The organism is Cohaesibacter marisflavi, from assembly GCF_900115225.1.
Classification (GTDB): domain Bacteria; phylum Pseudomonadota; class Alphaproteobacteria; order Rhizobiales; family Cohaesibacteraceae; genus Cohaesibacter; species Cohaesibacter marisflavi.
Genome location: NZ_FOVR01000012.1, coordinates 1 through 57,671, shown reverse-complemented (window position 1 = coordinate 57,671; position 57,671 = coordinate 1). Strand labels below are relative to the sequence as shown.

Genomic DNA, 57,671 nt, shown 5'->3' with positions numbered 1-57,671 from the left:
CAAGACCCCAGATGCACTTCATAGATGGAAATCGGCTTGTCAATTTTTGTCGTCTGCTCGCGCCCCTGCATCCATTCGTCGTCTCGCCAGTCATGACCATCAAGCTTACGAACGATTGAAGCGGTGCGCGGAGCATGTTCCGAGCCAAAACCAACGGGATCAGCCTTCAATGGAAGCAGTTGGCCCTGACGATCAAGCAGCTCATATTTATATGCCTGCCCCTCGCCCACTTGTGGAATGAAAATTTCCCAAACACCGGTTACCCCACGCGGGCGCATGGCATGACGCCGGCCATCCCAGTTGTTCCAGTTGCCTACGACAGAAGCGCGGCGCGCATTGGGAGCCCAGACAGCAAAATGTGTCCCTTCGACTCCATCATGGGTAATGACATGGGCCCCGAGTACTTTCCAGAGCGACTGATGGGTTCCTTCACCCAGAAGATATTCATCTAGCTCACCGATAACGGGACCGAAACGGTAAGGATCTTCCTGAATCCAGACATGATCCCCAACGCGGGCCCGGATCTTATAGGCAAACCACTCTTTCTTGCCTGCAATCGGCTTGGCGAACAGATCTGGCGCGACATCATCGCGTTCCAGTTCCTCAATCAGTGCGCCAGTTTCGTGGTGGATTACTTCTACTTCGCATGCGCCGGGAATGAAGACCCGAACAACAAGCTGGTCTTCCCATTCTTGCAGCCCCAAAACCGAGAATGGATTGCTGTGAACACCATTCTGAATGGCCTGAGCGTCTCTTTTTGAAGTATATGTCGTCATCGCCCTGCTCCCCCTTTGTTACTTTTACGCTAGAGCATGTGATCCGCAAATGGAACTGCCAGTTGGGTAGTATCCCTTTGTTTTTTTAACCTAGAATTTCATACCGCCAATTTGTCGCAGGAGCTGATATTCTTTATAAAATCGGATTCTAGTTATAATTCTAAGACCCCGACGGCAAAGGCTCAAATTTCGCCGTCGGGTCATTGTTAGCGGTTAGCGCTCATAAAGAGATTTGGCGCCCCAGATATCTTTTGCATAGCCTTTGATGGTGCGATCCGATGAGAACCAGCCCATATTGGCCGTGTTCAAAATCGTCTTGCGGGTCCACTCCTTGGTATCGAGATAGGCTTTATCGACTTTACGCTGCGTATCGAAATAGTCGTCGAAATCACAAGTCACAAGGAAGTAGTCGCTCTCATACATCATCTGCACGATTGAACCGTAGCGATGAGGTTCATCAGGCGAGAATACACCGCTGGCGATCTGGTTCAGCACACGGTAAAGACGCGGGCTGGCCTCGATGGCGCGGCGGGAATATTCGGGCTGATGACGGCGTTCCTCAACCTCTTCTGCGGTCAAACCGAACAGGAAGAAGTTTTCAGCCCCTACATGGTCGCGAATTTCGACATTGGCACCGTCCAGTGTGCCAATCGTCAAGGCACCGTTCAACGCAAATTTCATATTCCCCGTGCCTGACGCTTCCTTGCCGGCCGTAGAAATCTGCTCGGACAGATCTGCCGCTGGCATGAGGATCTCTGCCATGGACACATTGTAGTTTTCGGGGAATACGATCTGCAGATAGTCCTTCGTTGCCGAGTCATTGTTGATGACGGTAGCGACATCATTGATCAAGTGAATGATCTTCTTGGCCACTTCATAACCCGGAGCTGCCTTGCCACCAAAAACCTTGACGCGTGGCGTCCAGTCTTTAGTCGGGTTCTCCTTGATCTCGTTCCAGTAGGCCACGGCTTCGATCAGGTTCATCAGCTGACGCTTATATTCATGAATACGCTTCACCTGAATATCGAGCATTGCGTTTGGATCAATCTGAATATCACGAATATCAGAGAGCCAGTTGATGAAACGCCGTTTATTCTCGAGTTTCGCCTTATGGAATTCTTCCTGGAATGCGGCATCGTCGGCGTAGGGCGCCAGACGTTCCAGCTGTTCCAGATCATCCGGCCATTCAATGCCGATGGTGGAGTTGATCAGATTGCGAAGCGGTTTGTTGCAGTCATACAACCAGCGACGCGGTGTGATGCCGTTGGTCTCGTTGATAATCCGTTTCGGATAGACCTTGTGCAGATCGCCAAAGACGGTTTCCTTGACCAGCTCCGTATGCAGAGCCGAAACGCCATTGACGTGGGTTGCCATTATAAAGGCCAGCTCACCCATATTGACGTTGCCATCCTTGATGATGCGGATGTCAGAACCCGTGTCTTTGAGATGCTGATCCTGAATGATTTCAATGATGCGGTAATGACGGGGCAAAATGCGAGCGAACAGATGCTCGGGCCAACGCTCCAAAGCTTCGGGAAGAAGCGTGTGGTTGGTATAGCCAAGACATTTGCGAGCGATATCGATGGATTCATGGATTTCGATGCCATGAATATCGGTAAGCAAGCGCACCAGTTCGGGGCCTGCGATGGCCGGGTGCGTATCGTTGAGCTGGATCGCTGCCTTTTTGGGCAAATCGCGCAGATCATCGTTGGTGGAACGATAGCGCCGGATCAGATCCTGAATGGAAGCAGAGGTAAAGAAATATTCCTGCTTCAGACGCAACTCTTTACCGGTGTCTGTGGTGTCATCGGGGTACAAGACGCGGGAAATGGTCCGCGCCAGAGCTTCCGGCGCACTCGCCGCAAGGAAATCGCCCCGGTTGAAGCTCTCAAGGTCGAATGCGCGGGTCGGTTTAGCAGACCAAAGACGCAAGGTGTTGCACCAACGTGCTTGCCAACCAAGGGCCGGAGCGTCATAAGCCTGAGCCTTGACGGTTTCAGCCGGATACCAAACGGCGCGACCATCAGTTTCGCTCACATGACCACCAAAGGCGATAATATAGGCCACTTCTGGGCGTTCGAACTCCCACACGTTGCGCTGGGCGAGCCAACCTTCAGCCGTCTCAACCTGCGCCCCATTTTCAAAATGCTGCTCGAACAGGCCGTGTTCATAGCGAATACCATAGCCATGAGCCGGAATGCCCAACGTTGCCAGGGAATCGAGGAAACAGGCTGCCAGACGGCCCAAACCGCCGTTGCCGAGCGCGGCATCGGGTTCGTTGGCCACAATGGCGTCATAGTCCTGCCCGAACTCACGCATCGTTTCGCGGGCGACATCTTCAAATCCGAGGTTGATCGCCACATCTTCAATGAGACGCCCGATCAGAAACTCCATCGACAGATAATAAACGCGTTTTGCGTTGCTGTCATAGGTTTTGCGGGTGCTATCAAACCAAGGGTCAACGACGATATCGCGCAGAGCCAGAGACAGGGACATACGCCAATCATAAGGCGTTGCATGCCCTTGATCCTTACCGAGAGAATATTTGAGATGCCGGAGAACTTCTTGCTTTAGCTTGATTTGGAAAATCTTTGTGTTCATGAGCCCGAACGTCCAGTTGTTATATAGCCATTGGCGATACCGGAGGCTGTCCTCCAGATGTCAGTATGCAATCATGATACCTTATTGCGCATTCATGCTTTAAAAATCGCAAACTAATGCCTTCTTACGCGCTTGATATGTCACAAAAGTATACAGATGCCTTGTTTTCCACGGCAGGTACCGTCAAAATTTGAACTACTAAAAACTATCGTCAAATGCTTCTGCATAAAATACAAGCACTGTGGTTGAATCGGGGCAAAAATGGCAACTTTTAAGCAAATGCCTTCGCTCTTTGCGCATCAAGTGAGCAGAAATATTGGCAGTTTTCCCCAGTCAGGAAAAATCTCTCTGCCATTCTAGCACGTATCTCACCCTTTGAAAGAACCTTCAAATTTCCCCTCAGGTTTCAACGTCACCTTTCAATGTAAAGTTATAACACCCTAACAAGGGTGATTCGCCACCCCCAAATTCCAGAAATCTTTTCGGTTTCGAAAGCATGCTTTTTAAGCTTGAGAAACGCAATTCCCTGGCCGGTCATAACGGTGCCGAAAGGCACATGAAGCATTCGCACGCTACGCAAAAACATGCTTCGGACTTCTGCGAAGGGCAAACATCAAAGGAGAATTTTAACTGAACCGCATCACTGCTTGCATTAGCCAATAAAAAAGCGCAGCCAAGGCCGCGCTTTTTCGCAAGAGCATTCAATGTCATTTGGTTGATCAAGCCGCTTTTACATTGCTGAGCTTGGGCATCAATTCGAGCAAATGCTGCGAATATTCATGCTGCGGATTTTCGAACAGCTGCTCGGTGTCTGCTACTTCCAGCAATTGGCCATGTCGCATAACGCCGACCTTGTCGCACATCTGGCGAATAACCGGCAGGTCATGGCTGATGAAGAGCATGGTCAGGCCCAATTCCGCTTGCAAATCCTTCAATAAATTGAGGATCTGGGCCTGAATGGACACGTCCAGTGCAGATGTCGGTTCATCACAGATCAGGAAGCGAGGCCGTGTCGCCAATGCGCGAGCAATGGAGATACGCTGACGCTGTCCACCCGAGAATTCATGCGGATATTTGAGCGCCGCTTTGTCGCCCAGACCAACATGATCGAGCAAATCACGCACGATGGTTTCCGTTTCTGCCCGAGAGCTTGCCAATCCGTGGAAACGGATCGGCTCGGCAACGATATCCAGAACCTTCTTGCGTGGATTAAGCGAAGAAAATGGATCCTGGAAGATCATCTGCATCTGGCGGCGGAAATAGTCGCGCTTTTTCTCTGTCGTAATCTGGGTCAGATCCGTGCCGGCAAAATAGATGCTGCCTTCCGCTGGAGTGTAAAGGCCGGAAATCATGCGAGCGATGGTTGATTTACCGCTACCACTCTCTCCAACGAGGCCAAAGATCTCGCCTGAGTTGATTTCGAAGTTGGCGTCTTTTACCGCATCGAAATATTCCCGCTTGCTCTTGAACATAGAGTTTTTGGTCAGGAACCGCATATAGAGATTCTCGACGTGAATAAGCGGGCCCGTATAGTGGTCACCAAAGTCACGCGCCTGACCCAGCCAATGGTTGGCAACATCAAGGCTCTTTTTGGCATCACCGGCAGACTCGATATATTCGACCAGAGGAAATCGATCCAGACGCTTGTCTGGACGTGGCACAGCGCTGATTAGGCTCTGAGTGTAAGGATGGTCCGGATCACCAAGAATCTTGGCCGTCGGCCCCTCTTCCACCAGATTGCCGCGATACATCACAGCCACGCGGTCGGTCACATCAGCAATCACTCCCATGTCATGGGTAATGATCATCATGCCCACATTCTTCTCGATGCAGAGCTTCTTGATCAATTCAAGGATCTGGGCCTGAATGGAGACGTCCAGCGCGGTTGTCGGTTCATCGGCAATGATCACTTCCGGTTCAGCACACAGAGCCAGAGCAATCACCACGCGCTGGCGCATGCCGCCAGAGAATTGATGCGGATATTGTTTGACCCGATGGTCTGGATCGGGAATGCCGACCTGCCGGAGAAGGTCAACGGCACGTTGTTGGGCTTCATTCTCATTCAGATCGAGATGCAGCAAGATGGTTTCCACCAGTTGCTTTTCGATGGTCTGAAGAGGATCGAGCGACGTTAGCGGATCCTGAAAGATCATGCCAATGCGCTTGCCACGCAGCTTGCGCTTGGCATTGTCGCTGAGATTATCGATGCGCTCGCCCTGAAGATAAACTTCACCCGCAGCCATACGCCCAGGAGGCTCCAGTAGGCCGATTACGGCATTGCCGATGGTCGACTTGCCAGCACCGGACTCCCCGACCACGCCCAGAACTTCACCTGGATTGACATGCAAATTCACCTTGTCCACGGCAACCATTGTGCCGCGACGGCTGGGGAATTCGATACGGAGATCTTTTACTTCCAAAAGAGTCATATTTGATCCACCTCGCCTTATCGCAGTTTCGGATTGAGCGCATCACGCAGCCAATCACCAAGAAGGTTCACGGCAAGGACGAGCAGGATGAGAGCAACACCGGGGAAGATCGTGATCCACCACTCTCCCGAGAAGAGATAGTCGTTACCAATACGGATCAAGGTGCCCAGCGATGGAGTGGTCGGCGGAACGCCAACACCCAGAAAGCTCAATGTCGCCTCGGTGATGATGGCAAGGGCCAGATGGATCGTCCCAATAACGAGAACCGGACCGGTTACGTTTGGCAGAATGTGACGGAACAGGATCGTACCCGGGCGAATGCCGATGACGCGCGCCGCCTGTACATATTCCTTGCCCTTTTCCACCATGGTCGCTCCACGCACCGTACGGGCATATTGCACCCAACCGGAGATACCAATGGCGAAGATCAACACATAGACCGCCAACTCATCATGCAATTCGCGTGGGAAAATACCGCGCGCGACACCATCAATCAGCAGTGCGATCAGAATCGCAGGGAAGGACAACTGAACGTCAGCAATACGCATGATGAAGGTGTCTGTGCGGCCGCCAACATAGCCACTGACGAGGCCGAGCCCGACACCGAGTACAACAGAGAAGGCAACCGATGCAAAGCCAACCAGAAGCGAAATACGGGCACCATAAAGAATGGTCGAAAGAATGTCGCGTCCCTGATCGTCCGTTCCAAGCAAGAAGCGGATATCGCCATCAAACTCGTTCCATGCCGGAGGCAGGTTGGAATCCATAATGTCGATCGCAGCAAGATCGAATGGATTGTGCGGAGCAATCCAGGGGGCGAAGATGGCTGCCAGAATGATGAGAAGTGTCACCACTGCAGACAGGATAACGATTGGCGAATGGGAGAAGCTGTACCAAAGGTCGCCGTCAAAAAACCGTTTCAGGGCTTGTTTCATTGGAAGAATTCCTGATTTACCATTGGGACACCTCTCATCGACCACTTGATACGCGGTCTACGCGCAAGCGCGGATCAACGAGGAAATACAAAACGTCAACAATCAGGTTGATGACCACAAAGAACAGGGCAATCATCACCAGATAGGCCGCCATAATAGGAATATCGACGTCACTGATGGCCTGAATGAAGAGAAGCCCCATACCCGGCCACTGGAAAACACTTTCGGTAATGATCGCAAATGCGATAATGGAACCGATCTGCAGACCGGTAATCGTGATCACCGGAACAAGCGTATTTTTCAGGGCGTGGCGATAATTGACAGACCGTTTGGGCAGCCCGCGTGCTCTGGCAAACTTGATAAAATCCGTACGCAGGATTTCCAGCATTTCAGCCCGAACAAGACGCATGATCAATGTCATCTGGAACAGCGCCAGGGTAAAGGCTGGCATGATGATGGATTTGAGGCCGGATTCGGTGAGCAAACCGGTGGACCACCATCCAAGATGGACGACATCTCCGCGTCCGAAAGTTGGCAGGACGCGCCAAACGACACCAAACAGCAGGATCATCAAAATACCGATAAGGAAAGTCGGTAGAGACACACCAATCAAAGATCCTGTCATGATCAGTTTTGAAATGATGCTGTCTCGATGCAAAGCTGTATAGACCCCTAACGGGATTCCCAACAACAAGGACATCAAGGCCGAAATGAAAGACAGCTCCAACGTTGCAGGCATACGCTCGGCAATCAGATCGCTGACAGGCTGTTTATGGTGATAGGAAAGACCGAAGTCTCCCTGCACCGCCTTGCCGACAAAACGTCCGAATTGCACGATGAATGGATCATTAAGACCAAGCTGTTCTCGCAATTGCTCACGCTCTGCAAAGGTCGTGTCCTGACCAACCATATTGCTGATTGGATCGCCGACATAGTTGAAGAGCGCAAAGGCTACGAATGCCACGGTCAGCATAACCAACACACTTTGCAGCAGCCGTTTCACGATGAATGAAATCACGGAATTTGCTCCCTGAGATCGAGTTGTTTGCCTGAAGATCATCTCCAAGCAAAAACCCGGGCATTCTGCGATGCCCGGGCGATGTTGTTGTTATTGTTATTCAGGAAGAACAACGTTGCGGAAGTCGAGAACGTTGTCGGCGCGCTGCGGCACGGTGACACCTTCGCGAACACCCCAGGAAAGAGGCTGCTGGTGCAGTGGCAGATAGCCAACTTCGTCTTTGACGATCTGGAATGCTTCGTCGATCATTGCCTGACGTGTTGCAGGATCGGTTTCTTTGCCGATCTCGTCAGTCAGTTCATCGACTCGAGCATTGGAATAGTGACCCAGGTTGAACATGCCTTTCTGAGCGTCTTTGTCGACAGAATGCATCAGGTTCAGGATGGCGTTGTGCGCATCGATGGAACCAGGTGTCCAGCCAAGCAGGTAGAAACTGGTGTCAAAACCACCCGTTGCAAGGATCTTGGCGAAATATTTGGACTTTGGCTGAGCGTTCAGGTCAACCTTCACACCAACTTTAGCCAGCATGGAAGCAACAGCCTGACAAACCTTCTCGTCGTTGACATAACGGTCATTCGGGCAATCCATACCAACTTCGAAACCATCAGGATACCCGGCTTCTTCAAGCAGTTTCTTGGAGAGTTTCGGATCATAGCTATATGGCTTGGCGATTTCAGCATTGAAGCCGTTGATCTGCGGAGCAATCAGAATGCCAGCTGGCGTGGAAGAACCGCGCATGATCTTCTTCTTGATCGCATCAAGATTGATCGCATGAGCAAAGGCTGCACGCACTTTCTGATCTTTGAACGGGTTCTTGCCTTTGATGTTGGAATAGAGCAGCTCGTCGCGCTCCTGATCCATGCCAAGGAAGATCGTGCGGGCTTCAGGTCCGGTCAGCGGAGCAACGCCTTCTGCTTCATCAAGACGTTTCCAGTCCTGAACAGCAACCGGGTAAACCAGATCCATTTCGCCGGAAATCAGAGCAGCAACGCGGGTGGAAGCCTGCGTGATCGGAGTGAACTCGACTTCCTTGACGTTTGACTTGATGTCTTTCCAGTAGCCATCAAAACGAACCAGTTTGGTTTTCACGTCTGGCTGACGCTCGACAACCATGAATGGACCGGTGCCGTTTTCATTGAGGTTGGCATAGTTGTTCGTGTTGGTGTCGCTTGGGCTGGTGGCTTCGAGCGTGTCGTGTTCTTCACTCCACTCTTTATCCATGATGTACAGGAAGGTAAGATCCTGCATCAGAACAGCGTTTGGCTGACCAGTGGTTGCCTCGATTGTGTAGTCATCCACTTTGGTCATGCTAGCGATCTGACCTGCGCGACCACGAAGGTCGGAGCCGTCGGTCTGGGCACGTTCCCAAGAGAAGATGACGTCATCAGCAGTAAAGTCGTTGCCGTTATGGAACTTGACGCCTTCACGCAGATGGAAGATCCATTTGTTTGGTTCCGGGTTTTCCCAAGACGTGGCCAAAGCCGGGATAAGCTTCAGATTTTCGTCATAAGCGGTTAGGGCTTCGTAGAAGTTTCCCTGGAAGCCGAGCGTAAAGGTCTCGTTGAGGCTATATGGGTCCAAAGAGCCCATGTCGCCCTGAAAGGCATATTTGAAAGTCTGTGCTTGCGAAGGAGCGGCGATTGCAAGGGCGCCGATAGCAGCCGCTACCAACAGTGATTTTCTCATTAATGTCATTTGCTGTTCCCTTTTTTATAAAAGATAACGAATTTTGCTCGGTGGGTTGCAGTTTGTTACGCGATCACATTTTGTACAAGGCCAAATACCACTTTTGTACAAGCGACCTTCATGTGATTCAGCTTTTTGTCTGAAGCACGATCAATTTGGTGATAAAATCCACGGCCTTGTCGACTTCAGAAACTTTTAAAAACTCATTGGCTTTGTGGGCCTGATCAATTGACCCCGGCCCGCAAACTATGGTTGACACTCCAGCTTCCTGGAATTGTCCACCCTCGGTACCATAGGGCACGACGCTACCGGTATTCTGGCCGGTCAGATGACGGCAGATCGCTTCAGCGGCGCCCTCCTCTTCGGGTGCCAATGGGGGCGCAGCGGCAATCACTTCGGTGACGATGTCACAGCCCGGAGCAACCTTGCGCATTTCTTTGAGCAGTTCAGCACAGTAGGCATCGAAACGATCCTTGATGTCGCTGATCTTGTCCCAAGGCATATCGCGCACATCCCAATAGAAGGAGCAATCGCGGGAAACGATGTTTGGCGCAGTGCCACCCTCGATCATGCCAACATGCACCGTCGTGTATGGAGGCTCGAAGCCGCTGTCTGGGAAGCTGTGTTCCTTATAGAAATTAAGCTGACCTTCGAGAAAGCAGACCAGTTTCGCGGCTGTCATAACAGCGCTCACGCCCAAGTGGATCTTTGAAGAATGGGCTTCCTGTCCGGTGACGGTCGTCTTGAAAACGTTGATACCCTTATGAGCGTTGACCATCTTCATGAGGGTTGGCTCACCGACAATGGCGGCGGCCGGTTTTGGCACCTGCTTGACAATTTCCTCAATCATGAATGGTGCGCCGACGCAGCCGATTTCTTCATCATAGGAAAGCGCGAGAATGATTGGCTTCTTGAGGTCAGCCTTGACCATTTCCGGAACAAGCGAAAGATTGATGGCAGAAAAGCTCTTCATATCAGCCACGCCACGGCCGTAGAGATAGCCGTCTTTTTCGACGACAGTGAAGGGATCCGTATCCCAAGGCTGCCCCTCTACAGGCACGCAATCTGTATGGCCACTCAGGATAATGCCGCCTTCAACTTTCGGACCGATCACAGCAAAAAGATTGGCCTTGGTCTTGTCATCATTATAAACAAGAGTGCTCTCGATATCGAAGCCGGCCAAATAATCTTTGACATAATTGATCAGTTCGAGATTTGACTTTGCTGAGTTGGTATCAAAAGACACCAGTTTGGAAATGAACTCGATTGCTTTTTTTTGTGTCACTTCAGTTGTCCTGTGGCGCTCGAAATATTGTTATTATTATACATATGGATAATTAGCAGCAGCATAATGTCAAATCGAATTTTTTTTGTCTTCTATGCGTAGATGCTATACCCTGTCAATAATATCATTCGCTCTTTATGAAAAATGGACCGCCCATGCGACTACGACAGATTGAAGCATTCAGAGCCACGATGAATACCGGCACCATCACAGGTGCGGCAAACATGATGGCGGTTACACAACCCTCCGTTAGTCGTCTGATTGCGGATCTTGAAATCAATTTGGGATTTCGGTTGTTTGAACGAAAGGGAAGCCGACTGCAACCAACGGAAGAAGCGCTTCGTTTCTATCAGGAGGTCGAGCGAACATTTGCCGGAATTGATCAACTTGAAGCTGTAGCAGATCGAATTCGTCAGGAGCAGATGGGTCTGTTGAGTGTCTTTTCGACGCCCGCTCTTGCGACTTCCCTCATGCCAAAAGTTCTAAAAAACTTCCACCAATTATACCCAGAAACTAAAGTGCGCCTTGAAGTGCGCATGCCCATGGAAATTTTTTCACAGCTCCAGTCGAGTGCAGGAGACGTCGGTGTTTCCAATCATGCCGCCGAGTTGCCGGGTGTCATACAAGAGCCTCTCTACGATGCGGCTTTTGTTTGTGTATTGCCAAAAGACCACCGTCTGGCAAAAAAGGACGTCATAAACCATGGTGATCTTGATGGAGAGACCCTGATCGGACTTTCGGCTGAGGGACCGCTCAACTGGAATAAGATTTTCAAGAATTTTCGAGAAAAGGGCATCGAGAACTATAACTGGATTTCGACGCAACATGCAGAGGCTGGCTATGCGTTGGTTTCCGAGGGCTTGGCAATTGGTGTGTTGGAGCCATTTTCGGCAAAACGCTGGGAAGGCATTGGGGTCGTCGTTCGTCCACTCAGACCCAAGATCTGTTTTTCATTCTCCATTTGCTTTTCAGCAAACAAAGCCAAATCATCCGTTGCCCAAGACTTCGCCAAGCTCGTTCGTCAGCAGCTCGCAGATGAGCCTCCTCTTTATCAGGATTAGGCCAGCTTACTAAGGGCACCGGTTAACCGCCCCTGATAGGGTATAATTAGAGGCGGTTTACCTGTTTTAGATTATGGGATTTGGTTCAGCCATTCTTCGGTGCTGAATTTTTCGGCCACAAGCTTTTCCGCAGCAGCATATTCTTCTGGTGTTATACCGCTCTCGGCTCCACCATTCAGGGACATGAAAGTTTGCTTCATGTGGTCGATTACGGCCCGTCTCTCCATGCCAGTCTGGCTCTTGACCGGATCGACACGCTTTGCAGCGCTCGCAGTGCCTTTGTCCGAGAGTTTTTCACGCCCGATGCGCAACACTTGCATCATCTTGGAGGCATCCATGTCGTAAGCCATCGTTACGTGGTGCAACACCGTATTGCGCTGATAGCGCTTTTGTGCTGCGCCGCCAATCTTGCCCTTAGAGCTGGTGATATCGTTGAGTGGCTTGTAAAAGGCGTCGATCCCCATTTCATTGAGCGCCTTAAGTACCCAATTATCAAGAAAAGCGTAGGAATCGGCAAAGCTCATATCGGCGACGAGGTCTGTTGGCGCATATAGAGAATAGGTGATGGCGGTCCCCTTCTCCACGAACATGGCCCCTCCACCCGTCACACGGCGAATGACTTCCACGTCATGCTCTTTGGTCGCGTCCAAATCGACTTCGTTCCTCAGGGACTGGAATTTACCGATGATAATCGCAGCCCGATCCCATTCCCAGAAGCGTAGTGTTGGAGCGCGGCGACCAGAAGCAACTTCTTGTGCGAGTACATCATCCAGTGCCAAATGCATAGCGGGAGGCACCGCGCCGCTATCAATGATCTGCCACTCGTAATCGCGCCATGTTTTGCTGACACCAAGAGCACGGCGCACGGCGATAGCGACAGATTCTGGTGTAAAGCCGATCATCGCAACATCACTATCGAGCTTGGCATTGATCGCCTTGGCCATCTCTTCGACGGATGCACTAGCCGACACGCCTTCAAGGGATGCACATATATCGTCCAAAGCTTCCGCAGGTTCGAGGAAAAAGTCACCGGCGATCTGTACGTCGCTCAAAGCGCCATCTTTAACCTCGACGTCGGCGACGACTAGTTTCCCGCCATGTACCTTATATTCACCATGCATGAAATGTCTCCTGTAAAGCTCTGAATTCACTATTCGCTCAAGCGCGGGCAACCTAGGCTTAAATAGGAACCCGAGCAAGATTTTTCAGGGTCCCCTTTTTAAAACCTGCTGCGCATTTTCTGCATAAGAGCTAACCATCCTTTATATTCGTGTGATTTGGACATGAAATCCGCCCCATCTTCATTGAAAAGACATTATTCCAGCATTAAATATATTTGCTGGTGTCGGTTTCATTCTCAAACAGATCAACGACAAGCTAAGCCAATATATGAATAACGAGCTTCAGCCGTTTGGTCTAACCATGACGCAAGCCAAGTTTTTGCGCTTTCTCAATAGCCGAAAAGGCATGGATACGTCCCAAAAGGACATCGAGGACTATTTCGACATTGCCCACTCCACCGTTATTGGCGTTTTGAGGCGCCTTGAACAAAAAGAGTTGGTTACCTTTGTCGATGATCCCAAAGACCGAAGGAAGAAGCTGGTCATCCTCCTGCCAGCTGAACAAAAAATCCACGACCAGGTTCAAAGAGCCAAAAAGCGGATTGACGAACAAATGTTAAAAGGCATGACACAAGACCAGATTGAAGCGCTGGAAAAGAGCCTGAAGCAGCTTCACGACAATATTCTGGACTTGACACATAACAATAAGAACGGACCGCACGAGATATGAAACCGCAAGACCTATCCAAAGAGAACTATCTCTTCGAGAGAATGCCCGTCCCTCGAGCCATTCTCATGAACGCCCTGCCAACCATTGCCGGCATGGTTGTCATTCTTGTCTATAACATTGCCGACACCTTCTTTGTTGGCCAAACCAACGATCCATTTCAGGTAGCTGCTGTTTCGCTAGCAACGCCCGTTTTTCTACTATTCATGGCAACGGGTAACTTAATTGGCATTGGTGGTACATCCGTCATTTCCAGGGCGTTTGGTGAAAAACGCCCCGAATTTGCCAATCACGTCAGTTCCTTCTGCTTTTACGCGGCGTGGCTCGTAGGGATTGTCTTTGCGACAGTCTTCCTGTTTTGCATGCCTCAAATCTTGCAAGCGATTGGGGTGAGCGGCAACACGATCGTGCCGACACGTGACTATCTGACCTATGTGGCTCCCAGTGCGCCTTTTGTGATCATGAGTGTTGCCTTCGGCAATATCGTCCGCTCTGCAGGCAAGGCAAAGGAAGCAATGTTCGGCATGATGTTGGGCACGGGGCTCAACATCATTCTCGATCCTATCTTCATTCTCTATTTTGATATGGGCGTTGGCGGGGCAGCTATCGCGACGCTGATTGGCAACGTTGTTTCGGCCTACTATTTCTGGCGTCTGGTATCGGGTGGCAAAACGTCCCTTTCCATCAGCTTTGCCGACTTCCGCATTCGCGGCGTCATCCTGCCCGTTATCTCCATTGGTATCCCGGCTGCTCTAAACAACGTCCTTATGAGCACCTCAATCATCGTTCTCAACAATGTGCTGTCGAGCTATGGCGACATTGCTGTCGCAGCAATGGGCGTCGCAACAAAGGTGTCGATGATAGCAGTGCTGTTGCAGATCGGGCTTGGTGTCAGCATTCAGCCGTTGTTGGGCTATAACTATGGCGCCAAGAATGCAGAGCGCTTTCGTGCAATCTTGCAGACAACGATCATTTATGCTCTGGTCATGGGCTCAGTGTTGACACTGGCTAGCTGGCTTGGTTCTGGCTATATCGTCAATGCCTTTATCGAAGATCAGGCGGTTTATGATCAAGGCGTACGCTTTGTCAAAGCCCTGCTACTGACAGGTCCCGTCATTGGCATCATGTTTGTCTATATCAACACTCTACAGGCAATGGGGGCCGCTAAGGAGTCACTTATTCTTTCAATCAGCCGACAGGGCTTCATCTTCATCCCGATGATCTTTACACTGAACTATTTCTTCGGGCTCTCTGGCGTGGTTTACGCCCAGCCTGTAGCAGATGTCATGGCCATCCTGATTTCGATTGCTCTGGTTTATCCGCATTTGGCGAAATATCTGCCCAAGAGCGAAACCGTAAGCAACCAACCTGCTGACTATAAAAGCCAACCAGCGCACTAGATGACTCTTGGCTTTCAAAATAAGATGACAAAGCCCCCAATGGATATCCATCCACGGGGGCTTAATGTTGTCTGGAGGCTTTTCCCCAAGGCTTTAATCAGCCCTTGTTGTTTGCCTTGAGTGCTCTGAAGACACGGTCAATCAACTCGTTGAGGATTTGTGGTGAGGTTGCATAGTTGAAGCGGACAAATTGTTCGTATCCCTCGCCAAAATTAGCACCGTCGCCACCAACCACACGGCCTGTATCGCGCAAATAAGTAAAGGCTGAAGATGGCAGATCCAACGTGGAGAAATCAGCCCACCCCAAATAAGTTGCCTCGGGTTTGATCAACCCCACTTCCGGCATCTCACGTGCAAATCGATCAACAAAGAGGTTCCGGTTTGCCTCAAGCTGAGCCAGGGCCTCCGAGAACCAGACATCGCCCTTCTCCCAAGCTGCGATGGTTCCCAACATACCACCAATGCCCGGGTGCCCTAAAAGCATCGGCGGCAGTTTTTGCGAAAAGCGATCCATGAGCGTCTTGCTGCCGAAATACATCACAGCGCAGCCCAGTCCGGGGATGTTGAATGTTTTGGAAGCCGATTGCAGCGTAACTGTCTGATCAGCCAATTCCGGGAACATCTTCAAGAAAGGCGTGTGCTTACGGCCATCAAAGAGAATGTCGCAGTGTATTTCATCTGAAATGACAACAAGTCCGTGCTCTTGGGCAAGTTTGGCAAGTGGCGCCAGCTCTTCCTTGGAAAAGACCCGCCCCGTTGGGTTATGGGGATGGCATAGCAGCAGGATCTTTACATCTGATGTGATCTGCCTTTTTAGCCCTTCGATATCGAGATCATAGCGACCATCGACCACGGGCATAGCGTTGCAGACCGCGTTCCTTCCTGTTTGCTTGATGGCGGCAAGAAACATCGGATAAGCGGGAATCTGGACAGAGACACCCTCGCCCTTTTCGCTAAATGCGAAAACCGTTGCAGCAATCGCCTGAACGAGATTGGTCACCGGTAAAACCGTCTCGGTATCGACACCCCAATCAAATTTTCTTTGCATGCGATCCTGGAAGGCCTTCTTCAATTGCGCTTCGGGGCCGTGGGGGCCATGAGAAGAATAGCCGAAGCGCTGATGATCAACGGCTTCTTGCAACGCCTCGAGGATGACAGGTGCTACGGCAAAATCCATTTCGGCAGGATTGGACGGTACAATGTCTTCATCAAAATCAACCCACTTACCGCTTGCCCGCAATCGCAAGCTCTCGATATTCAGACATTCAAACATGGCTATCCTTTCGCATTTTCATAATTGAGCAATCAGATATAGGTATGAGAAAATATGATGGTAGGCAATGGGGACTGTCGGATCTGTCGCCAAAGGCGAGGCTGAAGTATCCGAGTCTACCCGTAAGGACAGTTTATCGCATCGGGGCTATTTGAAAGCCGGTTATCAGGCAATTGTCACAAGATTTTGGGTGACGACTAAAATTTCTGCAGTTTTCCAATTCGTGCCTGATATTCAGACATTTACCATACATCCACACACTATTGACTCGCTATTGGGGTCGAATTTCTGCCAATTGGTTAGAAATACGCAAATGATCGCCCAACGCACATCGTGCACAAATTATATTCATCACTAGAAACAAACACCTAAAGAAAGTATTCGCGAATTGTCCCCGCTTGACAGAATGGCTCTAAAGTAGTTGATTATACGCATGACACATCGTTTTGATGTCTCTCCAAATGTTGAATATTTATATTACTCTCCACCATTAAGCAGTCGTTGCCCGCGAGAATTTTACAGTAACCTAATTATAGAGTATCCACAAAACTACTTTTAAAAATTTACATTTTTATTATATATTACAAAAAACAAGAATTATATTAACACTCTACTTTGAATTTGAATTCAAATTCAGGATGACCTCAATTTTGCCAAAAAAATGGCAAGCTGCGGAGGAACAATTTCCCTTACCAATAGAATTAAAGCTTGGCTCTCAAGGAAGGGAAATATAGTGCAGCTTGCCAGTTGGATTGGTGAGGTTGGGAGGTCCGCCCCTCACCATAGGAAGATCGTTTGTCAGGCGATATGTGAGGCCACGATTTAGGCGGCCAGACACGAAATCGTTCTTTGTTTTGCGATGCCAGTTATCTTTGGCGGGACGCAATTGCTAGACTGACATATTCTTAGAAAAGACGAATTTCATGCGATTGCTGTAGGTCTCTCCGGGCTTAAGGACCACGGACGGGAACTCGGGATGGTTGGGCGAATCCGGATAATGTTGCGTTTCAAGCGCAAAGCCGGGATAGGTTTCATACAGCGCACCGCTCTTCCCCTTTGTTGGCTGATCCTTGAAATGATTGGCCGTATAGAATTGTACGCCGGGCTGGTTTGAGTAGAGTTCAAATCCCCGTCCACTGGCAGGATCGGCCGCTTTCGCAGTCAACCGCATCTTTCCGTCATAAACCGCGTGGCACAGATTGTGATCATATCCTCCATCCGGCCAAGCATCGGCAATATTGTCGCCAATGGCGTGGAGTTTGTTGAAGTCAAACGGAGTTCCCTTGACAGGCACAATCTCACCGGTTGGGATTTTTTCTGGTGTTACGAGTGTGTAGCGGTCAGCGAGGATGCAGAGCTGCTGGTCTTCGACACTGCCGCTGGCATGTCCTGCCAAATTCCAATAGCCATGATAGATAATGTTTATAATGGTAGTCTTGTCGGTTGTCGCCTCCATCGTCAGCTCTAGTGAGCCCATACAATCAACACGATAGGTTGCAGCCACTTCGACTGTGCCGGGATAGTTCTGGTCACCATCAGGGCTGTGCATGCGAAAGGTAACGGAATTGTCTTCAGCATTCGGCTCCGCATGCCAGAAGCGCTTGCCATAGCCGGGCAAGCCGCCATGCAAATGGTGGGGACCACTGTTGGTAGGCAGTTGAATCTCTTCCCCTTCCAGCGTGAATTTGCCCAGATTGATCCGGTTTGAAAAGCGGCCGCATATTGCGCCAGCATTGCCCGGATTATCAATATAGCTTGCGGGATCATCATAGCCGAGCACTATATCTTCGACTTTTCCGTTCCTGTCGGGACGCAAAACGCGGGTCAGGATGGCCCCATAGGTCATGACTTCGATGGTCGTTTCGCCTCCGGTGATGCGATAGGCTTCGACATCCTTGCCATTGATCTTGCCAATCACTTCGTGCTCAATTGCTGAATTTGCCAAAACAATTCCTCCTCGCCCGGAAAGACGTTCATTTAAGGTGGGTCGCTTCGCATGAATTGAAACGGATGGCCCACCTGAATTATGACCGCGTTTTCCAGTACGGTACGTCCCTTTTTCGGGATTGATCTTGAATTTCAGATTGCCTCTATAAAGGACAGAGGCTGTCCTCTTTTTCGGAGGCCAGCGGTGTGCGCCGGCCTCCAGATTGTCAGATTGCAGATCTGCCAGTCTAATCGGCAGCCTCGCTTTAGAGGACAGATTTGACCGCTTCAGCAACCGCTTTGTCGGTAATGTTGAAGAAGTCATACAGCACAGCCGGAGGAGCAGACTCGCCGAAGGTATCCAGGCCGACGCAAGCGCCTTCAAGCCCGACATATTTGCGCCAGTAGTCGGTATGAGCGGCTTCAACGGACACCCGCGGAATGCCTGCAGGCAAAACTTCCCTCTTGTAAGCCGCATCCTGACGATCGAACAGGTACGTGGATGGCATAGAAACAACGCGCGCGTTGATGCCTTCCTTGGCCAGAAGGGCCTGCCCTTTGAGTGCGATATCCATTTCGCCGCCCGTGGCGATGATTACCGCCTGCAGATCGCCTTTTTCTTCGCTGATGACATAGCCACCCCGTTTGATGGCATCGATCTGGGCGTCATTGCGTGCAAAGGCTGGGCAAACCTGACGGCTAAGAGACATTAGCGTCGGGGTCGTGTCATGTTCTAGAGCGCATTCCCAAGCAACAGCAGCTTCTGTTGCATCGCATGGACGCCAGACATCGAGGTTCGGGATCATGCGCAGTGAGCCCAAATGTTCAATCGGCTGATGCGTTGGGCCATCTTCGCCAACGGCGATAGAGTCATGGGACAGAGCGTAAATGACGCGCTGTTTCATGAGCGCACCCATGCGAATGGCATTTCTCTGGTAATCCGAGAAAGTGACATAGCCGCCACCAAACGGGATAAGACCACCATGCAAGGCAAGACCGTTCATGATGGCACCCATGCCGAATTCGCGAATACCGGCAAAGAGGAAGTTGCCTCCATCTTCAGGGGTGATGGCTTTGCAGTCATCCCAGATAGAAAGGCACGAGCAAGCAAGGTCTGCGGACGCACCGATCAGCTCTGGCAGTTCTTTGGCGATCATGGTGATTGCCTTGTGACTGGCCATCCGAACCGGCATTTCTTCCTGAGCCTTGGCGGTTTCCGCGATGTACGCCTTCATCTTATCGGCAAAATCAGCAGGCACTTCACCGGCCATGCGACGTTTGTAGCTTGCGGCTTCTGAGGGGAACGCTTTTTCATAGGCTGCGAAAGCGTCATTCCAAGCGGCTTCTGCTGCAGCTCCTTCATCGACAGCACTCATTTCGTCATAGACTTCCTGAGGGATTTCGAATGCAGGATAGGTCCAGCCCATCAGCTTGCGTGCGTTGGTGATCTCTTCGTCGCCTAGCAGATTGCCATGACAGGCAGCAGTGCCAGCAACAGTCGGAGCGCCCTTGCCGATGGTGGTTTTGCAGCAGATCAGGGTCGGCTTGTCGCTCTGTTTTTTCGCTTCAGCAACAGCAGCTTCAACAGCTTCGATGTCATGCCCATCAATGTCACGAATAACATTCCAGCCATAGGCTTCGAAACGCTTCGGAGTATCATCTGTAAACCAGCCTTTCACCTCACCATCAATGGAAATGCCGTTATCGTCGTAAAGCGCGATAAGCTTGCCAAGACCTAGGGTTCCTGCGAGCGAGCAGGCTTCATGGGAGATGCCTTCCATCATGCAGCCATCGCCAAGGAACACATAGGTGTTGTGATCAACGATGGTGTGGCCCGGCCGGTTATATTCAGCAGCCAAAACCTTTTCGGCAAGCGCCATGCCGACAGCGTTGGCAATGCCCTGTCCGAGAGGTCCGGTGGTTGTTTCAATGCCTGGCGTTACACCATATTCCGGATGCCCTGGCGTTTTGCTGTGTAGCTGACGGAAATCCTTGATGTCGTCCATGGTAACGTCATAGCCGGTGAAATGCAGCAGACTATAAATCAGCATGGAACCATGACCGTTGCTGAGCACAAAGCGGTCGCGGTTGTCCCATTTTGGATTTCTGGGGTTGTGTTTGAGATGACCTTTCCAAAGGGCAACCCCCATTTCAGCCATGCCCATAGGCATGCCGGGGTGGCCTGATTTGGCGTTCTGGACTGCATCAGCCGAAAGGAACCTGATTGCGTTTGCGAGAACAGTTGGGGCTCTATCTGCCATTTTAAACCTCGTGGAGACTTACTTGTATGCCGTAACAAAAATTTCGATCAGGGTGTCGCCGCCCAGATCCGGAGAACAAAGTGTTGCGCGTGCAGGAAGATGCTCGGCTTCAAACCAGTCACCCCAGACTTCACTCATCTCGGCTTTCAGATCGAGACTGGCGAGATAGATGGTTGCGAACAGAACCTTGTTCTTGTCTGACCCTGCTTCGTGCAGATAGCCTTCCATCTTTTCGAGGGTTTCGAGCGTTTGCCCTTTGATATCCTTACTGGTATCATCGCAAGCGGTACCGCCGACAAAGACAAATCCATCTTTCTCAACGACACGATGCAACACAGGGGTAGGAAGATATCTGTTTACCATGGTGTGTTTCCTTTCCTTGTTTGTGGGGGAATTGTCGCAATGCTTGTGGAAGGGCGCGGCAATTCCCTTGATCCTTTTTGGCGTTATTTCTTTTGTTTCTTGAACTCTTGCTCGATCAAAGCTGTCATGTGTTCGAGAGACGCCATCGCTACGACGCCATCGTGGATTTGCGGTGCGGCCGATGTCTCGCCCCTGAAGGCGGCGGCGGCATCGGCGATCAAAGCTGCATAGCCTTTGTGATCTTCGTTGGCTGCAGCAGTGAAGTTTGGCTCCCAACAGAGCGTATCAACGTTCGGATTGAGAGTGGCCTCCCTGTCATCCGCCTTGAATGGTGGGTGACGGAAATATTTGACATGGATGATATTCTGGATCTCGATCCGCTTGTGATCACCCATGATGGTCATGCTTTCGGTAGGCGTTCCGCGTGATTGGGTTGTGCCCATTGCGACGGAGCCGATCGAACCATTTTCGCATTCGAAGCCGAGGTGAACGAGAATATGTCCCGGTTCCGAAACGTTGACGCGCACTGACAGATCTGCAAAGGGGGCCCCTGCCATCCATGGCAACAGATCCATATAATGCACGCAGTGATGCAGGTAGAAGCTTGAATAGTCGGCCTTGCCTGCAAAGTAAGCGGGCTCGTTCATATAGTAGCCAGAGAGCCCCATAATCGGCCCGAATTCAGGTGCTTTTAGGATGTTCCTTGCGATGCGGTTGCCCGTCGCGTAGCGTTTCATGAAGCCGACGACGACCGGCTTGCCAGCCTTGTCAGCTGCATCTGCAATCTCTTGCGTGCTAGCCAGATCCTTTGCGGGTGGCTTTTCTATAAAGACGGGCAGCCCTTTTGCGAGAGCAGCAAGTGCGGCATCATGATGAACCTCTGGCCCGACAGCCATGCCGATGGCATCAAGCCCCTTGTGATTAATCAGGTCGCGAAAATTGCCATAGGAAGCATCTGCACCATATTGCCATGCAGCCTTGGAGGCGGCCTGTTCGTTCAGATCGCAAACAGCAGCAATTCGTAGATCATTCTTAGCCAATTGCGGCATCAGCATTTGAGACGCGTGGCGGCCACAGCCAATCCAGCCGATATTGAGTGTCATCTTTGAAACTCCGCCATGTGGGCACATGCGCGCACCAGGTCTATTGAGGCAATCAGTTTCTGGCTTTCGTCTTCGTGAGGTGGGCGCCATTGAGCGATAGGCAAACCGATCCGGTCATCATCACGCCGGAAGGGTTCGAGTGTAATCGGCCCTTGATAGTTTATGTCGCGAAGAGCCTTCATAATTTCTGGCCAGTTCATGTTTCCCGTACCGGGAAAGCCACGATGATTTTCATTTCCTTGGAAATAAACCAGTTTATTGCCTGCCAGCCGGATCGCATCAGGAATGGACCGCTCCTCGATGTTGGCGTGGAACGTGTCAAACAACAGACCAAGCGAAGGGTGATCCACCGCACTGATCACACGCATGGCCTGCGAAACCGTAGAAATCACGTCCGTTTCGTAGCGATTGAGGGGTTCGAGAGCGAGCAGGCAACCTGCTCCGTTGGCCAGGAGGGATAATTTGGACAAGGCCTCAATCACCCGCTGCTCTCTAGCTTTCATTTCCGCATCAGTGACAGGCGCGGGCGCCCGTCCTGCAAACACCATGGGAGCACCATACAATGGACCGCCAACCGAAATGGCGCCGACTGCATGCGCCAGATCGATGCAATATTTCAGATAGTCGGATCCCGCTAAGCGAATTGCTGGGTCTCCATCCGAAATAGAACGTGTAAGAGATACTCTTGCGGCCAGCGCAATGGTAAGACCAGCATCATCGAGCGCCTTTCTTACATCGCTTGCATCAAGCCCTTCTTCAGGTTCGGGAACCAACAGTTCTACCAGATCAAATCCGAGCTCTTTCATCCGGGCAAACAAGCCCAGATGCTCCCGCCTGAAGGGGCGGGCAAATTGCATCGATATGATTCCGATTGGGTTGTTCATTGTCTTGTCTCCATGGGGCACAAGGCCCCTACCCCTTCACTGCACCCTGGGTCATGCCGCTGATCAGACGTTTCTGAACGATCAGGAACAAGATGGTGGCTGGCAGAGCTCCGACGATACCGCCGGACGTCAACAGACCCCACTGCACTTCATATTCACCAATGAGCGTCTGGATGGCGACTGTGATCGGGCGCACATTGGAGCCCCCGAGAGACAGCGCATAAAGATACTCGTTCCAAGCGGTGATGAAGATATAGATGCCCGTTGCCACAATACCCGGCATGCAGAGCGGCAGAACCACCCGGCGCAATGCGCCCAGTCGCGAACATCCGTCTGTCATCGCGGCCTCATCAAGGGACTTGGGGATGCCATTGATGTAACTGGTCATCATCCAGACCGAGAAGGGAATAGCGACAGTGGAGTTCGCGATGATCAAAGCCAGATGGGTATCCAGCAGACCAAGCACACGCATCAACACGAACAGAGGCAGGATCAGCAGAACGATCGGGAACATGTTGATGATCAGAAACTGCGTCAGAAGGTATTTCTTGCCAAAGAAGCGGAAGCGCGAGAAGGAGTAAGCCGCCGTTACGCTCAGTGTTAGGCCCACGACAACCGTGCCCGCAGCCACAATGAAGGACGTGATCATATTGTCCAGAAAACCAACCGTCTCGAATAGGCGGATATAGTTTTCAAAGGTTGCCCCGATCAGGCTTGGCCCTTGGGTGAAGAGTTTGTCTTCCTGTGTCAGAGACGTCAGCATCATCCAGAGATACGGGCCCAAGGTGAAGAGCAGGATGACTACCATCGGCAGCTCAACAGTCAGAAAGCGACGGAGTTTGCTTTTATGGCTAACCATTATTTCGTGTCCTTTCCAACCTTGCGCAGATAAACCACAACAACGCCAAGAAGCATGATGGTGAAGAGCACTGCGAGAGACGATCCGTAACCGAAATCGAGATTGGTGCGCGCTTTGACGAAGGCATAAAGCGGCAATGTGTAGGTGGAGTAGCCCGGGCCACCGCCGGTCATCACGTAGATCACGTCAATGGAGTTGGCCACCCAGATCGTTCTCAGAAGGACCGCCGTCACCAGCACACCGGAGATGCCCGGCAGAGTAATGTGCCAGAATTGGCGCCACTTGCTGGCTCCGTCGATGGATGCGGCTTCATAGTAGCTTTTCGGTATGGATTGCAGGCCAGCAAGGATCATCACCGCGAAGAATGGGAACCCTTGCCAGGTGAGCGTGAGGATAATGGCATAAAGTGCGGTATCCGGATCAGCCAACCATGGTACGGAATCCTGAATGATGTTCATTCGAAGCAGGAAGTCGTTGAGGATACCGTAGTTGGAATCGTAGATCCAAACCCACATCAGGCCGATCACAACGGATGGCAGCGCCCAGGGAATGATGATGAGTGCACGCGCCAGAGGACGCCACGGAAATTCCTGGTTTAGCAGCAGCGCGGTTATGAGCCCAAGAAGGAGCTGGCTCGGGATGGTCAAGCCAATCCAGATCACCGTGTGCTTAAGAGAGATCCAGAAGACCTCATCGTTGAACGCGGCGAAGAAATTCTTCAGGCCAACGAAGCTGATAGCATTTGGTTTCCACAATACATAGTCATGCAGGCTCATCCAGGCCGCTTGCAGCATTGGGAAGAAAACAATTGCCAAGGTTACGATCACGGCGGGCGATAAAAGCGCATAAGGCAGTACGCGCTTAGCGAGCGCCGCGCGGCTCGATGGCCACTCAGATGCAGTCATAGTCATAGTCATTTCACCGGGTAGCGGGCCGGTGTCCTATGTGCCGCCATCCTGACATCTCCATCCAAGAGCAGATGTCCGACAGCGCAGAACCGGAGTCATTGGGGGATAGGTTCGGCCGAAATGAATTCGACCGAACCAATTGCATCTGCTCAATAATTAGTGATTGAACAGGGCTTCGATTTTCTCGTTCATTTCTTTTGCAGTGATTTCGCCTGTCAGGGCGCGCTGCATGTTGACCGGCCATTCGGTGTTCACGAAGTCGGACGTTTCCGGCCGGTTCGGAAGCATATGGGCGAATGGCAAGGATGCGACAGTCGCATCAACGAAACGCTTCGGATGCAAGGTCCAGTTTGCGGAGTCAGACTTGGTTACCGGCAGCTGGCCAGTGGACTCGTTAAACTCTTTGTTGTTGCCTTCGGAGGAAAGGAAAGCAATCCATTTCCAGGCAGCATCCTTGTTGGAAGCGGATGAGAAAACCGCCGTGGATTCATCCCCGAAGGAGGTCCAGCGACCGCCACCACATTCAGGCACGGTGGTTGCAGACACCTTATCACCCAAAGCGGCAACCATGTCGTTTGCAGAGCCGATATGGTGAATGGTCATTGCGGTTGTGCCAGCTTTGAATGCGCCGGTCACTTCCTTAAAACCATCATTTGGTGCAGATGGTGGGAAGACCTTGTCTTTCTCGAACAGGTCAACAACAAACTGCGTGCCAGCAACAGCTGCATCGTTTGTCAGACCACCCTTGTCAAAGCTTGCGCCTTCACGAGAGAGGACCATACTGCCCCAGTGATCATGACCACCCTTGCCACCACGGAAGCCGAAGCCGTAAACATCTTTGCGGCCGTCACCATTGGTGTCGCGGGTCAGTTTGATCGCAGCGTTGCGGAAGTCATCGCATGTTTTGGGTGGTTCAAGACCCAATTCCTTGAACATGTCTGCACGATAGTAGAGATACAGAACAACATACTGAACCGGCAGATAATATTGATTGCCATCAGGACCTTTGGTCAAATCGAACAGATTTTCCTGAATATCGCTCGCTCCATCCCATGCGGCGATACGATCATCAAGCGGCTCCAAGGCACCCATTTCAACCAAGCGGGGCTGAGCGTGCATTTTTACCATGGCGGCGTCTGGTGCGCTGCCTGCGATGATAGAGGTATAAAGGTTGTCGTAATAACTATTCCATGGAATATTTTCTGCCTCAATTTTGATGCCAGGATTCTTAGCTTCAAATCTTGAGACAAGATCCGCCATAGGGTTGTCTGCATTATCAAAATGATACCAGAATTTCACAGTATCTTCTGCGTTTGCAGCTGAGCCGCAAACAAACATTGCCGCAGCAAGCGCTGCGACTGACAGTGATTTCTTCATCTTCTCCTCCGCTTTATACCGTGCAATCACGGCAAAGTGGTTTCCTCAATGCCCGTAGTATGACAAGAGAAGCCTCCCGCTCCTCCCGAGGCCGCTCGGGCTTCGGCCAACTCTTTCCCCGATCTTTCGATCTTCCTTCAAAGACAGCCCCTCTCCTGACTTATCCCTGAATGATAAAGCCGCCCTCCTTCCCTTCAGGCAGCGCGCAAATCCTACTCCTCTTCTTCCGTAATATCGGGCCCGAACTCCTCAATCGTGGTAACGTGGTGGGCCATGGCGGCGGTTGCCCCTTTGGCATCTCCCGCGGTCAAGGCGTCCAGAATTGCCTCATGTCGCACAGCTGTTTCGTACAGATCGCGTTGACTACCAGAATTCAAAATTTTGAAACGGTGGTTATGAATAAGGCAGCGCTGAAGAACCGGACGGACACTTGGCAGATCTGCAGCATCAAACAGGTTCAGATGAAACGCCCGGTCATGAATGGTCACCTGATAGACGTCGTCTTGCATCGCTGCACTTTTCATAGCCTCGATAATGTCGACCAGTTCGTTTTTGAGCAGCGCACCAAAGCGGCGCAAAACGCGCGACATGCTGCGCGACTCAATGTCTCGACGAATGCGGATCAGCTCGTGCGCATCATCCGCGCGCGCATCAGCAACGAATGTTCCGCGGTGAGAACGACGCTCTACCAGCCCATCATTGCTCAAGGCAATCAGAGCTTCACGCACCGTACTCTGGCTACAGGCGAAACGTTCGGCAATGTCCATTTCCACAATGGTCGCCATGGGCGGCAGAGCACCCAGCATAATTTCACGCTGTAAATCTTCATAGACAGTGCGGCTTCGCTTCACACCGCGCTTTGGAGCTGCGACTGCGCCTCCTGCCATTTTATCAAGATTTCCGTTCGCCATTTTGTACCCAGAGCTTGCATCTCAGTTTCATTATCGATAATATAGCGATAATTAATCGATATGACAAGCCGACTTTTTGCAGTCTCTATCGATTGTCCCCCTCATCGGCACTGATGCCGACTATGGAGCCAATTTACACGTGGAATAGTCGGGGTTTACCGATCCCGGCAGGTCATCTGGGAGGAACTGATGGCGAGTATTAAGCTTGAACGTCTCATCAAGAACTATGGGACGTTTCGCGCGATCAAGGGTATTGATCTGGATATTGCGGATGGTGCATTTGTGACCTTTGTCGGGCCTTCCGGCTGCGGCAAATCGACCTTGTTGCGGATGGTTGCCGGGTTGGAGGAAATCTCGGGAGGCACCCTTAAAATCGACGATGAAGTGGTCAACGAACTGGAGCCTCGTGACCGTGATATCGCCATGGTTTTTCAGGATTATGCGCTTTATCCTCATATGTCTGTTGCGGAAAACATCGGCTTCGGACTCAAAATGCGCGGCATGGAGGCCGGTGAAATCAGCAAACGCGTAAAAGAGGCGGCAGATATTTTGCAAATTTCTCCCCTTCTGGAACGCAAACCGGGCCAGCTATCAGGTGGACAGCGCCAGCGAGTTGCCATGGGACGCGCCATTGTCCGCCGCCCGAAAGTCTATCTGTTTGACGAGCCTCTCTCCAACCTTGATGCCAAGCTGCGTGTTGATATGCGCACCCAAATCAAGCGTCTGCACAATCTTCTGGAAACGACCACCATCTATGTGACTCACGATCAGGTTGAAGCCATGACACTGGCTGACCACATCGTTATTCTCAAGGATGGAATCATCATGCAACAAGGCAATCCAGTCAGCGTTTATGAACGCCCGATCAGTCGGTTTGTTGGTGAATTCATCGGCTCTCCCAAGATGAACATTATTAGCGCGACCGTTTCACGCGACAGCGACAAGGTCAATTTCACCAATGAAGGCTTTGCCTTGAGTGTTTCGGCTTGCGAAAAGGCCGATGGTCAATTGATTGAAGTGGGTATTCGTCCGGAGCATCTCATTCCTTGCGATAAGGAGAATGCCTTGATTGCTGCGCGCGTTGACGTTTTGGAACCGCTGGGCTCGGACACGCATGCCATTTGTCTTGTTGGGAAGCAGGAATTGACGGCGCGCCTTGATCCTAGTCTTCGTCTCAGCCCCGGCGATACGCTCTATCTCAGAGCTGAGCCTGAAAAAATCCACTTCTTTGATCCAGAATCAGGAGATCGCCTGGAAATTGATGTGCCGCAGCAGGCTGCAGCCTGATAGTCGCTGGACAAGCAACCTATTTTACGACTTCTCCGTCCTCAACATAAGCTTGAGAAGCACTTAGACCAACTTAAAGTGGCTTGTTCCTGCAAGTCACTTTTTTCTTTGTTATGACAAAAGCAAGACGCACCCGGAAAATCTCTGTGTAATTGCACCTCAGCTCCCTGAATGTATATTCTAAGCATTCAATCAAACCGAGCAATAATCCACAATTTTCAATTTCTTTTTCTAAAAATCACCTGATTCTGTTCTCACTGCCATCACATTTATCAGTTAACACCGTTTCTTAAGATCCAAAATGCAACCCTAGCGTTTAGAATACGAAGGCGCAGAAAACCATCGTATCAATGAACCTACAGTCGGGAGAGTATCAGTCATGGCAGCGCCATCAGATTATGAACAACTCATGTTGGAACTGATCAACAGGGCTAGACTTGATCCTTTGGGGGAAGCTGCGCGCTATGGCATTGATTTGAACGCCGATCTTCCCGCCGGAACTATCAGCGCCAGCATCAAGCAGCCTTTGGCAATGAATGAAATTCTTATTGATTCTGCTCTTTCTCACAGCCAATGGATGCTAGATACCGACATTTTCTCTCATACCGGTGCCTATGGTAGTGATGCGGGAGATCGCATGGCCGATGCTGGATACTCATTCACCGGCTCATGGGCATGGGGGGAAAATCTCAGTTGGCGCGGCTCAACAGGCACTTATGATGCTGAAGAATTTGTCTATCTACAGCACCAAGGTCTTTTCCTCAGTGCAGGCCATCGCGAGAATACTCTCTATGACTATTTCAGGGAGGTGGGCATTGGTCAGCTCTATGGCGTATTCACCTACGCTGACAACGGAGTTGACTACAATGCCTCAATGACGACGCAGAATTTTGCGACATCCGGCTCTTCCTATTTTCTAACCGGAGTTGCCTTTGATGATGCCGACAACAATAATTTCTACTCCGTGGGAGAAGGACGCAATTATTTAGCCGTCTCGACTTCGGCGGGTACGGTGTGGTCCAGTCAGTCAGGCGGTTACAGCCAGCCAATATACAATGAGACCAATGCGATCACCTTTTCCGGAGGTGGTTTAAATGCGCCAATGACGGTTACGGTCAATGTGTCGAACGGCAACGTCAAGCTCGATGTCGTTGATGGGGATACCATCTGGAGTTCGGCTGATGTGATACTCGGAACCGGCGCCCACAAGCTCAAGCTTCTGGGTGCAGGCAATCTTTCCGCTACTGGCACTGCGCTTGATGACCAGCTTGAGGGTAACAAGGGGGACAATAGCCTAAAAGGAGAGGCTGGAGATGACACACTCTTTGGCCTGCTGGGGCAAGACAATCTTAACGGTGGCAGTGGCAACGACAGGCTCTTTGGCAATATCGGTAACGACACGCTTTTCGGTGGAATGGGCAATGACCTTCTCAATGGAGGGCAAAATGTGGACATCATGTATGGAGGGGCTGGAGACGACATCTATGTCGTTGATCACTCATCTGATAGTACACGCGAATTTGCCGGAGAAGGTGCTGACCTCGTACGGAGCTTCGTCAATTTCTCCTTGAAAAATGACGGTGCCTATATCGAGAATCTAACCCTCGTCGGAAAAACAGCAACAGACGGGACAGGAAACGCCCTCAGTAACGTCATCCGGGGAAATGCCACAGACAATACGCTCATTGGCAACAACGGGTTTGATCATCTCTATGGCCATATGGGCAATGATACGCTGAGAGGCGGCAATGGAGAAGACCGTCTGTTCGGCGGCCTTGGCAACGACAAGCTCTATGGTGGGAATCATAACGACGCCCTGTTTGGAAATCAGGGCAATGACGTTCTGTTCGGCTTTAATGGAAATGACATCCTCAATGGCGGCTTTGGGGACGACATCATGTATGGCAATCAGCACAATGATACGCTCAACGGAGACAATGGCCACGACCGCCTTTATGGAAATCTAGGGTCTGATACCTTGCGTGGCGGTAACGGCAATGATTGGCTCTTTGGTGGCGTGGGGGATGACGTGATTTATGGCGGCAACCATGCCGATCATCTGTTTGGCAATCAGGGCAATGATTTTTTGCATGGCCGTCTGGGCATGGATACGCTCGTTGGAGGCCTCGGAACAGACCTGTTATATGCAGGGCAAGACCAGTTAAAGGATACATTCGTCTTCAGAACTGTTCAGGACAGCCAGCCGGGCACAGCGCGCGACAAGATATTCCAGTTTGAAACCACGCAGGATGTTATCGATCTCAGCCAGATTGATGCAGACACATCCAACGCTGGTGATCAGGATTTTTCTTATACCGGCACGATGGCATCAGCCAATTCTGTCTGGATCAGATATTCGGCGACAGATGCATTCATCTATGGCGACCATGACGGCGATGCTATTGCCGACTTTGAAATCCAAATCGTCGATGTCAATTCTCTACGGCAAACAGACCTGATTTTGTAAAATTTCAGGCAGCTAGTCGATGAAAACAATAAACAGGCAAGGCGCTCGTACGCGACCTTGCCTGTTTTATTTGTTTGTAATGAAATGGATACTCAGAGGACGAAATCCGATGCGCTGATATTATTCAGGTTCACCAGTTGGATCTGGAAATCGGCAACGGCGTCTCCGTTGACATCGCCATAAATGGTAACGTCCGAGCCGGTATCATCATACCAGACAGAGTTGAAGTCAGCATGGAGGCCACTGAACTGAAAAGTCTGGTTGCCGCCGCTTTGCGTGTTAGCGTCTATACCAGACAGGTCGATAACATCCTCTCCACTGTCAAATAGAAAAATCCTGTCATGAGCAGCCCCAACCTTACTATCGTTGGCATTGTTAAAGATAAAAGTGTCTTGAGCATTGTCTTGACCAGCATACATGCGATCAAAGCCTGTTGACCCAATAAATCTATCAGCACCGGCGCCGCCATACAGGGTATCGTTGCCCTGATTGCCCTCAAGTACATCGGCGCCATTGCCTCCATACAAGAGGTCGTTGCCAAACCCTCCCTTGAGCGTGTCGTTGCCACCATTGCCAAAGAGCTTGTCATTACCATTTACACCGTTGAGGATGTTTCTGGCGTTGTTGCCTTCGATCGTGTTGGCCAATCCGTTGCCAATGCCATTGATGGCCTTGTTACCCATCAAGGTCAGTGTCTCGATATATTGGCTGTGCGCCTTTAGCGAGAAGTCGATATAGCTTCGAACCTGGTCGACCCCTTGGCCTGGGGCCTCATTAACTTCATCGCCTGTATGATTGACGATATAGGTATCGTTGCCCTTGTTGCCCCACATCTTGTCAGCGCCAAGGCCACCATTGAGTGTATCATTGCCTATACCACCGTACAGTTTGTCTGCTCCGGCATTCCCGAACAGGCGATCACTGCCATTGCCCCCGTTCAGCAGGTCGTTGCCATTTCCTCCATGCAATGTGTCGTTACCGGCGACACCATAAAGCTTGTCATTTCCATTGACACCAAAGAGAACATTCTTGGCACCATTGCCCCAAATAACGTTGGCTAGCCCGTTGCCGGTTCCATTAATATTCTGATTTCCGATCAAGGACATTTTTTCGATGAACTGACTATTATCCTTCAAGGAAAAGGTCACGGAGCTTTTGACAAGGTCTACCCCCTGCCCGGCGACTTCACTTACCTTGTCGTTGACATTGTCAACGATATACGTGTCGTTGCCTTGATTGCCAGCCATCCGATCAGCACCGCTACCACCATCGAGATAGTCGGCTCCCAGCCCACCCACAAGGTTGTCTCTACCGGCTCCGCCGAACAAACGGTCTTGACCATTGCCACCATTGACAAGGTCATTTCCGTTTCCACCCTTCACTGTGTCGTTTCCGGCTCCGCCAAAGAGCCTGTCATAACCGGCTAATCCGTTTATAACATTCTGTGTCGAGTTGCCCCAAATTGTATTGGCCAAACCGTTGCCGGTTCCATTGATCGCCTGACTTCCACTCAAAGTAAGATTTTCAACATTGTTACCCTTGTTGTTCAGATTGAAACTTATGGAGCTTTTTATCAGATCAGTACCGTTGGGGCCTTGCTCAATAATGCGATCGGACCAGGAATCAACGATGTAGGTGTCATTTCCAGGCCCCCCATACATCGTATCGCCGCCAGATCCGCCATTCAGAGTGTCTCTTCCCTTATATCCAAACAGGAAATCATCACCAGAGCCGGCACTCAGATAATCATTGCCATTCCCGCCCTTGCGCACTTCATAGTCGATGCCGCTATCAAGAATGGTTGCAATGCCGATATTGTCTTCGGTTCCATTGGCGATGACCAGAGTTGGCGTGACTATGAGCGAAATGGTCTCGGTGTTTTCGATGATCGTGTCGCTCTTAACATTGACAGCTACGCTGGCGACAGTCTGGCCGGCTTTGAAGGTTACGGTTCCACTCTTGGCGATATAGTCCGGGCCTGCGCTGGCAGATCCATTCTGGGTGGAATAATTAAGAGTGAGGTCTTTATCGTAAGGCCGAGAAAGCTGAATCTCATACACAGCCTGTGCCACACCACTTCTGGGCTCTGTGATAACCGGATCGGACACAAACAAGGCAAGATTTGACCCTGTTCCATCGTCATCAAGAATGACACCCGTGGCCGAGAGACTGCCTTCACCGCCTGCCAATGTTGCGTTGGTGGGATCAGTCAAAACCAACGAGAAATTTTCGTCTGCCTCATCCAGATTATCACTGTAAGGATTCGCAAATATCGTCTTTACGGTCTCTCCAGCTGCAAATGTCAGTGTACCGGAAAGACCCTCGACATCGTTGTAATAGCCTTCGATTGCGCTACCATCTTGCTGGGTCTTAAAGTCAACTTTCACTTCCGCATCGGAAGCCTCGGAAAGCTCCACAATGAAGACAACATATTCGTCTTCGGCCCCGACGCCATTGGAAACGGATATAACCGGTAAATTGGCTGTAGCAGGGTCATCGTCCTTGATTGTGGCAATACCGGCAGCGTCATCAACCGAATTGGTTATGGCGCCGGTCGGGGTCACAACCAGCGAGAAACTCTCGGAATCTTCAACGTTAGTGTCGCCTTTAATGCTCACCACTACACTTGCAACGGTTTGCCCTGCATCGAATGTTATGGAACCGGTTCTGGCCACATAATCAGATCCGGCAACGGCAGTGCCGTTGCGTGTTGTATAGTCAAGGGTGAGATCCTTGTCATATGGCTGAGAAAGCTGGATTTCGAAGACAGCTTGCTTTGTTCCGCTATCCCCTTCCCTAATCGTTGGATCAGAAACAAACAGAGCCAAGTCTGAGCCCGTTCCATCATCATCCAATATGACACCTGTTCCAGAAAGGGTTTCCTCGCCGCCAGCCAACGTGGCGTTGGTTGGGTCGGAAAGGAGCACCGTGAAATTCTCGTCAGGTTCATCAATATTGTCACTATAGGCATCAAAATAGAGCGTTTTGACCGTCTCTCCTGCTGCGAAGGTGATTGTGCCATAGTCCAGATCGTAGTCGTTATAGTAACCCTCGCTCGCGGTGCCATTCTTGAGTGTTTGATAGGAGACTGTGACTTCTGCATCCGATGCTTCAGAGAGAGTTACTGTGAAAATGACATATTCGTTTTCAGCTCCTTCTCCATTTGAAATGGAGATCACCGGTAGATTGGCTTTATCGGGGTCATCATCCTGTATAGTGGCAATGCCTGCAGAGTCATCAACCGAGTTTGTAATTGCACCAGTTGGCGTCACAACCAGTGAGAAACTCTCTGAGTCCTCAATTTTTGTATCCCCTTTGATATCGACTGCGACACTGGCAATCGTCTGACCTGCATCGAAGGTGACGGTTCCACTTTTGGCCACATAATCTGCGCCGGCGACCGCCGTACCATTTTTGGTTACATAGTCGAGGGTAATGGCCTGATCATAAGGCTGAGAAAGTTGTATTTCAAAAACAGCTTGCTTCGTTCCGCTGTCGCCTTCAATGATAAAGGGATCAGAAACAAACAGAGCCAGATCAGATCCTGTTCCATCATCATCCAGGATCACCCCGGTGGCAGATAGGGTCTCCTCGCCGCCTGCCAGCGTAGCATTGATCGGATCGGATAATCTCAAAGAGAAATTTTCGTCAGATTCATCAAAATTATCACTATAGGGATCCATAAAAATTGTCTTTACGGTCTCACCGGCGGCGAAAGTGAGTGTCCCATATTCCAGATCGTAGTCGTTGTAATATCCCTCGATAGCAGAGCCATTCTGAAGAGTCTCGTAATATACGGTCACCTCTGCATCGGATGCCTCGGACAGCGTCACCGTGAAAACAATATATTCGTTTTCTGCCCCTTCACCATTTGAGATGGAAATCACCGGCAGGTTCGCAGTGTCCGGATCGTCATCCAGAATTGTGGCTACTCCAGTAGAATCCGAGACCGAATTGGTGATAGCTCCGGTTGGTGTTACCACCAGTGAGAAATTCTCGGGTGCCTCAACCATCGTATCCGCTGTAATCGGCACAGAAACACTCTTGATCGTTTGGCCTGCATAAAAGGTTATGGCACCGCTCTGCGCAGTGTAATCATCCCCCGCAATTGCCGTCCCGTCCTTGGTGTTATAATCGAGGGTTATGTTGTGGGCGTAGGAACGAGACAGTTCAACATCAAAGACAGCATATTTGGTGCCGCTGTCGCCCTCCACGATTTGTGGGTCAGACACAAAGAGGGCCAGGTTAGAGCCCGATCCATCATCATCGAGGATAACACCCGTAGCAGAAAGTGTGTTCTCTCCACCAGACAAGGTCGCATTGATTGGATCGGATAAAACCAACGAGAAATTCTCATCAGCCTCGTCCAGATTATCGCTATAAGGATTGACATATATGGTTTTGGTCTTTTCACCTGCGGCGAAAATCAGCGTACCATATTCCAGATCGTAGTCGTTATAATACCCTTCGATGGCGCTACCATTCTGAATGGTCTGATAATAGACCGAGACCTCTGCATCCGATACCTTTGAAAGAGAAACGGTAAAAGCTACATAATCATTTTCGAGGCCTGCGCCCCCTGTGATGGAAATAACCGGGTTGGCCATAATTTTCTCCAGAACCAACGCATCAACGCGTTGTGAGTAAAATGGTTTTCAGAATCTAATTTTTCTTTTCAATGGTTTCTGGTGCTCAAATATGGGAACACCCAAAAGGTCGACCGTAATTTTGCCGCCCCGTATAACATCGAGAGTTTATTTCAAATTTTATATTTTTCAAATATTGACAAATGAAAAATCGAATAATTCTACAATATATTTATTCCAAACTTTTATATATTGATTTTATTATCTGGAATATTTGAAAATCACCAGAATAGATACCATTGTTAAATATATGTATTTTCCATATTTGATGCCGTAAATGCATATTTGTTGCGAATTTATGACACGCAACCTAAGCCATTATATTTTATTGAGTTATTAGGCTACATCATAAAACTTCTGTTTTGACTGACGTATTATACCTAGACATAATTACAGCTTTGAAATTTATCGCTATGCGATTTTCGATTTATTAGCCCCCGATTCATTCTCATCACAGGCAGTTACAATGGATCTTTCTATCAAAAGCAGGATCTAAGGAACTACAATTTCGCCCCCCCCTTGGTTCAAATAGTAGCTGGCCACGGAATTTTCTAAAGAGAAGAGCTTCAACCTCAATTGAACTTTCCGCTTTTTGTTTCGGAGATTGACATCAATCGGCAAAGTGGGAGAAAATAAGCGGCCTTTCCAAAGCGGATTATATTGATCGCAATTCACCTTTGTATTTCAAATCATTGGAAATAGGTTTTGTCTAGTTCAGATGAATTTATCACTTCACTCTGGCTGGCGCGGCAAGGCATTTACGAAAGCAATGCGCTGTAAATTTACGTTTGAATATTGGAGTTCCATTCGTGTCCCGAAGAACCTCGCTCGCCTTGATTGGCCTCGTCATAATCGCGCTCTATGCGGTTCCCTATCTTGCCATTGGTCATATCGCAGCGTGGTATGGAAGCTTCCTGTTCTGGATCTGTGCCGCTGTGGTCATCATTTTCCTAAACCTTACGGCGACAGCTGGCTTTAAGGGAGGGGAACAGTGAGCACTTCATTCATCTGGACCGGGATCGTTATTTACATCGTTATCGCTTGCATCGTTGCCTATCTGTCGCGCCGGAGCAACGCCCCGGACATGACGGACTATTTTGTTGGCGGACGTAACTTCGGTGGCGTGATATCGGCGCTGAGCTATTCGGCGACGACCTATTCAGCCTTCATGATGGTTGGTCTGGCGGGCCTCACCTATAAGGGAGGCGTTGGAGCGCTCGGCTTTGAAATTGTCTATTTCGCTGGTGTTTCACTCGTGGCTATATTCGGTCCCCGCTTTTGGTTGATAGGCAAGAAATACGGTTTTGTAACACCCTCGGAAATGCTCGGTGCGCGCTACGGCTCACGTTGGGTGGCCATTGTGGTGGCGCTCGCGAGCTGTCTGTTTCTGGTGCCCTACTCCGCCGTTCAGCTGGCCGGTATCGGCTATCTGCTTTCAGGCATGAGTGATGGCGCCATTTCCTTTCCTGTCGGCCTTGTGATTGCGACATTGCTGGCAATCATCTTGTCTTATGTTGCCGGTATCCGCTCCGTTATGTGGACAGACAGCCTTCAGGCGCTGCTGATGATCTCGGCTTCAGTTCTCGTGACTATCGTGGTTATAGATCAGTTGGGCGGCTTTTTTGGCATGTTTGCCAGCATCGCAGAGACCAAGCCGGAAATGCTTCAGGTGCCTGGACCGGGGCTTTTCAGTTTCAAGACCATGCTTGGCTTGACCATTCCGTGGTTCTTCTTTTCCATTTCCAACCCGCAAGTCAGCCAACGCCTCTTCATGCCAAAATCATTAGGTGCCCTGCGCCGCATGTTGTTGCTCTTACTTTGCTTCGGCCTTGTTTATACGATGGTCGCTGTCCTTTGGGGCTTTGCGGCATTTGAAGCCTTCCCTGATCTGGAAAATGCTGATCTGGCCAGCGCGGCCCTTCTTGGCGCAGACTTCTTGCCACCGGTGCTTTCCATCGTTGTAATGATTGGCATTCTTGCAGCGGCTATCTCGACCATTGACTCCATCCTGTTGACCCTATCCTCCATGCTGGCACGCGATGTCTATGGTGGGTTCCGGTCTGGTGCCACGGATGCCGCTCAGCTGAAGATCGGCCGCTTCGTGATCCCAATCATCTCACTGATCGCATTGGCCTTTGCTTCTCTAAAACTGAGCCTGATCTCGATCCTGTCTGTCGCCGCCTCATCGGGGCTTGTGGTGATGGTTCCTGCCATAGTCGGGGCTTTCTTCTGGAAGAAAGGCACTGCTGCGGGAGCCTTGAGCAGCATCCTCTTGGGAGGTCTGTTCGTTATCGTGATGTATATGACGGGTAATAGTCTTTTTGGGCTGAATGCCGGCATTCTGGGCTTGCCTGTTGCTACTATTCTCTTCGTATTGGTTAGCCTTGTCACCTCTCGCAAGGATGACGTGATGCACATCTTCGTGGATGAAATCAGTGATCAGCTTGCTCATCTGACGAAGTAACTCCGAACACAGGCCCCGCTGTGATCTGTTTGAGCCTTTCTCCATCTCTGATGAGGAAAAGGGCGTTGATCCCCTTGGCACGGGCGACATGCAATCCGGCTTCCGCGCCCATTACCATGAGTGCGGTTGCCCATGCATCCGCAGTCATGCATTGCTCGGCAATCACGCTGACTGAAGCTACATTATTTTGAAGTGGGCCATTGCGGCGCGGGTCCATCGTGTGGCTGAAAGTGCGGCTTCCAACTTTTACCCAGTGACGATAGTCGCCGCTGGTCGCAATGGCAGCGTCCTGCAAATGCACCATACCAAACGCCTCTCTCTTACTATAGTCAGGTTTCTCCAAAGCAACAGACCATGGCACGCCGCTTACCTTGGAGCCAGCAGCGCGCATTTCACCATCGATACCCACAAGCCCGTTCTTGATGTCGAACGCATTTAACACTTCGGCCATGGCATCAACGCCATATCCCTTGGCTATACCGCATAGGTCGAGCTTTACCTGTGCCTTTTTGAGTACGGCCTGCCGCTGATGATCCAGCTCCAAAAGCGCATGTATCGGCGGTCTTGTCTGGCCCAGTTGCTCACGGATACTTTTTACATCGGGTTGTCGCGAGGTGGCTCCAAATCCCCATGCATCGACGATGGAACCAACGCTCGGATCGAACAGGCCACTTGAAGCGCGATTGATCGCCAAGGCTTCTTCCAGCACCTTGAAAAGGTTTGCTGGCACTGTCGTCCATACACCGACCTTGGCTCTGTTTAGCTGCATGAGATCTGAATCCGGTTTCCAGGTGGACATTTGCTTATCCACCCGCTCCACGGCGGCGAACAGCGCATTTTCAAGCTCTTCGTCCCGTTGCGCCTTCTCGCTCATGATGATGGTGCTATAGCGAGTACCCATCGTTTGGCCGTTGAAAACATGCCGGTGCAAGCCAGCTGGCTGGAGACCCTTTCGTTTCATATCAAAAGACATCTTCAACATACCGCCCTTCCTTTCTTAAATCTGTCAATTCAATCCCGGTGGTTTGCAGAATATCTGTTAGGGTTTCCTCGATGCCTTTGGCCATGCCTCTACCACCGCACACCATGATCTGGGCACCATCGAGCACGAGCGCAGCAAGTTCTGCTGCGTCTTGCCTTAACCGATCCTGAACATAGAGTCGCTGCTGTGCGCGCGAGAAGGCTACCTTCAAGGAATGCAGGAACCCCGCCTTATGCCATTCGCCCAATTCTCGACGATAAAGGAAATCTGACCTTGGGTGACGAGCCCCGAAGTAAAGACGCATTGGTCTCTTGCGGCGATTATTCCGAATGAAACCGACAAGAGGAGCAATGCCTGCCCCAGCCCCAATCAGGATAACCGGAGCCTTGGACGCTTCCAAACGAAAACCGGGATTGGCCTGAAAGGATGCCTCAATAGTATCGCCAGTTTTCAGGCCATGCAGCTGCTCGGAACAAAGGCCGCCGGGAACATTGCGCACGCAGATTTCGACAAAGCCGTTCTTGCGGCCGGATGCGAGCGAATAATAGCGTGGAACCTTATCTCCCTCTGGCGTGATGGCGAGCAAATCGCCGGGTTCAAAGGCTGGCAGACTTCCGCCCATCAGACGCGAGATCCGCGACTTCGTGTCGTTGGCTATCTCAAACCGAAATACAGAGGTTGGCGCCTGCACGTCTTGTCCATAATCTGCCCGTGACACGAGCCGCAATTTGTGGCGTTTCACATCGATCTGAACGGGATCCAGTTCCAGCGTGATGCCAAGATTTTGCGACAAGGCGTCATTCCAATGGTTGAACTCCTGGACGGACTGCCGGTTGATTGTGGCCAGCGGCATAAACTGATGCCAGCCATTCCGGGTAAAGCGTTCGCCAACCCTGAAGGCAAATTGACAGAATTGAGAAAACTGCTTGTCACCAAATCCGAGTATGGCAACGGGAACATCCTTGTTGCCTTCATAGGCATCCAGCCTCGTCATAAAGTTGTTGGCAGATGCAGGAGCTTCCCCATCGCCATACGTAGCCGTGAGGACGTAGATCTGGTTCGCATTCGGATAAATTTTGGCCATATCGTTCATTTTGGCAGTGTGAACGCGCAATCCGGCTCTGGACAACCCATCATGAAGGCTACGCGCAAAACCCCAAGTGCTATTGCCTTCGCTGCCAACGAGAACAACTGCGTCGGCATCCTGTGATTTTGTGTTGTTGGAAATCCTTGGTTTGCTTTGTCTTTTCTTCCACCAGATGAGAGCCCCGGTCGCCCCCATGGCTGGCACACCTAGCGACGCAAAACCGAGCAGCAGAGCGAGCGGCGCAAGTCCGTCACCGGTATGCAGCATATAGATGAATTCATAAATCTGCTTTGCACTGCTATTGGGCGTATAAGCCAATAGCGCACCGGTTGCCTGATCCACATATCCAGACCCGTTGGCGGTCGTCAGCGTAAAAGCGTCACTTGCATCCCCGTTATAGGGGAAGGTCAGTTCGCGCAGTTGTATTACCGGTACATTCTGCAGCCCCTCAAGGGAGATGATGGGGGCTGGAGGACTGCCATTGACCGCAGGGAAAGCCATGTCCGAACCGGAACCGTCTGGCGCAAACCCGAATGTTGCAGCAGTCATATAAAGGCCCGTAACGGCACTAAGGCTCAATCCGAGTATGGCCATCCGCGCTAATTCAAGGTGAAAACGTTGGGACAGCGTTCCCCGGATTGGACCAAAGAGCTGGCGCCAGTCCCCCATGCGGCGTTTGAGCATAATCAGACCAGACACACAGATGAGCAGCATGACCGCGGCCCCCAAACCAGCGGTCATGCGCCCGCCATCACCCAGAAACAGGGACCGATGCAAATCGGTGAGCCAAATCCGGGTCTGCGATGGTTGGTAGGCCCCAAGGCTCTCGCCCGTTGTTGGATTGATAAGGTCTGCCCCGGAGTTGCCATTCTCGAAATAGTAGGCAACGATCTGCCCGGAGGCGTGACGCACAATTTGTGATGTACCGGGATGGCTCTGTTTAACCGCATCAGCCAGCGCCGCGACCGAAAGGTTCCTTGCGGGATCTGACGATTGTCTGGTCTGTTCCAGTACAGGAAAAATGGAAAGGGCCGACCCGCTGATGGCGATAACCAGAACAAGAGGCATGAGAAAGAGGCCGGTGATTTTATGAATAAGCTGCTGCATGGCAAGAAATCTCGTTATCAATCAAGGCAATCAATTTGATTTCTGAGACAGGGGTTACATGTCGAAACTGAATGACTGAATGAAGCGACGGCCAGATGTCATCTTGCCTGAATTGTCGCTATCAAGCGGTACAACGACTTCCGAGGGAGCTGAGCCCATATGTTCAACGGCTGTGTCTATGTGTAGCTCATAGCCTGCATCAAACAGGGCATCGGACAAGTCCAGCGTCACATTCAGCGTACGCCCGCTCCCAACGCTTGCACCGGTGATGCCATCCACTTCGGCTGAGTTGCCACCTGTTGCGCGAGACCAATCGCGCAGATCCCGATAATATTTTGAGCGGCCACCCGACATCCATAACGAGCCCTGATAGGCTCCGGAGGCATCGGTGACATACATCACCATATAGGCTTCCGGACCGCCATAGTTGCTCATGGTGGTTGAGAAGGTTACCGGTTTGGCTTGCGCTGCGACGGGCAACACGAACGCGCTGGCGAGAGCAGCAGAAGCGAGGTATTTATTCATGTCTGGTTTCCTTTGAAAATATATTTGCCCCGAGCTATTTTTATTATCCGGTTCGGGGCCGAGAGGTTGGCTCCAGGTGCGTGGGATAGTCAGTTCATGGTGACCTTCGGGGATGATCCCTTGTTGATCAGTTTGTTGTTGTTGATCGGGCCTGTCGGATTTTGTGCTGCGGCCTGTCCGCGCCCTCCCCGATGATCGTCGTCGTCATCATCGTCCCAACCAAAAGGCATCTTCCAGCCAAACAGGCTGAAGTGATGATCCCCGTCGCGATCATGGTCGCGATAGCGGGCTTCTTCGCCTCGTCCATATTCGCGTTCCTGTCCGGAATAACTGCGTCCGTCATGGCCGTAACCGTCGGCATAGGTTGCTCCCGCTGCGAGTGTGATGCCGCTGATCAGCAAGGCACCTGCAATAAGTTTCTTCATGGCTCTGGTCTCCCGTTGCGTTGATTTGATGGAGGCACTATCGCGGACCAGACTGAAGGCGACCTGACTGATAATTTCTTTTTGCTTCAGCTTCCTGTAAGGTTGCGCGGCAACACTGCGGCAGGCTTCAAAAGCAACTCGGTGTAAAATAATCAAAAGAAGGCGAAGAAAAATGCGGGTCTTGTTGGTCGAGGATGACACGGTATTGGGGTCCGCTGTGCGCGACCAGATTGCCGCAGACGGACACAGCGTGGATTGGGTACAGCGTCTTGATGCTGCAAGTGACTATATACACGCCGCGCCCTATGAGTTGATCCTGCTGGATCTCATGCTTCCTGACGGTCTCGGCATTCCGTTCCTCAAGAAATTGCGCGGATCAGGCGATGTTACACCGGTGATCATTCTCACAGCACTGGACCAGATCTCTGATCGAATAGACGGCCTCAATGCCGGAGCCGATGACTATCTGGTCAAGCCATTTGACCTTCAGGAGTTGACGGCGCGCCTCAAGGCTGTTGCCAGACGCTATAGCGGCAACCCCAATCCAATTGTCAAACTTGGTGCTCTGGACATTGATATCGCCGCCCGCTCCATCGCCCGCGAAGGCAAGCAGGTCACACTCACCGCGCGAGAATGGGCCTTGTTTGAAGCCTTTTTGCAACATCCCGGCAATCTCCTTTCAAAAAACCAGCTTGAAGAAAGCCTTTATGCGTTTGATTCTGAAATTGAGAGCAACACCATTGAGGTTCATATTTCTCGGATGCGCAAGAAACTGGGTGCCGGGATTATAGAAACCGTGCGCGGCATGGGGTATCGGCTGGAGCAGCCATGAAATTGAAATCCTTCGTAAAAAACAGCCTGCAACTGCGGCTCTCACTCGGGCTGGCCCTCGGGGTTGGCCTTCTGTGGGCGGCCGCGACAACGGTTAGTGGCTTTGTCGTCAAGCACGAACTGGATGGCGCTTTCGATCAGGCGCTTGCCGAGGCCGTTGAGCGCCTGTTGCCACCCGTCATTCATGACATTGTCGAAGGGCGGGACACGCGCGATGAAATGGGCAACCTTGAGATCGATGGCCTGAAATTGGGGCGCATTGGCAGATCGTGGCGCGAAGAAAGAGGCCTTGATCGCGAAGGCTTCAAACGTCGGCTCCATAGGGAGCGGGATGACGAAGATGACAACGAAAAAGACGAAGACAGCCATGAAAGAGAAGATGATGAAAAGCCTGTCTTCACCTCGCCTGAAAGCCAGTATCTCACCTATATTGTGAGAGACGCTCAAGGCAGGATCCTGCTTCAATCCAAAAATGCAGAAGCAGATATTTTCCCGTCTGTAGAGCAATTGGGCTTTTTGACGCTGGATGATTATCGCATTTTCACGGGCTCCACGCTGGATGGCAATGTGATCATTTCAGTCGCAGATCCTATGGCCAGACGTCAGAGGGCGGCGCATGACACGCTGGAAGCGCTTGCCATGCCGCTTTTTATTCTGGTACCGCTCAGCATGCTGGGGGTATGGTTGCTGGTGCGCATTTCAATGCGATCAATAAGAGGTTTCAGAGCGGAGATTGAAGCCCGTGGCTCCGGAGATCTTTCCCTTATCAGCGCAGAGAACCTGCCATCGGAAATCGAGCCTGTGGCAGACGCGGTCAATAACCTGCTTGATCGCATGCGCAGGACGCTGGAGGCCGAGCGTAGTTTCACTGCCAACAGCGCACATGAACTTCGAACCCCCGTAGCTGCGGCTCTTGCGCAAACACAAAGGCTCATCTCTGAAGCGAAAGACGCGCCGCTTCAGGAACGCGCCCGCCAGATTGAAACGGCCCTTAAGTCTCTTTCACGCCTTACAGAGAAGCTGATGCAACTGGCGCGCGCCGAAGGCGGTGCGATGTTGTCGGAAGAAGCAAGGGATATCTTGCCCATCTTCGCGCTGGTTCTGGATGAATTCCGGGAGGATAGTGATCGGCTGAAAATCCGATTACCGAACAAGCCGGTGCCGTTACTCATCGATGCCAATGTGTTTGCCATCCTCTTACGCAATCTTATTGAGAATGCTCTCAAGCATGCGACAGCAAATAGTCTGGTAGAGATTGAGTTGCGCCAGAATGGAGAGCTTGTGGTGCGCAACGACTGTAATGCAATAACGCCAGACATACTCAGTCGTCTGACCCGCCCCTTCGAACGTGGACAGACGGGCGCCAAGGGCAGCGGCGTGGGACTTGCCATCGTCGCGGCGATCGTCAAGGGCAGCGGTGCTTCGCTGCGCCTTAACTCGCCCATTGCCGGAAAAGCCAGAGGCTTTGAAGCCATTGTGTCTTTCTCCCCCAAAGGGGAATGACACGGGCGATTCTGCCTCCGGCTCAAGAGTTCATCTACTTCATCGCGTTGCGCTGATCGTGCATTCGGCGGATATTTTCAGGCCATGTGCTTTTGATGTATGAGAGCACCGCGATGATTTCCTCATCACTTAGCACATCCTTGTATATCGGCATGTCAGTCTGATAGTCCGGCATATTCCCGATCTCGGCCAGACCAAATTTGGTGATACCGAATAGAAGCGCGTCGGCATGATGCCATGTATGGCCGGTTTCATCATGAGGCGGCGCCGGCAGCCGCCCGTCTTCGTTGGTTTCGCGCCAATTGGGTTGTCCTTGAAGATTGTCTCCGTGGCAGGCTGCGCACTGCTCTGAATAGATCCCTTTGCCCAGTGTGACAATCGCCTCATTGCCAGGACGCAGCAGCCCCTGGCTGCTGCTATCTGTTGCGTAAAGCATATCCCCAAGCCCAACGGCGACGATTGCGGACAGAACCGTTGAGACCATTATGGATTTTGTAACATGTTGGCTTTTTGATTTTTTCTTGCTTGCCATCAGACAACCTCGAACCATGTGGTCATGCCCGCAGCAGCATGCTCAAGCATGTGACAATGCAACAGCCATTGACCGGGATTATCTGCTACAAACGCGATTTTAGTTGTTTGGCTTGGTCCGATCAGGAAGGTATCCTTCCACGGGCGTCCCTCATCGATGGTGCTGCCTTCCCTTTCCTCGATACGGAAGTGATGTCCATGAACATGCATGGCATGGGGCCAGGCTGTATCATTGATCATTTCAATAATTACGGTCTCCCCGCGTTTGGCCGTAAAAAACTGCTGCTCAGGCAGGTTGGCCACACCGTTGAATGCCCAAAACTGCATGGACTGCATCATCTCCTGCCGGCCGAGGGGGGCCCCCTTGTAGGTCATGTTTCCCATGCGCCCCATCGCGCCGCCCGTAATATGCAATCGATGTGTTGTGGCAGCATTGAGGTCGGGCTCGGTGAGTGCGTTGGGTTTCAAGACAGGAACAGACGGAGCGCCATTTACCTTGCCTGTGACGCGAAAGGTGGCAAAAGGAAATGGCTTGTTGCCGGAAAGCTCTTCAAGGACAAAATCCTGCCCTTCCTTCGGGATAACCAAAAGGTCCACGCGCTGCGCCGAAGACAATAGATATGGCTCATAGGGCATGGAGATTGGCTCTGGCAAAGGCTGTCCATCAAAGGCCAAAATTTTCGCCTCGAAGCGATTTGGATCCAGCTCAAGAGTGCGTGCGTTGCTCACATTGATGAGGCGCAAACGATAGGGTTCCCCTGCCCTCAGGTCGATCTCGGGCATGCTTTTGCCGTTGACTGTGATCCAGTTACCCAGACGTCCGGCATGGCTCCAGTCCATCATCATGCCCATGGAGCCTTCATCAAATTGCCCGTTCTGATCCAACAGCCAATCATCTATCACGAGGGTAATGTCATGCTCGGAATCGAAGGTAGGATATGGCTCTTCGACAATCAACGGGCCATAGGGCCCACGCCCGACCTGATTCCAGCTTCTGTTATGGGCGTGATACCAATAGGTTCCGGCATCGGGAGCGACAAAATCATACTCAAATCGTTCCCCGGGTTTGACGGCGTTTTGTGTCAGACCGGACACTCCGTCCATAGCATTTTCAATGCGCACACCATGCCAGTGAATAGAGGATGGTTCATCCAGTTCATTGATGAAGCGCACCTTCACCCGCTCCCCCTGCTTAACACGGATTTCCGGTCCGGGTGTTGTTCCGTTATATGTCCAGATAGTCGATCTTGGACTATTTGGGTAAAGGGACTGTTCGGCTTTTTGGGCACGGATTTCGAGAAAACCATCTTCCGTTTGCGCAAGGGCAAAATGATAGGGTGCAAGGGCTGCGGCGGCAGCACCCGCACCGAGCTTGCAAAAATTGCGTCTATTCAGATTCATCGTCGCTTTCCAATCGGCAATCACAGACAAGGCGATGGCGCGCCAGGTCTTTGATGCCGGTATCATGGAGTCCGTATATTTCAGTGCAAATGCTGAACGTCACGGACACGTTATCGTTTTGAAAATGGAAGAATGGCCAGGCCTCATGGCTTTCTGGCCCGGAACTCCATGTGGCAAGTGGCGCAAGTTTCAACCATCATGGTGAAAACGCCGTCTGCAGGCATCTGCCCGAGTTGATCGGCCTCATGAGCATCTGTGCCCATCATACTCCCCATATGCCCGGCCCCTTCCATCATGGCCCCACTCATCATGGATCCATCCATCATCACTCCGTTTTCAGCCGCAAGCGTCAATCCGTCTGCGTAGCTTTCCAACTGGCTGGACAACTGAGAAAAACGTTCCCAGTCAGTCCAGATTTCCGGCTTGGCGTGGGTGGGGGCTTGAAGAGATCCTTCAGGAAACTGATCGGCAAGATTTTGGCCAGCATGCTGTTTGATGATCTCGGCCTGCTTGCGGACAGACTCCGCGTCATATGCCTCCGGATCTTGCACCATGGCTTTGACAGCGCGCACGGCCTTGCCCATCTCTTTCATTGAATGCATGCGCTCTTCGACAATGCCTGTCGCACCATCATGGGCATGTGCCATCGGCCCCAAAGTAAGTGGAGCTGACAGCAGCAGAGTTGCTGCGAATACAAATGCTTGTTTCATGGAAAGTCGCCTTTGATTGAGATTTGAGTTTATGGTTCAAATTCAATCAGGCAAAACGCGGCGGTGGAGGATCCGGCGAAAAGATTTGGGCGATAAAATCGCGGATCGTGTGTGCGGGGACGGTATGACTTAAGATTGGACCTGGCACATCTGCACCACAAGAGAGCGCAAGAATCTGACCTCCACAATGCATCTGCTGTTCATCCTGCATTTGCGGGCACCCCTGACAAGGCGGCCCCATATCATGCAAAGACTGGTCGATCTCGAATTGAGAGAGCTGTTTCTGGCCGAGCGTCTGAACCACATCAGCATGGGTAAAGCTGCAACCCGAATAGACAAGACAAAGCACACTCAACATGATGAGCATGTTCCCTATCCATCCAAAGTGAGTAGCAAGGCGTTCCAAATCTATCAATCCTGATTTTCTTTCCGATGCCTATCGTGCCACAGAATGATGAATATGACAGGTATGTTTTTCAAAAACATTCTCTTTAAGGATCTTGTAGCCATGAAGCATCAAAGGCTGCCTGTTAGCCGCAGGGACGCATAACGGTCAAAAGATGGTTTCAGAATGAAACGGGCGATAGGGCTGCTTTTTTTTCAGTATGCCAAGAGAATATTGCATTAAGTTTGGTCAATTAGCTCATTTGCACATTTTGCAAGCAACTTTTATATCGAAACAGCCTTCAGCAACTTGTGGTCGAAGAATTGTTGAGGTAGCTTTTTTTTATTCACTGCTGTCGAGGATAGGAGATACTTATGAAACATTTTAAGATTTTTACTGGCGTCGCTTTTGCGCTCAGTCTGGCCGCTTCGGCTGCCGTGGCACAGGATATGGCATTTTTCCGTATCGGCACGGGCGGAACCGCAGGCACCTACTACCCGATTGGCGGCCTTCTCGCCAATGCGATTTCCAACCCTCCGGGGTCTCGTCCATGTGACAAGGGCGGTTCGTGCGGCGTCCCGGGTCTGATTGCCTCGGCTCTGTCTGCCAACGGTTCTGTTGCAAACATCAACGCCATTGCGGGTGGCACGCTAGAATCCGGCTTCTCACAGTCCGACGTTGCGACCTGGGCCTATACCGGAACCGGCATCTGGGAAGGCAAACCGGCCGTTGAAAAACTGCGCGCCATTGCCAACCTCTATCCGGAAAGCATCCATCTCGTTGTGAGCGCTGACTCTGGCATTTCCAGTGTTTCCGATCTAAAGGGCAAACGGGTTTCCATGGATGAACCCGGCTCGGGCACCCTTGTTGATGCAAAAATCATTCTCAATGGCTATGGCCTAACCGAAGACGACATTGAGCCGGAATATCTTAAACCCGACCAGGCTGCAGACCGGATGCGCGATGGCGCGATGGATGCCTTCTTCTTCGTAGGCGGCTATCCTGCAGGTGCCATCTCGGAACTGGCGAGCCAGCATGATGTGAAACTCATCCCGATCACCTGCGATGAAGCTCCGAAAATCTGCGAAGACTTCAAATTCTTTGGTCCGGACACCATTCCCGGCGGGACCTATGAAGGCAACGCAGATAGCGTGAATACGCTCTCCGTTGGTGCCCAGTGGGTCACAAGCGCGGATCAACCCGAAGAGCTGGTCTACAACATCACGAAGGCCCTTTGGAACAAGAATACCCGCAAGCTGCTTGATGCGGGCCACGCCAAAGGCAAGATGATCACGGAAGACACAGCCCTTAACGGTGTCGGCATTCCTCTGCATCCGGGTGCAGAGAAATTCTACAAGGAAGCAGGCCTGATTAAATAGGCCCATCGGCTCGGGCCCTTGCCTGAACCTTAAACAGATCTGAAGGGGGGCGAGGCAGATCTTGCCCCCTTTACCACTATCCGACAGGAGCGCACGGGATGACAGAGGACCGCAGCAAACAAGAAGATGGCGAGGAAATCCATCATCTATCAGCCGACGAACTTCAGGCAATCGAGGAAGAATTTGACCCAGAACTCCGCTTCCGGACACTGGCTTGGCCTCTAACGCTGATCACGGCAGCGATCCTGTTTCTCCTCTCGTGCTATCACTATTATACAGCCGGTTTTGGCATCCCTCAGGCAACGGTCCACCGCGGGCTGCATCTGGGTGTCACATTGCTGGTCGTCTTTCTCAGTTTTTCAGCCTTTGGCAAAAAGATCGTCACTCCAAGCTGGAAGGCACCTTTCGGACTGCCGCTCATTGACTGGGGGCTCGCCATTGCCGGGGTGCTCAGCGCGCTTTATGTTCCGTGGATCTATAGCGAACTTGCCTTCCGCGTCGGCAACCCATTGCCCATTGATATCTTTATGGGAACGGTGATGATTGTCGTGCTACTGGAAGCGGTGCGTCGATCCATGGGCTGGCCATTGCCGGTCATCGCAATTCTTTTTATGGCCTATGCCTATTTCGGCAAGTCCATGCCGGGAATCCTCGTTCATCCGGGCGCCAGTTGGGCCAATATCGTCAACCATCTCTATCTCACTTCGCAGGGGATCTACGGTACGGCTCTCGGAGTGATCGCCACCTATGTCTTCCACTTCGTGCTGTTCGGCGTGATGGCAACGCGCATTGGATTGGGCCAGTTGTTTATCGATGTCGCCTCTGCGCTCGCCGGACGTTATGCGGGCGGACCGGCAAAGGTGTCCGTACTGTCTTCGGCCATGCTCGGCTCGATCTCGGGTTCATCCATTGCCAATACGGTGACCACCGGAGCGCTTACCATTCCGGCCATGATCCGCATCGGCTATCCACGTCATTTCGCAGCCGCAGTTGAAGCGGCCGCCTCAACCGGTGGGCAGATCACGCCGCCCGTCATGGGCGCGGTCGCCTTCCTGATGATCGAATATCTCAATGTGCCGCTCACTACGATCCTCACGGCGGCGCTAGTGCCTGCATTCATGCATTTCTTCGGCGTTCTGGTTCAGGTCCATCTGGAAGCCCGCCGCCTTGGCCTCAGGGGCATGTCTGCTTCTGAATTGCCAAACGCATGGAAGGTGCTGAAAGAGGGCTGGTTATCGGTTGTGCCTTTGGCAATTCTGGTCGCCGTTCTGTTGTCTGGACGCACGCCTTTTGCCGCAGCCTTCTATTCAATTTCTGCCTGCATCGTTGTCTTGGCTATCCAGCAAATTCAGGCTTCCGGCCTTATAGGAGGCATCAAGGGTACGATCTATGAGGTCTTTGAGGGCTTTATTCTGGGTGCGAAACAATCTTTGTCTGTCACAGCTGCAGCGGCGTTGGTGGGGGTTGTGATCGGGGTTGTTACTCTGACCGGGGTCGGCTTCAAGATCGCCTATATGGTCACCAGCATTGCGCAAGGGTGGGCAACATCACTCCATGCAATGACCGCCTTCTTGCCTTTTGAGTTGATGACTGTGCCATCACTGACCCTACTATTCACACTTATGCTGACTGCGGTGGTTTGCATCCTGATGGGGTGTGGCATACCCACAACCGCTAACTACATTATCATGGTTGCAGTTGCGGCCCCCATCTTGGGTATGCTCGGCGTGCAGCAGATGGTGGCGCACTATTTCGTCTTTTATTACGGCGTTCTGGCTGACGTGACACCACCGGTGGCCATGGCCGCCTATGCCGGCGCCGGGATAGCGGGCGCAAACGCCTTCAAGGCAGGCAATACGGCCTTCCGCCTGAGCATGGGCAAGGCTCTGGTCCCCTTCGTCTTTGCCTTTCAGCCAGCCCTTCTTATAGTGACTGATGGCTTTACCTGGCAAGCCTTTGCGCTGGCCTTTGGTGGCGCAGTGCTCGGCATCTGGATTCTGGCATCTGCTGTTTCCAACTGGCTTTTCGCACCACTCTACTGGTTCGAGCGCATCATTCTGATTGTAGCAGCTTTGCTATTGGTGGCACCAAATCTGATTGCTACCGCAGTTGGGTTGGTCGTCATCGCTCCGGTCATTCTGCGACAGTTGCTCCCCCGCTTGTTGCAACGGTCACAAATGGGGTAAGGGGAGCAGTGCTCGTTCTGACGGACCCAATCTCGCACCGGGCGACGCTCAAAGGGACAAAATGAGGGCCGATAGCTTCGTGACCGTTCATACGGCCCATCGGCAACGATCATAGTGGAATGGACAACATACGTGAGCTATTCATCGACCATAGGGAAGACCCGTTATAGCTTTGAAAGCTTGAAAGATCTGCTCGCTAAGGCAACGCCTGAACGATCTGGCGACGAGTTGGCAGGCATTGCGGCAGAAGGCCCTGTCGAGAGGCTAGCCGCGCAGGTTGCTCTTGCTGATCTACCCCTTCAATCCTTTCTGGATACGGATATTCTCGGTGTTGAGAATGACGAAATCACGGAGCTGATTTATAGCAGCCATGACCTGCCAGCCTTCGCTCCCATCTCCCATATGACCATGGGGGAATTCCGCGAATGGTTGCTGGCTCCGACGACAACATCGGAAATCTTGAACAAACTGCAGCCCGGGCTCACGCCAGAGATGGTCGCCGCTGTCTCCAAGATTATGAGATCCCAAGACCTGATAGCAGTGGCTCAGAAATGCCGGGTGGTCACGAAATTCAACAATACAATCGGCCTTGAAGGGCGTATGGCCACTCGCAACCAGCCCAATCATCCGACGGACGACAGCCGAGGCATTCTGGCCTCTGCAATTGATGGCCTGATCATGGGGACTGGCGATGCGGTAATCGGCGTCAATCCGGCAACCGACACAGTCGAGGACTATATCCGCATCGTGTCGCTGCTTGACAGGTTGGTCGAAGCCTTGGAGATACCGACCCAGCATTGCTGCCTTGGTCACGTAACTGTGGCACTGGAGGCGATAGGGCGCGGAGCTCCGGTCGACCTTGTTTTCCAGTCAATTGCGGGCTCTCAAAAAGCGAATGAAGGTTTTGGCGTTAATCTTTCCCTGCTTTGTGAAGCTCATGAGGCGGCCCTGTCTTTAAAGCGGGGAAGGATTGGCGACAATGTCATGTATTTCGAAACCGGACAGGGAGCAGCCCTTTCTGCGGATGCCCATCACGGCATGGACCAACAGACAATGGAGGCCCGCGCCTACGCGGTCGCTCGAGAATTCCGCCCTCTCCTCGTTAACACCGTCGTCGGGTTCATAGGACCAGAATATCTCTTCAACGGAAAACAAATCATGCGCGCCGGTCTCGAGGATCACTTCTGCGGCAAGCTTTTCGGGCTGCCGATGGGGGTTGATGTTTGTTACACCAATCATACAGATGCAGATCAGAACGATATGGATAGTCTTCTTGTTTCTCTATCTGCGGCCGGAGTCAATTTTGTCATTTGTGTACCCGGTGCCGATGACATCATGCTCAATTACCAGAGCCTATCGTCCCATGATGCGATCTTTGTGCGAGAAACCCTTCACAAAGCCCCTGCTCCCGAATTCTCTGACTGGATGGAAAACAAGGGGATCACGGATAAGACAGGTAGAATGCGATCCGAGCCAGCCCTTAGCGGCCCTTCTCTTTTGGCTCTGACAGAGGCTGCACAATGAAAAAAGACGTTTCGGCAAGCCAACTTGATACGCATTTGCGTGAAATGACGGCAGCTCGTGTTGCTCTTGGTCGTTCCGGCAGTGGCGTGCCGACCGGCGCTTCCTTGGCCTTTGCCCTGGACCACGCACGCGCGCGTGAAGCGGTTTGGTCCGACATGGACAAGACCAGCTTGCGTGAGGCGCTTGTCTTCTGGCCGCTCGCCAGCGTGAGAAGCGCAGCCCCTGATCGCTCAAGCTATATACGCAGACCGGATCTGGGTAGAAAGCTGGCGCCAGAGACTGATCTTTCCACCTTGCCAAAAGAGGGAATTGTCATAGTCATTGCTGATGGTTTGTCTGCAATGGCGGTGAATGCCAATGCAGTCAAAGTCGTTACACACCTGCAATCGCTCTTGCCCGAACCTGCCGGTATCGTGTTGGCAGAGCGCGGTCGCGTTGCCATTGGCGACGAAATCGGGGCGATGGTTTGCGCGAAGGCTGTTGTGGTTCTCATTGGTGAAAGGCCCGGTCTTTCCTCTGCGGATAGTCTGGGTGCCTATATCACCTGGTCACCAGAACCAAGGCTACCTGACAGCCGTCGCAATTGTATTTCCAATATCCGAGATGGCGGCCTTGCGCCAGAAGATGCTGCAAACAGGATTGCCACTCTGCTTCGTCGCATGGAAAAAGCGCAAATTTCCGGCGTCGCGCTGGCGGGGTCTGTTGCCGAGCAACTCTTACACAAAGCGTAATTTCTAAAAACCAAATGCTCCAACTGCTTTACAAAAAGCATCACGTACCAATATTTGCGCAAGTCCATAAGCCTTCGACCAGCGTCATGATACCTACAAGCGCTGAAAGCCAAGAGGTTTGTCGGGATGGCAGTAAAGTTTCAGCCTAGTACCAAAGCTTCAGTCTGCGATAGTTGTGAACCTTCAAAGTCGGAGCAAAGAGGCGTCAGGTCGAGATGTATAATTTCATAAATGCCAGAGCCAGAAGTTGCTTATACCGGCGTTCGATTGAACAATTTTCAATACTGCAATTATAACATAAGCGTTTTTTCTGAATATTATAAGAAACTATAGCCTCTTACAGCCTTAACCCATATGAAAACTATACATCTCAGAAAAGCGCACTATTTCTAGTTGATAAACTCAGAATACAGAATTGACACGGGATCACAGATTTGTATCTTTCCTTTATATACCGATATGAAGTTGACCTACATAACGAAGGAAAACAGAAGCATGACGAGACAGCCCCAATCGGTTCGCCCAATTCTGTCTTTCCTCGACAAGGCAGGACACAGAGCAAGTGCAGAGCGCTTTGCTCTGTTATCCCAGATCGAAAAGGAAGGTTCGATCTCGGCTGCAGCCAAGCAATTGAAGATCAGCTACAAGGCCGCCTGGGACGCAGTCAATGCGCTCAACAACCTGTTCAGCACCCCGCTCGTGGACGCAAAGCCTGGCGGCAAGAAAGGCGGTGGCGCCACCCTCACCGATGAGGGACGAAAGGCTCTGATCGCCCACCAACACCTCACCGAACGGCTCAATGCCTTTCTCGCGGAGATCGAACAGGATATCTGCGGCAATAGGGGCAGCTCCCCGCTTTCTAGCCCCCTTCTATGGAGTTTCGCCATGCGCACCAGTGCCCGCAATGTCTTTCACGGCATCGTCGAAGATGTCATCACCGGCGCGGTCAATTCAGAGATCAGTCTGCGTGTATCGGAGCAAACGGTATTGACCACCGTCATCACCAACAAAAGCGCAGAAACACTGGATCTGCGTGTTGGAAGCGAAGCCTTCGCTCTCATCAAGGCTTCAACGCCGGTGCTGATGGCCGACAATGAAGATGCGCGCCTCTCTGCCCGCAACCAGATCAGGGGCACGGTCAGTTCGGTTGAACCGGGCGCGGTCAATAGCGAGATACAGCTCGATATAGGGAACAGTAAAACCCTTACCGTGGTTATCACCCGCCAGAGCACAGAAAGCCTGGACATCAAACCGGGCGACAAGATGTGCGCCATCATCAAGGCATCTCAAATCATCCTCGGCGTCGAATAGCAGTCCTTTTAATACACTCTGTTCCAAGCAACCCGACCATCCCGAAAGGCACTGTCCCTATGACACCTTCTTTCAAAAATCTGCTTTCTCTTTCCGCCCTTACACTTTCACTCGTTGGCCTTGCTGGCCCATCCCCTGCCGCTGACACCAAGGTGGCGGTTGCTGCCAACTTCACGGCAGCAGCCAAGGAAATTGCCACAGCTTTTGCGGCCGAAACTGACCATACAGCCACGCTGAGCTTCGGCTCCACCGGCAAGCTCTATACACAGATCTCAAATGGCGCGCCCTTCTCGATATTTCTGGCGGCGGATCAAGCCCGACCGATCAAGGCAGAAACAGATGGACTGGCCGTACCCGCTAGCCGCTTCACCTATGCTCAGGGCAAGATCGTGCTATACAGCACCGATCCCGATCTGGTTGATAGCGATGGTGCCGTTCTCAGGGCTCCTGACAAGTTCCACAAGCTCGCCATAGCCAACCCCAAGACAGCCCCTTATGGTGCCGCCGCCATGGAAGCCCTCGACAAGCTGGACGTCCCGGCTGCCGTGATGGACGCACTGGTGCGCGGTGACAGCATTTCCCAAACCCACCAGTTTGTCGCCTCCGGCAATGCACAGCTGGGCTTTGTTGCCCTGTCTCAGGTCGTCAACAGCAAAGAGGGTTCCCGATGGGTCGTCCCTGATGATCTTTACGCTCCTATCAAGCAGGATGCTGTCTTGCTGAAAACCGGAGCAGAAGATGAAGCCGCCAAGGCCTTCCTTGCCTTTCTCAAAGGGGAAACCGCCAGAGAAATCATCCTCAAATTCGGCTATGGTGTCAAATAGTCAACGCCCGGCACGTAAGGGGCGATAAAGGGCAAGAAGGAGACTAGCATTGCTCGAGGCCATAATCCTGACACTGGAACTGGCGATCACCGTCACTATTCTGCTGCTGATCATCGGCACGCCGATTGCTTGGTGGCTCGCCAGATCGAAGAGCTGGTGGAAGGAGGTGGTCGGTACACTGGTCTCCCTGCCGCTGGTGCTGCCACCAACCGTGCTCGGTTTTTATTTGTTGCTGGCGCTCGGGCCGAACAGCATGCTCGGTCGCTCCATTGCGGCGGTGGTCGGGCACACCTTGCCCTTCACCTTCGCTGGCCTCGTCGTAGCGTCCATCATCTACTCCTTACCCTTCATGGTGCAGCCAGTGCGGAATGCCTTCGAGGCCATCGGAGATCGGCCGCTGGAGGTGGCTTCCACCCTGCGTGCGTCACCTCTGGATTGCTTCTTCTCCGTCGTGCTGCCGCTAGCAAGGCCCGGCCTCATCACAGGCACCATCCTCAGCTTTGCCCACACGGTGGGAGAATTCGGGGTCGTTCTGATGATCGGCGGCAACATCCCCGGCGAGACAAAGGTGCTCTCCATCGCCATTTATGATTATGTCGAAACACTGGAGTGGAACAAGGCTCACTTTCTGGCAGGCGGCATGCTTGTCTTCTCCTTTCTTGTCATCTTCAGCACGACAACTATCGAGAAGCGTTTAAGGAGACGGATGCAATGACCGGCACTCATCTTCCGTACAACTTTCATAACGACCAGTCCGACGTGATCTCAGCCCGCTTCAAGGGCCCTCAGGGCAGCTTCAAGCTAGACGCAGCCTTCACGCTGCCTGCCGCGGGCATCACCGCTCTGTTTGGCCCCTCGGGCTGTGGCAAGACCAGCGTCCTGCGCTGTATTGCCGGGCTCAATGCCATGAAAGAGGGTTTCTTTTCCCTCAAGGGCGGCATCTGGCAAGACCAATCCCGCTTCCTGCCAGCTCACAAACGCCCCGTTGGTTATGTCTTTCAGGAAGCCAGTCTCTTTCCCCATCTCTCAGTCAAGCAGAATCTTGTCTACGGGCAAAAGCGCAGCCAACCTCTCAGCCCATCAGACACGGCCCGGCTAGATCAGGATGATGTCATCGAGTTGCTCGGCATCGGGCCCCTGCTCCAGCGTTCTCCCAACAAGCTCTCCGGCGGGGAACGTCAGCGGGTGGCCATTGGCCGCGCCCTTCTGTCCTGTCCCAGCATCCTGCTCATGGATGAACCCATGGCCGCGCTCGACCGCTTTAGCAAGAACGAGATCCTGCCCTATCTGGAGCGCCTGCACGATGAACTGAAGATCCCCATTCTCTATGTCAGCCATGACATCAGTGAAGTGGAACGCCTCGCTGACCAGATGGTTCTGATGCAACAGGGCACGGTCAAGGCCGCCGGACCTCTGCAGTCCCTCTTGTCCAATCCAGATCTGTCGCTCGCTCGGATGCCAGATGCCGCCTCCGTCCTTGGCGGCACTCTCTCCGCGATGGACGATGCCTTTGGCATCAGTACCATCATGGTCTCCGGACGTCCCTTTTATGTCCCCGGCGTCAAGGGGCCGATCGGACACCCCATACGTCTCAGGATCGAAGCCAGCGACGTCGCTCTCTCCCGGCATATGCCCGAAGGCTCGTCTTCCATCCTAAACACTCCGTCCGTCACCATTGAGACCATCCAGCCCTTCGGCGACCATATGGCCAACATATTCCTCACTCTGGGCGAAGATCTGGACAGACAGACCCTCATAGCCCGCATCTCAAACAAAAGCCTCCACGCCCTCGACCTGAGGACCGGCGACAGACTTCAGGCGATGATCAAATCTGTTTCAATGGTGAGGTAAGTGTGATTGCTCTACGCCCTGAAAACTGGATCGTTTTGAATAACAGTTTTCCGCGCTATTCTTCTGGCTGAGAGAAGGAGAGAAAGCGATAAAAGCATCGAAGTTTTCGGTCGCACAGAAGGCGTTTGTTTTGAAGCTGGGTGATGATGGTGTACCCCGTTGCAGAGCTCTGCAGGAAGGCAGGCATCAGTCAGGTGACCTATTCTAACTGGAAAAAGAAGTATGGTGGATTATTACCTGATGAGATGCTTGTCGATTGGGGGATTTTGATCAGGCGAGACTGTCGAGTTCTTCTGTTCGTTACCTCAAGCTTGTCAATAATCATTCAAAACTGACCCGCCTTCAGCATTTAAAATTGCCCCACCCTTTAGCTGTTTAACGCGGCCTTTTCAGACCGCGTTGTTGTTGCGAAGGCTTGTCCATAGCCCCGCGTAGTGCAGTGGCCCCACTAGCCAAACGAAGCGAAGCGGGGTTGTGGTCAAGCCGGGGGCTTAGCTCTGGGATTTTTACTTCTGCTTTGAGCAAACCGATAAGACTTGTTGCCGGTCTCAACGATTGCGCAGTGATGGGTGACGCGATCCAACAGCGCGGTTGTCATTTTTGCGTCGCCAAAGACCGAGACCCATTCCCCGAACTCCAGATTTGTCGTGATGATGACGCTTGTCCTCTC

Annotated in this window: 45 protein-coding genes and 1 pseudogene (1 of these 46 running past the window's edge); 18 read left to right on the top strand and 28 right to left on the bottom strand. The window is 51.7% G+C overall.

Annotation, left to right across the window (positions count from 1 at the left end):
- The 7 genes from glgB to argE all read right to left on the bottom strand — a co-directional run.
- Positions 1-776, bottom strand: the beginning of a protein-coding gene (gene glgB / locus BM258_RS18575; RefSeq protein WP_090074734.1) for a 1,4-alpha-glucan branching protein GlgB. Its footprint begins 1,429 nt before the window's first position; the window shows 776 of its 2,205 coding nt (coding positions 1-776); it begins with the start codon at positions 774-776; its stop codon lies beyond the left edge, outside the window.
- A gap of 213 nt (positions 777-989) precedes the next feature.
- Entirely contained in the window at positions 990-3,377 is a 2,388-nt protein-coding gene (locus BM258_RS18570; RefSeq protein ID WP_090074733.1) for a glycogen/starch/alpha-glucan phosphorylase, read from the bottom strand.
- A gap of 719 nt (positions 3,378-4,096) precedes the next feature.
- Positions 4,097-5,806: an ABC transporter ATP-binding protein gene (locus BM258_RS18565; protein WP_090074732.1), complete on the bottom strand. Its 1,710-nt coding sequence runs from the start codon at positions 5,804-5,806 to the stop codon at positions 4,097-4,099.
- A 17-nt stretch (positions 5,807-5,823) separates the two neighbouring features.
- On the bottom strand, positions 5,824-6,741 hold the full coding sequence (locus BM258_RS18560) for an ABC transporter permease (RefSeq protein ID WP_090074731.1): 918 nt from the start codon (positions 6,739-6,741) through the stop codon (positions 5,824-5,826).
- A 34-nt stretch (positions 6,742-6,775) separates the two neighbouring features.
- Positions 6,776-7,759: an ABC transporter permease gene (locus BM258_RS18555; protein ID WP_175528155.1), complete on the bottom strand. Its 984-nt coding sequence runs from the start codon at positions 7,757-7,759 to the stop codon at positions 6,776-6,778.
- A gap of 96 nt (positions 7,760-7,855) precedes the next feature.
- Complete coding sequence (locus BM258_RS18550) at positions 7,856-9,445, bottom strand: ABC transporter substrate-binding protein (RefSeq protein ID WP_090074729.1); 1,590 nt, start codon at positions 9,443-9,445, stop codon at positions 7,856-7,858.
- A 127-nt stretch (positions 9,446-9,572) separates the two neighbouring features.
- Entirely contained in the window at positions 9,573-10,730 is a 1,158-nt protein-coding gene (gene argE / locus BM258_RS18545) for an acetylornithine deacetylase (RefSeq protein WP_090074728.1), read from the bottom strand.
- A 137-nt stretch (positions 10,731-10,867) separates the two neighbouring features.
- On the opposite strand from argE, the gene BM258_RS18540 reads away from it, so the two are divergent.
- A complete protein-coding gene (locus tag BM258_RS18540; RefSeq protein WP_090074727.1) occupies positions 10,868-11,791 on the top strand; it encodes a LysR substrate-binding domain-containing protein in 924 nt (307 codons plus the stop codon).
- A gap of 71 nt (positions 11,792-11,862) precedes the next feature.
- On the opposite strand, the gene BM258_RS18535 is transcribed toward BM258_RS18540, so the two are convergent.
- The gene (locus tag BM258_RS18535) at positions 11,863-12,912 is read right to left on the bottom strand and encodes a lipoate-protein ligase LplAB (RefSeq protein WP_090074726.1); all 1,050 of its coding nucleotides are present in this window, start codon (positions 12,910-12,912) and stop codon (positions 11,863-11,865) included.
- Between the two features lie 268 nt (positions 12,913-13,180).
- Between BM258_RS18535 and BM258_RS18530 the strand changes: the two genes are divergently transcribed.
- Together BM258_RS18530 and BM258_RS18525 are read left to right on the top strand one after the other, a co-directional pair.
- Entirely contained in the window at positions 13,181-13,582 is a 402-nt protein-coding gene (locus tag BM258_RS18530; protein ID WP_090074725.1) for a MarR family winged helix-turn-helix transcriptional regulator, read from the top strand.
- The gene (locus tag BM258_RS18525; RefSeq protein ID WP_090074724.1) at positions 13,579-14,979 is read left to right on the top strand and encodes an MATE family efflux transporter; all 1,401 of its coding nucleotides are present in this window, start codon (positions 13,579-13,581) and stop codon (positions 14,977-14,979) included. The genes BM258_RS18530 and BM258_RS18525 overlap by 4 nt, the downstream gene beginning before the upstream one ends.
- 97 nt (positions 14,980-15,076) lie before the next feature.
- Here BM258_RS18525 and BM258_RS18520 read toward each other — a convergent pair whose 3' ends face one another.
- From BM258_RS18520 to BM258_RS18475, 10 genes are all read right to left on the bottom strand, one after another.
- Positions 15,077-16,252, bottom strand: coding sequence for a MalY/PatB family protein (locus tag BM258_RS18520; RefSeq protein ID WP_090074723.1), 1,176 nt, complete (start codon positions 16,250-16,252; stop codon positions 15,077-15,079).
- 889 nt (positions 16,253-17,141) lie between these two features.
- A complete protein-coding gene (locus BM258_RS18515) occupies positions 17,142-18,197 on the bottom strand; it encodes an aldose epimerase family protein (protein WP_244544767.1) in 1,056 nt (351 codons plus the stop codon).
- A gap of 247 nt (positions 18,198-18,444) precedes the next feature.
- Positions 18,445-20,439, bottom strand: coding sequence for a transketolase (gene tkt / locus BM258_RS18510; RefSeq protein ID WP_090074721.1), 1,995 nt, complete (start codon positions 20,437-20,439; stop codon positions 18,445-18,447).
- 18 nt (positions 20,440-20,457) lie between these two features.
- Complete coding sequence (locus tag BM258_RS18505; protein WP_090074720.1) at positions 20,458-20,802, bottom strand: RidA family protein; 345 nt, start codon at positions 20,800-20,802, stop codon at positions 20,458-20,460.
- Between the two features lie 83 nt (positions 20,803-20,885).
- Positions 20,886-21,905 (bottom strand): Gfo/Idh/MocA family protein, encoded by a 1,020-nt coding sequence (locus BM258_RS18500; RefSeq protein WP_090074719.1) that lies wholly within the window; start codon positions 21,903-21,905, stop codon positions 20,886-20,888.
- Complete coding sequence (locus tag BM258_RS18495; protein ID WP_090074718.1) at positions 21,902-22,789, bottom strand: sugar phosphate isomerase/epimerase family protein; 888 nt, start codon at positions 22,787-22,789, stop codon at positions 21,902-21,904. The genes BM258_RS18500 and BM258_RS18495 overlap by 4 nt, the downstream gene beginning before the upstream one ends.
- A gap of 28 nt (positions 22,790-22,817) precedes the next feature.
- Positions 22,818-23,648 (bottom strand): carbohydrate ABC transporter permease, encoded by an 831-nt coding sequence (locus tag BM258_RS18490; protein ID WP_210186808.1) that lies wholly within the window; start codon positions 23,646-23,648, stop codon positions 22,818-22,820.
- Positions 23,648-24,559, bottom strand: a complete 912-nt coding sequence (locus BM258_RS18485) for a carbohydrate ABC transporter permease (RefSeq protein WP_210186807.1) — start codon at positions 24,557-24,559, stop codon at positions 23,648-23,650. Before BM258_RS18485 ends, BM258_RS18490 begins: the two co-directional genes overlap by 1 nt.
- Before the next feature lie 153 nt (positions 24,560-24,712).
- A complete protein-coding gene (locus BM258_RS18480; RefSeq protein WP_090074715.1) occupies positions 24,713-25,933 on the bottom strand; it encodes an ABC transporter substrate-binding protein in 1,221 nt (406 codons plus the stop codon).
- 212 nt (positions 25,934-26,145) lie between these two features.
- Complete coding sequence (locus BM258_RS18475; protein ID WP_210186806.1) at positions 26,146-26,844, bottom strand: GntR family transcriptional regulator; 699 nt, start codon at positions 26,842-26,844, stop codon at positions 26,146-26,148.
- A 189-nt stretch (positions 26,845-27,033) separates the two neighbouring features.
- Here BM258_RS18475 and BM258_RS18470 point away from each other — a divergent pair, with 189 nt between their 5' ends.
- Together BM258_RS18470 and BM258_RS18465 are read left to right on the top strand one after the other, a co-directional pair.
- Positions 27,034-28,131: an ABC transporter ATP-binding protein gene (locus BM258_RS18470; protein ID WP_090074714.1), complete on the top strand. Its 1,098-nt coding sequence runs from the start codon at positions 27,034-27,036 to the stop codon at positions 28,129-28,131.
- A 379-nt stretch (positions 28,132-28,510) separates the two neighbouring features.
- A complete protein-coding gene (locus BM258_RS18465) occupies positions 28,511-30,598 on the top strand; it encodes a CAP domain-containing protein (protein ID WP_090074713.1) in 2,088 nt (695 codons plus the stop codon).
- A 92-nt stretch (positions 30,599-30,690) separates the two neighbouring features.
- Here the strand turns inward: BM258_RS18465 and BM258_RS24300 are convergent, their stop codons facing one another.
- The gene (locus tag BM258_RS24300; RefSeq protein ID WP_139229319.1) at positions 30,691-35,205 is read right to left on the bottom strand and encodes a Calx-beta domain-containing protein; all 4,515 of its coding nucleotides are present in this window, start codon (positions 35,203-35,205) and stop codon (positions 30,691-30,693) included.
- 848 nt (positions 35,206-36,053) lie between these two features.
- Here BM258_RS24300 and BM258_RS18425 point away from each other — a divergent pair.
- Positions 36,054-36,239 carry a hypothetical protein gene (locus tag BM258_RS18425; protein ID WP_090074855.1) on the top strand — a complete coding sequence of 62 codons (186 nt, stop codon included), beginning with the start codon at positions 36,054-36,056 and terminating at the stop codon, positions 36,237-36,239.
- Positions 36,236-37,708 (top strand): sodium:solute symporter family protein, encoded by a 1,473-nt coding sequence (locus BM258_RS18420; RefSeq protein WP_090074712.1) that lies wholly within the window; start codon positions 36,236-36,238, stop codon positions 37,706-37,708. Before BM258_RS18425 ends, BM258_RS18420 begins: the two co-directional genes overlap by 4 nt.
- Here BM258_RS18420 and BM258_RS18415 read toward each other — a convergent pair.
- From BM258_RS18415 to BM258_RS18400, 4 genes are all read right to left on the bottom strand, one after another.
- A complete protein-coding gene (locus tag BM258_RS18415) occupies positions 37,677-38,690 on the bottom strand; it encodes an FAD:protein FMN transferase (RefSeq protein WP_090074711.1) in 1,014 nt (337 codons plus the stop codon). The two genes, BM258_RS18420 and BM258_RS18415, sit on opposite strands and share 32 nt — an antisense overlap.
- A complete protein-coding gene (locus BM258_RS18410) occupies positions 38,671-40,884 on the bottom strand; it encodes a PepSY domain-containing protein (RefSeq protein WP_090074710.1) in 2,214 nt (737 codons plus the stop codon). Before BM258_RS18410 ends, BM258_RS18415 begins: the two co-directional genes overlap by 20 nt.
- A gap of 54 nt (positions 40,885-40,938) precedes the next feature.
- Positions 40,939-41,409, bottom strand: coding sequence for a DUF2271 domain-containing protein (locus tag BM258_RS18405; RefSeq protein WP_090074709.1), 471 nt, complete (start codon positions 41,407-41,409; stop codon positions 40,939-40,941).
- Between the two features lie 89 nt (positions 41,410-41,498).
- Entirely contained in the window at positions 41,499-41,834 is a 336-nt protein-coding gene (locus tag BM258_RS18400) for a hypothetical protein (RefSeq protein ID WP_139229318.1), read from the bottom strand.
- 172 nt (positions 41,835-42,006) lie between these two features.
- On the opposite strand from BM258_RS18400, the gene BM258_RS18395 reads away from it, so the two are divergent.
- Together BM258_RS18395 and BM258_RS18390 are read left to right on the top strand one after the other, a co-directional pair.
- Positions 42,007-42,666: a response regulator transcription factor gene (locus BM258_RS18395; RefSeq protein ID WP_090074707.1), complete on the top strand. Its 660-nt coding sequence runs from the start codon at positions 42,007-42,009 to the stop codon at positions 42,664-42,666.
- Positions 42,663-44,168 (top strand): sensor histidine kinase, encoded by a 1,506-nt coding sequence (locus tag BM258_RS18390; RefSeq protein WP_090074706.1) that lies wholly within the window; start codon positions 42,663-42,665, stop codon positions 44,166-44,168. The genes BM258_RS18395 and BM258_RS18390 overlap by 4 nt, the downstream gene beginning before the upstream one ends.
- 34 nt (positions 44,169-44,202) lie before the next feature.
- Here BM258_RS18390 and BM258_RS18385 read toward each other — a convergent pair whose 3' ends face one another.
- The 4 genes from BM258_RS18385 to BM258_RS24295 form a co-directional block, all read right to left on the bottom strand.
- On the bottom strand, positions 44,203-44,700 hold the full coding sequence (locus BM258_RS18385) for a c-type cytochrome (protein ID WP_244544765.1): 498 nt from the start codon (positions 44,698-44,700) through the stop codon (positions 44,203-44,205).
- On the bottom strand, positions 44,700-46,100 hold the full coding sequence (locus BM258_RS18380; protein ID WP_090074853.1) for a multicopper oxidase family protein: 1,401 nt from the start codon (positions 46,098-46,100) through the stop codon (positions 44,700-44,702). The genes BM258_RS18385 and BM258_RS18380 overlap by 1 nt, the downstream gene beginning before the upstream one ends.
- 143 nt (positions 46,101-46,243) lie before the next feature.
- A complete protein-coding gene (locus BM258_RS18375) occupies positions 46,244-46,810 on the bottom strand; it encodes a c-type cytochrome (RefSeq protein WP_210186805.1) in 567 nt (188 codons plus the stop codon).
- Between the two features lie 46 nt (positions 46,811-46,856).
- On the bottom strand, positions 46,857-47,216 hold the full coding sequence (locus tag BM258_RS24295) for a hypothetical protein (RefSeq protein ID WP_139229317.1): 360 nt from the start codon (positions 47,214-47,216) through the stop codon (positions 46,857-46,859).
- 353 nt (positions 47,217-47,569) lie between these two features.
- On the opposite strand from BM258_RS24295, the gene BM258_RS18365 reads away from it, so the two are divergent.
- The 9 genes and pseudogenes from BM258_RS18365 to BM258_RS24290 form a co-directional block, all read left to right on the top strand.
- Positions 47,570-48,574: a TAXI family TRAP transporter solute-binding subunit gene (locus BM258_RS18365; protein ID WP_090074704.1), complete on the top strand. Its 1,005-nt coding sequence runs from the start codon at positions 47,570-47,572 to the stop codon at positions 48,572-48,574.
- Positions 48,575-48,672: 98 nt separating this feature from the next.
- Complete coding sequence (locus BM258_RS18360) at positions 48,673-50,760, top strand: TRAP transporter permease (RefSeq protein ID WP_090074703.1); 2,088 nt, start codon at positions 48,673-48,675, stop codon at positions 50,758-50,760.
- A 132-nt stretch (positions 50,761-50,892) separates the two neighbouring features.
- Positions 50,893-52,284, top strand: a complete 1,392-nt coding sequence (locus BM258_RS18355; RefSeq protein ID WP_090074702.1) for an ethanolamine ammonia-lyase subunit EutB — start codon at positions 50,893-50,895, stop codon at positions 52,282-52,284.
- Complete coding sequence (eutC, locus tag BM258_RS18350; protein ID WP_090074701.1) at positions 52,281-53,015, top strand: ethanolamine ammonia-lyase subunit EutC; 735 nt, start codon at positions 52,281-52,283, stop codon at positions 53,013-53,015. The genes BM258_RS18355 and eutC overlap by 4 nt, the downstream gene beginning before the upstream one ends.
- Positions 53,016-53,510: 495 nt before the next feature.
- Entirely contained in the window at positions 53,511-54,326 is an 816-nt protein-coding gene (locus tag BM258_RS18345; protein ID WP_175528153.1) for a TOBE domain-containing protein, read from the top strand.
- Between the two features lie 59 nt (positions 54,327-54,385).
- Entirely contained in the window at positions 54,386-55,150 is a 765-nt protein-coding gene (gene modA, locus BM258_RS18340) for a molybdate ABC transporter substrate-binding protein (protein WP_090074699.1), read from the top strand.
- Between the two features lie 49 nt (positions 55,151-55,199).
- Positions 55,200-55,865 (top strand): molybdate ABC transporter permease subunit, encoded by a 666-nt coding sequence (gene modB, locus BM258_RS18335; protein WP_090074698.1) that lies wholly within the window; start codon positions 55,200-55,202, stop codon positions 55,863-55,865.
- A complete protein-coding gene (gene modC, locus BM258_RS18330) occupies positions 55,862-57,001 on the top strand; it encodes a molybdenum ABC transporter ATP-binding protein (protein ID WP_090074697.1) in 1,140 nt (379 codons plus the stop codon). Before modB ends, modC begins: the two co-directional genes overlap by 4 nt.
- An 88-nt stretch (positions 57,002-57,089) precedes the next feature.
- A pseudogene (locus BM258_RS24290) lies at positions 57,090-57,249 on the top strand (transposase); the annotation flags it as partial.
- A 230-nt stretch (positions 57,250-57,479) separates the two neighbouring features.
- Here the strand turns inward: BM258_RS24290 and BM258_RS18325 are convergent.
- Positions 57,480-57,671, bottom strand: a 192-nt coding sequence (locus BM258_RS18325) for an ATP-binding protein (protein WP_175528152.1), incomplete at its 5' end; no start/stop codon positions are given.

Bases quoted from the DNA above. Each gene is read 5' to 3' on its own strand.
- BM258_RS18570 (WP_090074733.1), bottom strand. From the start codon at position 3,377: ATGAACACAAAGATTTTCCAAATCAAGCTAAAGCAAGAAGTTCTCCGG.
- BM258_RS18565 (WP_090074732.1), bottom strand. From the start codon at position 5,806: ATGACTCTTTTGGAAGTAAAAGATCTCCGTATCGAATTCCCCAGCCGT.
- BM258_RS18560 (WP_090074731.1), bottom strand. From the start codon at position 6,741: ATGAAACAAGCCCTGAAACGGTTTTTTGACGGCGACCTTTGGTACAGC.
- BM258_RS18550 (WP_090074729.1), bottom strand. From the start codon at position 9,445: ATGAGAAAATCACTGTTGGTAGCGGCTGCTATCGGCGCCCTTGCAATC.
- BM258_RS18540 (WP_090074727.1), top strand. From the start codon at position 10,868: ATGAAAAATGGACCGCCCATGCGACTACGACAGATTGAAGCATTCAGA.
- BM258_RS18535 (WP_090074726.1), bottom strand. From the start codon at position 12,912: ATGCATGGTGAATATAAGGTACATGGCGGGAAACTAGTCGTCGCCGAC.
- BM258_RS18530 (WP_090074725.1), top strand. From the start codon at position 13,181: ATGAATAACGAGCTTCAGCCGTTTGGTCTAACCATGACGCAAGCCAAG.
- BM258_RS18525 (WP_090074724.1), top strand. From the start codon at position 13,579: ATGAAACCGCAAGACCTATCCAAAGAGAACTATCTCTTCGAGAGAATG.
- BM258_RS18520 (WP_090074723.1), bottom strand. From the start codon at position 16,252: ATGTTTGAATGTCTGAATATCGAGAGCTTGCGATTGCGGGCAAGCGGT.
- tkt (WP_090074721.1), bottom strand. From the start codon at position 20,439: ATGGCAGATAGAGCCCCAACTGTTCTCGCAAACGCAATCAGGTTCCTT.
- BM258_RS18505 (WP_090074720.1), bottom strand. From the start codon at position 20,802: ATGGTAAACAGATATCTTCCTACCCCTGTGTTGCATCGTGTCGTTGAG.
- BM258_RS18500 (WP_090074719.1), bottom strand. From the start codon at position 21,905: ATGACACTCAATATCGGCTGGATTGGCTGTGGCCGCCACGCGTCTCAA.
- BM258_RS18495 (WP_090074718.1), bottom strand. From the start codon at position 22,789: ATGAACAACCCAATCGGAATCATATCGATGCAATTTGCCCGCCCCTTC.
- BM258_RS18490 (WP_210186808.1), bottom strand. From the start codon at position 23,648: ATGGTTAGCCATAAAAGCAAACTCCGTCGCTTTCTGACTGTTGAGCTG.
- BM258_RS18485 (WP_210186807.1), bottom strand. From the start codon at position 24,559: ATGACTATGACTGCATCTGAGTGGCCATCGAGCCGCGCGGCGCTCGCT.
- BM258_RS18480 (WP_090074715.1), bottom strand. From the start codon at position 25,933: ATGAAGAAATCACTGTCAGTCGCAGCGCTTGCTGCGGCAATGTTTGTT.
- BM258_RS18475 (WP_210186806.1), bottom strand. From the start codon at position 26,844: ATGGCGAACGGAAATCTTGATAAAATGGCAGGAGGCGCAGTCGCAGCT.
- BM258_RS18470 (WP_090074714.1), top strand. From the start codon at position 27,034: ATGGCGAGTATTAAGCTTGAACGTCTCATCAAGAACTATGGGACGTTT.
- BM258_RS18465 (WP_090074713.1), top strand. From the start codon at position 28,511: ATGGCAGCGCCATCAGATTATGAACAACTCATGTTGGAACTGATCAAC.
- BM258_RS24300 (WP_139229319.1), bottom strand. From the start codon at position 35,205: ATGGCCAACCCGGTTATTTCCATCACAGGGGGCGCAGGCCTCGAAAAT.
- BM258_RS18415 (WP_090074711.1), bottom strand. From the start codon at position 38,690: ATGTTGAAGATGTCTTTTGATATGAAACGAAAGGGTCTCCAGCCAGCT.
- BM258_RS18410 (WP_090074710.1), bottom strand. From the start codon at position 40,884: ATGCAGCAGCTTATTCATAAAATCACCGGCCTCTTTCTCATGCCTCTT.
- BM258_RS18405 (WP_090074709.1), bottom strand. From the start codon at position 41,409: ATGAATAAATACCTCGCTTCTGCTGCTCTCGCCAGCGCGTTCGTGTTG.
- BM258_RS18400 (WP_139229318.1), bottom strand. From the start codon at position 41,834: ATGAAGAAACTTATTGCAGGTGCCTTGCTGATCAGCGGCATCACACTC.
- BM258_RS18395 (WP_090074707.1), top strand. From the start codon at position 42,007: ATGCGGGTCTTGTTGGTCGAGGATGACACGGTATTGGGGTCCGCTGTG.
- BM258_RS18390 (WP_090074706.1), top strand. From the start codon at position 42,663: ATGAAATTGAAATCCTTCGTAAAAAACAGCCTGCAACTGCGGCTCTCA.
- BM258_RS18385 (WP_244544765.1), bottom strand. From the start codon at position 44,700: ATGGCAAGCAAGAAAAAATCAAAAAGCCAACATGTTACAAAATCCATA.
- BM258_RS18380 (WP_090074853.1), bottom strand. From the start codon at position 46,100: ATGAATCTGAATAGACGCAATTTTTGCAAGCTCGGTGCGGGTGCTGCC.
- BM258_RS18375 (WP_210186805.1), bottom strand. From the start codon at position 46,810: ATGAAACAAGCATTTGTATTCGCAGCAACTCTGCTGCTGTCAGCTCCA.
- BM258_RS18365 (WP_090074704.1), top strand. From the start codon at position 47,570: ATGAAACATTTTAAGATTTTTACTGGCGTCGCTTTTGCGCTCAGTCTG.
- BM258_RS18360 (WP_090074703.1), top strand. From the start codon at position 48,673: ATGACAGAGGACCGCAGCAAACAAGAAGATGGCGAGGAAATCCATCAT.
- eutC (WP_090074701.1), top strand. From the start codon at position 52,281: ATGAAAAAAGACGTTTCGGCAAGCCAACTTGATACGCATTTGCGTGAA.
- BM258_RS18345 (WP_175528153.1), top strand. From the start codon at position 53,511: ATGACGAGACAGCCCCAATCGGTTCGCCCAATTCTGTCTTTCCTCGAC.
- modA (WP_090074699.1), top strand. From the start codon at position 54,386: ATGACACCTTCTTTCAAAAATCTGCTTTCTCTTTCCGCCCTTACACTT.
- modC (WP_090074697.1), top strand. From the start codon at position 55,862: ATGACCGGCACTCATCTTCCGTACAACTTTCATAACGACCAGTCCGAC.